31 protein-coding genes and 2 pseudogenes are annotated in these 40,930 nt (G+C 47.7%); 10 read left to right on the forward strand and 23 right to left on the reverse strand.

What is annotated here, in order from left to right; genetic code table 11:
- Positions 1-35: 35 nt before the first annotated feature.
- Positions 36-1,990, reverse strand: a pseudogene (locus Q4Q49_RS19870) (prolyl oligopeptidase family serine peptidase); the annotation flags it as partial.
- Between the two features lie 307 nt (positions 1,991-2,297).
- On the opposite strand from Q4Q49_RS19870, the gene Q4Q49_RS19875 reads away from it, so the two are divergent.
- Positions 2,298-2,870, forward strand: a complete 573-nt coding sequence (locus tag Q4Q49_RS19875) for a hypothetical protein (protein ID WP_312000244.1) — start codon at positions 2,298-2,300, stop codon at positions 2,868-2,870.
- Between the two features lie 42 nt (positions 2,871-2,912).
- Here Q4Q49_RS19875 and trmL read toward each other — a convergent pair whose 3' ends face one another.
- Positions 2,913-3,377: a tRNA (uridine(34)/cytosine(34)/5-carboxymethylaminomethyluridine(34)-2'-O)-methyltransferase TrmL gene (trmL, locus tag Q4Q49_RS19880; protein WP_012090515.1), complete on the reverse strand. Its 465-nt coding sequence runs from the start codon at positions 3,375-3,377 to the stop codon at positions 2,913-2,915.
- A gap of 160 nt (positions 3,378-3,537) precedes the next feature.
- On the opposite strand from trmL, the gene Q4Q49_RS19885 reads away from it, so the two are divergent.
- The 3 genes from Q4Q49_RS19885 to Q4Q49_RS19895 all read left to right on the forward strand — a co-directional run bounded on the left by Q4Q49_RS19885 (position 3,538) and on the right by Q4Q49_RS19895 (position 6,265).
- Positions 3,538-4,311, forward strand: coding sequence for a transporter substrate-binding domain-containing protein (locus Q4Q49_RS19885; RefSeq protein ID WP_268649929.1), 774 nt, complete (start codon positions 3,538-3,540; stop codon positions 4,309-4,311).
- Between the two features lie 126 nt (positions 4,312-4,437).
- Entirely contained in the window at positions 4,438-5,295 is an 858-nt protein-coding gene (locus tag Q4Q49_RS19890; RefSeq protein WP_012090513.1) for a DMT family transporter, read from the forward strand.
- Between the two features lie 28 nt (positions 5,296-5,323).
- Entirely contained in the window at positions 5,324-6,265 is a 942-nt protein-coding gene (locus tag Q4Q49_RS19895) for a LysR family transcriptional regulator (protein WP_006084548.1), read from the forward strand.
- On the opposite strand, the gene Q4Q49_RS19900 is transcribed toward Q4Q49_RS19895, so the two are convergent.
- Complete coding sequence (locus Q4Q49_RS19900; protein WP_063882372.1) at positions 6,249-7,130, reverse strand: patatin family protein; 882 nt, start codon at positions 7,128-7,130, stop codon at positions 6,249-6,251. The genes Q4Q49_RS19895 and Q4Q49_RS19900 overlap by 17 nt on opposite strands.
- A 78-nt stretch (positions 7,131-7,208) precedes the next feature.
- Complete coding sequence (locus Q4Q49_RS19905) at positions 7,209-8,222, reverse strand: LysR family transcriptional regulator (RefSeq protein ID WP_259483573.1); 1,014 nt, start codon at positions 8,220-8,222, stop codon at positions 7,209-7,211.
- 124 nt (positions 8,223-8,346) lie between these two features.
- On the opposite strand from Q4Q49_RS19905, the gene Q4Q49_RS19910 reads away from it, so the two are divergent.
- Positions 8,347-10,347, forward strand: a complete 2,001-nt coding sequence (locus tag Q4Q49_RS19910) for a ligand-gated channel protein (RefSeq protein ID WP_312000245.1) — start codon at positions 8,347-8,349, stop codon at positions 10,345-10,347.
- 56 nt (positions 10,348-10,403) lie between these two features.
- On the opposite strand, the gene Q4Q49_RS19915 is transcribed toward Q4Q49_RS19910, so the two are convergent.
- The 3 genes from Q4Q49_RS19915 to Q4Q49_RS19925 form a co-directional block, all read right to left on the reverse strand.
- Positions 10,404-11,345, reverse strand: a complete 942-nt coding sequence (locus Q4Q49_RS19915) for a DUF4424 domain-containing protein (RefSeq protein WP_312000246.1) — start codon at positions 11,343-11,345, stop codon at positions 10,404-10,406.
- A 28-nt stretch (positions 11,346-11,373) separates the two neighbouring features.
- Positions 11,374-11,607, reverse strand: coding sequence for a hypothetical protein (locus Q4Q49_RS19920; protein WP_106649081.1), 234 nt, complete (start codon positions 11,605-11,607; stop codon positions 11,374-11,376).
- Between the two features lie 132 nt (positions 11,608-11,739).
- Positions 11,740-13,077: a coproporphyrinogen III oxidase family protein gene (locus Q4Q49_RS19925; RefSeq protein ID WP_312000247.1), complete on the reverse strand. Its 1,338-nt coding sequence runs from the start codon at positions 13,075-13,077 to the stop codon at positions 11,740-11,742.
- 379 nt (positions 13,078-13,456) lie between these two features.
- Between Q4Q49_RS19925 and Q4Q49_RS19930 the strand changes: the two are divergent.
- Positions 13,457-14,368 (forward strand): annotated as a pseudogene (locus tag Q4Q49_RS19930) (bile acid:sodium symporter family protein).
- Positions 14,369-14,440: 72 nt separating this feature from the next.
- Here the strand turns inward: Q4Q49_RS19930 and Q4Q49_RS19935 are convergent.
- From Q4Q49_RS19935 to Q4Q49_RS19945, 3 genes are all read right to left on the reverse strand, one after another.
- Positions 14,441-15,832, reverse strand: coding sequence for a hypothetical protein (locus Q4Q49_RS19935; RefSeq protein ID WP_312000248.1), 1,392 nt, complete (start codon positions 15,830-15,832; stop codon positions 14,441-14,443).
- Between the two features lie 269 nt (positions 15,833-16,101).
- Positions 16,102-16,992 (reverse strand): hypothetical protein, encoded by an 891-nt coding sequence (locus Q4Q49_RS19940; protein ID WP_312000249.1) that lies wholly within the window; start codon positions 16,990-16,992, stop codon positions 16,102-16,104.
- A gap of 132 nt (positions 16,993-17,124) precedes the next feature.
- Entirely contained in the window at positions 17,125-18,666 is a 1,542-nt protein-coding gene (locus tag Q4Q49_RS19945) for an esterase-like activity of phytase family protein (RefSeq protein WP_312000250.1), read from the reverse strand.
- Between the two features lie 229 nt (positions 18,667-18,895).
- Here Q4Q49_RS19945 and Q4Q49_RS19950 point away from each other — a divergent pair, with 229 nt between their 5' ends.
- A complete protein-coding gene (locus Q4Q49_RS19950) occupies positions 18,896-20,014 on the forward strand; it encodes a hypothetical protein (RefSeq protein ID WP_312000251.1) in 1,119 nt (372 codons plus the stop codon).
- Between the two features lie 117 nt (positions 20,015-20,131).
- Here Q4Q49_RS19950 and Q4Q49_RS19955 read toward each other — a convergent pair whose 3' ends face one another.
- Entirely contained in the window at positions 20,132-21,715 is a 1,584-nt protein-coding gene (locus Q4Q49_RS19955; protein ID WP_312000252.1) for a methyl-accepting chemotaxis protein, read from the reverse strand.
- Positions 21,716-22,382: 667 nt separating this feature from the next.
- On the opposite strand from Q4Q49_RS19955, the gene Q4Q49_RS19960 reads away from it, so the two are divergent.
- Positions 22,383-24,440, forward strand: coding sequence for a TonB-dependent receptor domain-containing protein (locus Q4Q49_RS19960; protein WP_312000253.1), 2,058 nt, complete (start codon positions 22,383-22,385; stop codon positions 24,438-24,440).
- Positions 24,441-24,520: 80 nt separating this feature from the next.
- Here Q4Q49_RS19960 and Q4Q49_RS19965 read toward each other — a convergent pair whose 3' ends face one another.
- The 12 genes from Q4Q49_RS19965 to Q4Q49_RS20020 all read right to left on the reverse strand — a co-directional run bounded on the left by Q4Q49_RS19965 (position 24,521) and on the right by Q4Q49_RS20020 (position 38,233).
- The gene (locus tag Q4Q49_RS19965; RefSeq protein ID WP_312000254.1) at positions 24,521-25,504 is read right to left on the reverse strand and encodes a formate dehydrogenase subunit gamma; all 984 of its coding nucleotides are present in this window, start codon (positions 25,502-25,504) and stop codon (positions 24,521-24,523) included.
- Positions 25,505-25,581: 77 nt separating this feature from the next.
- A complete protein-coding gene (fdh3B, locus tag Q4Q49_RS19970) occupies positions 25,582-26,151 on the reverse strand; it encodes a formate dehydrogenase FDH3 subunit beta (RefSeq protein WP_107402882.1) in 570 nt (189 codons plus the stop codon).
- A gap of 29 nt (positions 26,152-26,180) precedes the next feature.
- Positions 26,181-29,033 carry a molybdopterin-dependent oxidoreductase gene (locus Q4Q49_RS19975; RefSeq protein ID WP_312000255.1) on the reverse strand — a complete coding sequence of 951 codons (2,853 nt, stop codon included), beginning with the start codon at positions 29,031-29,033 and terminating at the stop codon, positions 26,181-26,183.
- Positions 29,034-29,050: 17 nt separating this feature from the next.
- Complete coding sequence (locus Q4Q49_RS19980; protein WP_006084531.1) at positions 29,051-29,251, reverse strand: twin-arginine translocation signal domain-containing protein; 201 nt, start codon at positions 29,249-29,251, stop codon at positions 29,051-29,053.
- A gap of 384 nt (positions 29,252-29,635) precedes the next feature.
- Positions 29,636-30,664: a formate dehydrogenase subunit gamma gene (locus Q4Q49_RS19985; protein WP_312000256.1), complete on the reverse strand. Its 1,029-nt coding sequence runs from the start codon at positions 30,662-30,664 to the stop codon at positions 29,636-29,638.
- Between the two features lie 49 nt (positions 30,665-30,713).
- Positions 30,714-31,310, reverse strand: coding sequence for a formate dehydrogenase FDH3 subunit beta (gene fdh3B / locus Q4Q49_RS19990; RefSeq protein WP_006083566.1), 597 nt, complete (start codon positions 31,308-31,310; stop codon positions 30,714-30,716).
- 26 nt (positions 31,311-31,336) lie between these two features.
- A complete protein-coding gene (locus Q4Q49_RS19995; protein WP_220593090.1) occupies positions 31,337-34,189 on the reverse strand; it encodes a molybdopterin-dependent oxidoreductase in 2,853 nt (950 codons plus the stop codon).
- 17 nt (positions 34,190-34,206) lie between these two features.
- Entirely contained in the window at positions 34,207-34,404 is a 198-nt protein-coding gene (locus tag Q4Q49_RS20000; RefSeq protein WP_006083564.1) for a twin-arginine translocation signal domain-containing protein, read from the reverse strand.
- A 175-nt stretch (positions 34,405-34,579) separates the two neighbouring features.
- Positions 34,580-35,257 carry a molecular chaperone gene (locus Q4Q49_RS20005; RefSeq protein ID WP_012090496.1) on the reverse strand — a complete coding sequence of 226 codons (678 nt, stop codon included), beginning with the start codon at positions 35,255-35,257 and terminating at the stop codon, positions 34,580-34,582.
- A gap of 10 nt (positions 35,258-35,267) precedes the next feature.
- Positions 35,268-36,929, reverse strand: coding sequence for a 4Fe-4S binding protein (locus Q4Q49_RS20010; protein ID WP_312000259.1), 1,662 nt, complete (start codon positions 36,927-36,929; stop codon positions 35,268-35,270).
- Positions 36,930-37,118: 189 nt separating this feature from the next.
- On the reverse strand, positions 37,119-37,769 hold the full coding sequence (locus tag Q4Q49_RS20015) for a DUF3306 domain-containing protein (RefSeq protein WP_312000257.1): 651 nt from the start codon (positions 37,767-37,769) through the stop codon (positions 37,119-37,121).
- On the reverse strand, positions 37,769-38,233 hold the full coding sequence (locus Q4Q49_RS20020; RefSeq protein ID WP_106649092.1) for a DUF3305 domain-containing protein: 465 nt from the start codon (positions 38,231-38,233) through the stop codon (positions 37,769-37,771). Before Q4Q49_RS20020 ends, Q4Q49_RS20015 begins: the two co-directional genes overlap by 1 nt.
- Positions 38,234-38,552: 319 nt before the next feature.
- Here Q4Q49_RS20020 and Q4Q49_RS20025 point away from each other — a divergent pair, with 319 nt between their 5' ends.
- Both Q4Q49_RS20025 and Q4Q49_RS20030 read left to right on the forward strand, forming a co-directional pair.
- A complete protein-coding gene (locus Q4Q49_RS20025) occupies positions 38,553-39,425 on the forward strand; it encodes a formate dehydrogenase accessory sulfurtransferase FdhD (protein WP_312000258.1) in 873 nt (290 codons plus the stop codon).
- A gap of 69 nt (positions 39,426-39,494) precedes the next feature.
- Complete coding sequence (locus Q4Q49_RS20030) at positions 39,495-40,400, forward strand: helix-turn-helix transcriptional regulator (RefSeq protein WP_006083558.1); 906 nt, start codon at positions 39,495-39,497, stop codon at positions 40,398-40,400.
- Positions 40,401-40,930: the final 530 nt, after the last annotated feature.

Consider the following 40,930-nt stretch of genomic DNA (forward strand, 5'->3'; position numbering starts at 1 on the left):
CATTGCAGACCTTTTTTGTATCTTATGGATGGTGTTTAACGCGCGCCAGGTTCGGCAAAGTGGGTCATCCACTTCTTCACTTCGTTATACCAGTAGACTGAGTTATTGGGCTTCATAATCCAGTGATTTTCATCGGGGAAATAAATCATCCGCGATTCAACATGTCGACTTTGCAGGGTGTGAAACAGCTCGAAACCTTGGGTCGCCGGCACTAAGTAATCGAGTTGACCATGACTGACTAAGGTTGGAGTGTTGAAGTTAGCCGCAAAGTAATGGGGCGAAATGGCTTTATACAGTTCTGGATTATCCCAATAGTTGCCAAATCGGGTGCTGTGTACGGCAAAGTCCGATGCCATTTGTGCATACATGTCGTAAACCGCTGCATGGATCAGCAGCGCTTTAAAGGGATGCGGCTGACCTAAAATAATCGAGGTCAGGTAACCACCATAACTTGCACCACCCGCCACCATGCGATCACTGTCTATCCAGCTTTGTTGTTTAAACCAGTCTGCCGCCTTGAGCACATCCTCAAGGGGTTTTGTCTTCCAATCGGGATTGATGGAATCGGCAAATTCCTGACCAAAGCCGCTCGAACCGTGGAAGTTTGGCCACGCTGTGACATAACCCCAAGAGGCAAAGGTTTGCGCGTTCCAACGGTAATGGCATTGTGTGGCCCGCCGTGGGCGAGCATAAACAGTGGGTATTTTTTGCTGCGATCAAACCCTGCGGGATAGTGAACCCACATTTGAATATCTTTACCTTGATAGCCTTTGTAGGTCACTGATTCATAAGTGCCTAGGTCGACATCTTTAAGAATATCGTCGTTAAAGTTTTCTAGGCGTTCAATCTTACCATTACGAGGATTGATGCTGACCAAGCGAGCGGGATACAAAAAGCTCTGATTGGTGGTAATCAGTTCGCCGTCTTTGCCTATGGCGGGTTGGCTAAAATCGGTTGCCTCTGTGATGGCTTTTACTTTGCCGTTCTTGGCATCGATAGAGTAAATGCGGTTTGTGGCTGCGTCCTCCACAGTGGCATAAAAGCCCTTATTGTCGGGTGTCCAACTGAATTGAGAGACAGAACGGTCCCAGTCAGATGTGAGTGTTGTGAGTTTACGGCTGTCGATATCCAGCAGCATCAGCCTTGAGGTATCGGCGTAGAAACCGGGAATTTTCTGGCGGGTAAAGGCGAGCGTTTTACCGTTAGGGCTAAAGCTAGGATTCAGATCTGGCGCTTGATTATCTGCGGTGAGATTTTCGGCCTTGTTGCCTCCAATCGCAGCGAGAAATATATCAATTTTAGGATCGACTTTATTCTCTGAGCCATAGGCATTGAAGGCGATCCAGCGTTCATTGGGGGAAACATCATAGCTTGCACTGCTTTGATCTGATCGTGGTAATTCATGGCCCGCAGGCTGGGTGATGTTTTCGACATTACCGCCTTTGGCCGGAATTCTAAATACGTGGGCTTGACGACGTTCATCTAACCAGTGATCAAATTGGGAATAGGGCAAGGCGTTCCATTGATGGGCGGAAACCTTATTGTCTGTATCTGTGGTGAGCTGGGTTTTCATTTCCTCCCAGCTTTGATTAGGAAAGATATTGCTGATGAAATACAGATGCTTGCCAACCCACTTAATACTGTTAACGCCTGTGGGAATATCGGTTAAGCGCTGCGCTTCACCCGGACCGTCCATCGGCAGCAGGTAAATTTGGCTCGCCTCGTCTTCATTGCGCTTACTTACAAATGCCAAGGTTTTGCCGTCGGGGGAAAACACGGGCTCGCTCACCCTTAAACCATTGGCTGTGATGGCTCGGTTTTGCTTGCCATCGAAACGCCACAGCTGGGTTGAGCCTTTATCCGTTTTGAGATCGTACTCTGTGACTGGCGCGATAATGTGCTCGCCCGTGGGGGAGACAATCGGGCTACCGATACGTTTGAGTTGCCAAAGCAATTCTGCTGAGAGTGGTTTGCCCTGTTCTGCAAATGCCTGTCTTCTTCACTATGAGTCTCCTTGTGATACAAACAGTTACTAGAATTATGATGTTGCGTATTTTTGCTAAGTGGCAAGTTAGCATGAAAACCCGCCATGCCTGAATAAGCTGTTATGTAAGCAACTGTGAATCTTTGTTGGGCATCTCAGCTCAAAAGCGGCGGATGTAGGCGGTAAACTGTCAGGCTAACTGCAATACCAAAGCGCTCATTCCGTCGTTAAAGGAATCGTTTGTGATGGGGAATTTGTCGATTGATACTTTTAACGCTAATGTATTGATCTGTTTCGGGTAGGTGCTAGAGATATGCCGCTTAAAATCGACCGTTTAAACCTTATGCTGGGTCTTGCCATTGTGCTGAGCGTGTTTTCGTCCTCCTCAGTCATGGCCGCTAAGGTCAGTTTCAAGGAATTTTGTCCACAATTGGTGGGGCAATGGGCGGGTGATGCTGCCAAGGCGGGGGAGATTCCGAAAAAAGTGGCTGTAACGGGCTTTTGCTCCCACGATCAGCGCCAGTTGATCTTATCTGTGAGTATCGGCACGCGGGCGCCTTTTAGTGAAACCTGGTGGTTTAGGGAGCAGGGCGATCAAGTATTACTGACCTATTACGACGGTGTGGCGGAAGATAAACAACAAGTCTTTAGTTTATATCGACAAAATGGAGATTATTCCCTACTAGGGGAAGGCGTTGTTAATGCGAGACCTGCGTTGATCCAGTTACTCTTTGATGCTCAAACTCAGACTCAGACTCAGGCTCGGGCTCAAAATCAAGCGGGGGGATGGCAATGGACGCAGAATATTCAATATTTAGACGATGATGTTGATCGCTATCAGCTGTTTCGTGGGATAGAGATGACGCCTGTCGCGCCATCTCCTTAGCCGCCCCTTAGCCACAAATCAGCGATTTAGCTTCGACAGCGTTTAAAGTGCGCCAGCAAAATCCAGTTGGCGCCACGCTTCATAGCTGATAATCGCCACCGCATTTGACAGATTCAAACTACGACTGGTGGCCGCCATTGGAATACGTAATCGCTGCTCAGTCGGGATAGATTCGATAATCGACATCGGCAGACCACGGGTTTCAGGGCCAAATAACAGCACATCATCTTTCGCAAAAGTCAGCTCAGTATGCGGGCGACTGCCTTTAGTGGTACAAGCCATAATGCGCTTGCCTGCCATGGCTTCGAGGAAGGCATCGAAGTCTTTGTGGCGAGTCACATTGGTTAAATCAGCATAGTCTAAGCCCGCGCGGCGCAGTTTTTTCTCTTCAAAATCAAACCCGAGTGGCTCAATTAGATGAAGTTGGCTGCCGTTGTTGGCGCATAAGCGAATGATATTACCTGTGTTGGGTGCGATTTCTGGCTCATAGAGTGCGATATGGAACATGCTGGCCCGCCTATAGAAAAATGACGGCTGATTATACGGCAAACAAGGCTTAAGCGCAGTGACTGAGTGATGCTTTATCACGTTCTCATTTGGATGCGAGGAATGAACGCCACAATCGTTGTCCTCTGCTAAGCTTGAGAAAGCCACCGAGGGACCACCCATGTTCAGTCACTTTATTACCTTGTGTATTTTTTCTGTGCTTTTCCTTCAGAGCATTTTCACCCCAGCCTATGCCGCGGATGATGCTGTCACTAATGCTGGCGGCAAGCGGCAGATGACGGCTTATTTAGGGGAGATCCCTGGATTAATTAATGCCGATGGCACAGGGCCATTTGTGGAACTGGTTAAAGCAATTGATAGGGCAGATCCTGAGGTTGAAATTGAGATTAAGGTTTTTCCGCTTTCACGGGCTATGCTAGGCGTGACGCTTGGTCGTGCTGATTTTGGTTTGCCCGCCATCCGTAATAATGCCGCGTTAGATGCCTTATCTTACCGTTTTAGCACTGTTTCATTTGGGCAAGTCACCCATGTGCTTTATACCAATGTGGATAAGCCGATTACGAAGGCCATGTTATTTGATCAACAGCAAACGGGGCGCGTATTTACCGTGGAGGCGATTCCAGATTACATGCCTATCCCTGCGGAACCTTCGATAACCATTAAACGTTCTTTGCTAAAACTTTCCCATGGCCGTATCGATGCCTTCGTTTGGGCGCAGGAAGAGGCCGATATGATGCTGAAACAGTTGAAATTGCATAATATCCACCGTGAAGACTTTGGCGATTTTGAAGATGTGTTTGTGATTGCCAAGGGCCCCGAAGGGGATGCCGTGGATGCATATTTGACTCGCATGATTGAATTACTGCGGCAGACTGGAGAATTAAGCCAGATTTATCAAACTATCCATCTGTCCTACAATGACTGGCAACCTTAGTTTTTAAATCAAATAGTTAACCTAACTAACTCCCGCCGATAACGAGATATTCATAAACTTCACTTGCTAGGAGTGAAGACTGAGAATAATATATCTTCACATCAAGATACTTTTTAAAGAGTTATTATGCCTTTTGTCATCGCCTTACTCGCCCCTGTATTTTGGGGGACGACCTATGCGTTAGTGAGTCTCTACTTACATGATATGTCGCCCTACTGGGTGGCGGTGTGGCGCGCGCTGCCTGCGGGAATACTGATGTTGATGCTGCGTCCACGTTTACCAACGCTGGCTTGGTCTAAATTAAGCTTGCTGGCGTTTTGTAATATTGGCGCCTTCTTTGCGCTGCTGTTTATCGGTGCGTATCGTTTGCCGGGCGCTGTGGCGGGTACCTTAGGGGCGACGCTGCCGTTAATTTTCTTAATCTTAGCTTGGGTGATAGATAAAAAACGCCCTGGGATGAAGTGGTTGCTATTAGGTTTGATGGGATTAGGAGGAGTGATTTTACTGCTAAACCCGTCGGCGGATCTCGATCCTATCGGCGTGTTGTGCATGTTGAGTGCCACGACGTTAATTGCTTTCTCTTCTCGCTGGATGCAAAAGTGGGATGTGGGTGACTTTTTAGTGCTCACAGCATGGCAACTGTTTTTGGGCGGCTTGATGTTAATTCCGCTGGCATGGTTTATGGCGGGCCCGCCGCAGTTACCTAGCCTGACAGTGGTGCCGTCGTTACTATGGTTAGTGATTGCCAACACCGCCATCGCTTATTGGGCTTGGCTGTGGTCGATGCGAAATTTAGGACCAGAAATCATGGGCATGGTCGCTTTAGTCAATCCCGTGGTTGCCGTATCATTAGGCGTATTGATTGTGGGTGAGACCTTAGACATGCGTCAGTGGGCGGGGATAGGTGTGATATTACTGTCGCTGTTATTGATGAAATTGCCACAGAATTTAAGGTTAAACCCATTTAAAAAAGTGCAGCCCTAGTCAGTATTTTGGGGTAAATGAGGGATAGATGCTAAAACGTTTGGATCTGAATTTACTACCCGTACTGGAAATCCTGCTTGAGGAGCAAAGTGTGACCGCCGCTGCGGCGCGTTTGCATTTGAGCCAGTCGGCGGTGAGTAAACAACTGACGCGCTTGAGGGAAGTATTTGATGATCCTCTGTTTGAGCGCACCGCCTACGGCCTAAAACCGACGCCTAAAGCCTTGTCGCTCGCGCCTGAGTTGCGCCAATGTTTACAGCAATTGGCGCAATTTACCCGGCCCGATACCTTTGAGCCCGCCTTAAGTCAGCGGCAGTTTAGAATGCATTTGGTTGAGACCACATACTCGCTCACTTTTCCGCATTTTATGCCCTCGCTGCTCGCCCAAGCGCCCGGTGTGAGTCTCAATTGCCAAACTTGGCGGCTCGATACTATGGACAGATTACTGCGCTGCGACATCGACTTAGCCATAGGTTGCCGCGAGTGGGACGAGCGTTCGCCCATGCATGTGAATCATATTCCCGACGACTTGTGCCATGTCGAGCTAGTGCAGGATTATACTGTGTGCTTGATGCGCCGCGATCATCCGGCGTTAGCACAAGAGTGGAATTTAGACACCTTCTTGAGCTATCGCCATCTGCAAGTGGCTTTTGGTGGCATAGAGCATTGGTTGCTGGATGATGTGCTGCAACTTGAGGGCCGTCAGCGCGATATCGCCGTGAACATGACCGACTTTCAGAGCGCTCTTGCTCTGTGTGAACAAAGCGATTTAATTCTTTGCGCGCCGTCCCGTTATGCATTTGCTGTGATGAAATCCTTCGAGCTTCAGTCTTTACCATCGCCTATCAAGCTGATCCCCGGCGCGTATTTATTGATGTGGCATAAACACTTCGAGCATGACTTGAGCCATAAATGGCTACGTGAGTTGATCATTAGCCAAGTGCTGCCGTCGATTACGCCTCGGGTTTAGGCTCTTTTGGCGCCGCTAACCAAGCGGTTAATGTGGGTAAGACTGCTTTTCCATCCGCTAGCCCTTGTTGATAGACGGCGGTCACTTTATCGATATTGCGATCGAGCCTGGATAAATTAAGCGGCAGTGCTGGGCGGATCACAAAGGCGTTATTCGCTGCAACGGCTTGGTCTAACTCGGTTAATGCGTGATTATAAACTCGGTGGCGCTCACTTAACGCATGGGCAACTGCGGGGTAGCGTTTGTAGGCTTTGTGGGCTAACCAATTCATTTTCATTGCGGACTTTTGGTAATGCTGATCTTGAGTCAAGATCACCACTTGGCGTGCATAACCATCTTTGCGTGATTGCGCTAACGGTATCGGTTCGCCGATGCCGCCATCGAGGTAATGGTGTTGGTTAATCACGCTGGGTTTAGACATAAAAGGCAGGCTAGAGGAGGCGATGAGCACGTCGAGTAATTTATCGTGGTCATTAAAATCGGCCATACCGAAGTAATCGGTTTTCCCTGTATTGCAGTTAAAGGCGCCGACCTTAAATTCGGTATGACTATTTAAAAATGTATCAAAATCAAATGGCAGTAACTCATAGGCCATGCGGCGATAGGTAAAGTCTGTGTTGACATAGTTGCCTGTCGCCAACCAATGGCGCAGGCCCATATAGCGTTTATCGTTGAGATATTGCTGCTGAATTTGAAGATTACGCCCAAATTGGCGTGACACATAGGAAGCTGGATAAATGGCGCCCGCAGACACCCCAATCACATAGCTGAAGTTGAGCGACTGCTGCAAAAACGCGTCTAACACACCTGCGGTATAAATGGCTCGAAGGCCGCCACCTTCCAACACTAAGGCCACATCTTTCATTGAGTTACATCTTTTTTATTGGTTTATCCCAGCAGAATACCTCAGCTTAGCGCAGAAATGAATGCGCAAAAGGCACACTTAAGATGCGTGATCGACGTTGGTGTGATGGGACGCTTGCTTGGGCTTTATGGGTAAAATATTGGTCACGCAATCCTTTGTGCCACCATTTTGAACAGGCTGTTTAGATTGAACGGCAGGGGTAAAATCCGCCTGACTGAAGTATTGGCTAAGTGTATTGAGCGCTTCTTTCACTTTCGCGGGCTGCTTATCCCGCGCCGAAGTGACGCTATAAACGCTGTAGGTATTGAGTGACCACTCGGGTAAGAGGGTGACAAGCTGGCCGCTTTCGAGATATTTGTGCACTTCAGGTTCGGGCAGGGCGGCAAATCCGAGACCATCGAGAGTGAGTTGGATTAATGCCTGCATATTGTTGACCGTAATGCGCTGGCTTGTCAGCTCGAAGCATTCTTTGTTGCGGACGTGAGTTAAGGTTTCACTGTTAGCGCAGGGGTGATTAATGCGATTAAAGGCCGCCAATTCAGCGGGATGCTTAAAAATTTTATGCATTGGCAGATAATCGGGTGAGGCGCACAGCAACATGCGCCAATCGGCTAAGTGGCGGGCAATTAAGTTGGAATCTGATAAAGGACCGATACAAATCGCCAGATCTATGCCCTCGTTGACTATATCTATTGGGCCATCCTGTAGCAGTAAATTCAAACTTATCTGCGGATGCGCCGCTAATAGGTAGTTAAAGGGCTCGCTCAACAAGCCGCCGCCAAAACCTATGGGCGCGGCAATCTTTAATTCCCCCGAAGGAATTCCTTTCAAGTTATTGAGTTTCTGCTCAGTGCTTTCGACTATCGCGATGACTTTTCGGCAATTCTCATAGAACAAGCTGCCCGCCTCTGTGAGGGTAAGATTGCGAGTATTGCGGTGGAATAGACTGATCCCCATATCCATTTCGAGCTTAGTCACTTGTTGACTTACCGCTGAGGAGCTGAGGTTTAACTGCTGCGCTGCGGCACTCATTGAGCCCTTTTCTGCGATTGCCGCAAAAACGATCATGCCTTTGATCATGTTTTTATTCATTTTTAAGTAACTCTTACAAGTGAATACCTAAAGTCTAACTTGAGCTGATTGTAACATAGGGATACATTGCCGTATTGAAAATTGTTCTCATTTACAATCTGTGCCCAATGGAGACTTGTCGGTTATGTTGTTAAGTCGTAAGAAGTACCTCGCTCAAGTGATCACCGCTTTATGTTTGTTGCCCGCAGTACCTGTGACAAATGTCCTTGCGGATACCGCGCCTGATAAAGAAAAGATGATGGAAAGAATCGTAGTGACCGCATCGGGATTTGAACAACAAATTCGCGACGCGCCCGCATCTATCAGTGTGATTACCCGTGAGGATCTGGATAACCGCTTCTATCGCGACTTAACCGATGCCATGTTAGAAGTTCCCGGTGTGGTGATTACCGGCGGCGCTGACCGTCAGGACATCAGCCTGCGGGGCATGGGCAGCCAATACACGTTAATTTTAGTGGATGGTAAACGCCAATCTTCGCGCGAGACACGTACTAACAGCGACGGTCCAGGTGTTGAAGGCGCTTGGACGCCACCATTGGCGGCCATCGATAGAATTGAAATCGTTCGCGGACCTATGTCATCACTTTATGGTTCGGATGCCATTGGCGGCGTGATCAACATTATCACCCGTAAAGTGCCGAACGAGTGGCAGGGTGAAGTGCGACTCGACACGACATTGCAGGAAAAGTCGACCTCGGGAAATGTGTATCAAGGCAACTTTTTCGTCAACGGTGGTTTGATTAAAGATCTGCTGGGGATGCAACTCTACGGTCAATACACTCAGCGTGAAGAAGATAATATCTATGGCGGTTACCGTGGCCGCGATGCGACAAATCTGACCGCGCGTTTTGCGCTCACCCCCAATGATAACCATGACATCATGCTCGAAGTTGGCACTTCTAACCAAGAACTCGACAGCAGCTTAGGCAAAACCGTTACACCGCTGGCGCCGGGCGAAGCCTGCGGTCGTCGCGGTTGTCCTCAATCTTCAACGACAGAATACGAAAACAGCACCATTTCGCTGTCACACACAGGGCGTTGGGACTTTGGTACCTCGGATTCTTATATCAAGCATGAGGTTTTCGATAACAAAACCCGCAAGATGAAGATCACTAACACGGATGTACAATCTAGCCTGATCACCACCTTAGGCCAAAGCCATACGGCGACTTTTGGTGCGGCTTTTAACCATCAAGATTTAACCGACGAAACCGGCAATCAGGTCAGCGACTTAACCGATATCAGCCGCAGACAATGGTCGGTATTTTCTGAGGATGAATGGCGCATAGTCGATAACTTTGCCCTGACCATGGGGCTGCGTTTGGATGATGATGAAAACTTTGGTCACCATGTCAGCCCGCGTGTTTACGGCGTTTGGGGATTAACCGACAGCACCACCTTAAAGGGCGGCGTGTCGACGGGCTTTAGGGCGCCGAGTTTGCGCCAGACAGTGCCCGATTGGGGACAAGTGAGCCGTGGCGGCAACATGTACGGTAATCCAGATTTACAACCCGAAACCTCAGTGAACTATGAGTTAGGTGTGTATTCGGATCTGACCGAGAGCATTACCGCCAGTGCGGGCGTGTTCTATAACGAGTTTAAAGATAAGATCACCCGCGTGGCCTGTCCTGCGACTCAATGTACCGATGGCCCCAATCAATTTGGTTCCGACCCAACCACTTACGTGAATATCGACGATGCTGTGACTCAAGGGATTGAGCTGAGTATCGACTATCGGATTCGCTCAAACCTGAGCTTTACGGGTAACTACACTTACACGGATTCAGAGCAAAAGACGGGGGCTTACAAAGGCAGCCCATTGAATCAATTGCCTAAGCATTTGATCCAAGCGTCGTTCAACTACGAGCCTATTGATAACTTAAGCACTTGGTTGAGAGTCAACTACCGTGGCGAAGAGAGCCAACCGACGACGGGACCGTCATCGAGCAGTTTAATCGCCCCTTCTTACACTCTGCTAGATTTGGGCGCTAACTATCAGTTGAACGATAGCCTGAAATTTAGCGCGGGTATTTATAACGCCTTCGATAAGGACATTACCCAAGAGGAATACGGTTATATCGAAGACGGCCGCCGCTACTGGTTAGGTATGACCTATAGTTTTTAAATTAAAAACATATCTCGTCCTGAAAGAAGCCAGCACTTAGCTGGCTTCTTTTTTGATTATTCAATATTCGGTTTACGAATAAACAGTATGCTGAGATCTTGCTTTGGCGTGAACTGTTTTTGTTGGAATTCAAAGGTGAGTGGATCGGTTTTTTTAAGCTCGCCATCAAAACACAAGCTGATGAGATCTGTGGGTTGGGATTTTTTCAGGGTGAGTTTGAAGTCCTTAATCGCCCCTTGCCAGTTATTGGCCGTCACCAAAATATAGCTAAGGTGGCTCCATTCGACACCAATCTCCTGATCTTCACCGTCTTGTTTAACGATAAGGTTGCGCTTCCTAATGCCTTGTTTGGCGCTTTCATCTAAACAGGCCAGTTCAGTATGAGTATCGATAATTTCGCTGGCGGGATAGGGAACACCCGTTGAAATACTCGGGCTGTAGCTATGGCTGATTGCGACAGATTGGCCCGCGGGAAAGGTTTGTTGCCACACAAAGTAATCACTTAGGGTAAAGGCGATTTGCTGGTTCTCATCCAACCATTGCTGTGGGAGTGCAGACTTACCCTTGGGAATTTCGGCATATTCGGCAAAGTAAGCGACTTCATCTACCCCCCAACCAAGCTGTTTCAGCTCGGTTGAAATATCGGTTTTATCGGCAAGTTGGGCAACAAGCCTGTGCTGAGTTGGCTGGGTTTTGCCATTCACTTTAAGGGTGAAGTTATCAATGCTGCTGTGATCGGCGGAGCCAAAAAACATCGGTGGCATGGGGAAGGCGATGGGGACGATAAGATCCTGCGAACTGGTGTTGGTAAACACATAATCGACCCTGACTTCGGTCTCGCTGATAAAGAGCGACTCTTTATCCATACTGATATTAGGCTGATATTTCAGGGTAATAGAGCCATTAGCATCGCCAAAACTGCTGTCGTTGGCAAAAGCCGGAGTGCTAAATAACAGCGCGGTTATCGTGCAAGTTAAGATGCGAAAATAAGATGGCATAAACATCTCGAGGGGAAGAAAGATCAGACTAGCTGCGGCGAGCAAGCTCAATAGCCGCGGCGATGGCGTTTCGCGCTTGGGGACTGTTTTTCCAACACGTGGTGCGTAGCATGCTGGCTACTAAGTTCGCGATATCATCCACTTCGTGTTGGGCGAGTTGTTGCAGTGAACTGATACCTATTTCTTCGAAGCGCTTTATCACAGTGGGGCCAACGCCTTTGAGTGCCAATAAAGCATGTTTTTCTTGTTCATTAAAACCCATAACGAATACTCCTTTATTGTTGGGATTGTGCTCAATTAATAGCACTGGGCAAGACTACCTTTAAACCGAGTTAACAAAAAGGCCCTCGAAGGGCCTGTTTAGTCTTTATGAATCAATAATCATCAATAAGTGTTACATATCACAGGGTTTGAGCGGTTTACGCAATTGAGCGCGTACGTTATCCATACCGGCGTAAAACTCTTTCATCATCAATAGACCCATCATCTTGCCGTTATCGGTGACGATCAGCTTGTCGGGATCGGTTGGATCATTTTTAATCGCGCCAATCAGTTTCATCGACGTCATTTCTTTAAACAAGGCGGTATCTAAGTTGACGCCAAAGGTGTCGCGGAAATATTTACGTGATAAACGGCCTGAGAACATGCCCAGCAAGAAGCGGTATTGCATCACGTCTTTTTTGCTGTAGTTCTTTTGCTGCTCGACACCCATGTGGCCGGCGGCAATGCGTTCTTGGTACTTGCGCAACGAGAAAGTGTTTACATATAGGGTGTCATTCAAGAAGCTGAATGAGCCAGAACCTACGCCTAAATACTCGTCGTAATCGATAACGTATTCGTCAAACCCTTCGTCATCTGCTTTACCAAATGCCCATGCAGACAATTGATTATATTGGCCATTTAGGCTGTTTAAGATCTGGCGATATTGGTTAGCCATATCCGCCTGCGGCGCCGCTAACTTGCCTTTCACACTCTTGCGAGTCTGATGGGTGATCATCAGCGGATAGGTAGTAATTTGTCTTGGATCTAAGCGCGATGCCATGTCGAGATCGTGTTGGATCACTTCATCGGTTTGGCCGCGGAAACCAAAAATCAGATCGACATTGATAATTGGGAACAGCTCTTTGGCGCCCATGATCTTGTCGAAGGTTTGTTGACCCGTACCGAACTTATCGAGTCGGTCAGTCATTTTTAAAATATCGTCATTAAAACTTTGTACGCCGATGGACATGCGATCCACTAGGCCTTTGAGTTGCTTAAAGCCTGGGCTATCTAAATGCTGCGGATCGGACTCGCAGGAGACTTCTTTAATGCTCGGGAATAGGGTTTTAGCGTGTTCGATAGTACGGGCTAATTCATCTTCTAATACTGTGGTGGTGCCACCGCCAATGTACATAGATTCAAAGTCATAGCCGAGGGCTTTGACCATTTCCATCTCTTTACGCAATGAGATGAAATAGGCGCGCGCCTTGTCTTCCTTGAACATAAAACGGTGGAAGGTGCAGTAAGAACACAGGGTATGGCAGAAGGGGATATGCGCGTACAGCATATACTTTTTGCCTTCTACGGGCGCTGGCATCATTTCTGCGGAAAGGGTATCGAGGCGAAGATTCTTATCGACGTAGTACTGCATGACTCGTTCCATCGAGCCGAGCATCCAGTTAGGGACGGTAATATTCGCTTGATAAGGCGTTGCGGTCGCGCCGCTGAGCGTTTGGATAACTGAAGACATAACGATTCCTATCTGTGAGTGCTAACCGTAAACACCGAAATTGCTTTAGGTAATTCACGACCACCTAGCGCAATAAGACTACATCGTATGTAATTGTTAAAACGTGAACTGGTTATAAGTTACGGTTTCCTAACAAGGAAATCACGGGCTTTTTGTTAAGCAGATCATGTTTTAGCGATCAAGAATGCATTTTTATCCTGTGCTTTGGGGCGGAATCTACTGTGAATTTGGGGAGTTAACTTAAGGTGTCAGTCGAAATATGGAGATTAAAATATCACCATTAAAGGCTTTTATTGCTGACGGATTAGCGCTTGTCTATCCAATGCTCGACTGTCATCATCCGAGCGATGAAATAACCTCATGATCTAAAGGGCTAGCTATGTTGGTAAACGTAAACCGCTTCTTCCCGCTGTTAGCACTTATAGGCGCGGTGACCGCTTATTTAATGCCGAGTTGGTTTACTGAGCTTAAATCCGCCATAGTGCCGCTGTTAGTGATCATCATGCTCTCTATGGGACTCACCTTAGATCTGCAGGATTTTGCTAATGCATTCAAACAAAAACGCGCCGTGCTGACTGGGCTGATACTGCAATTTTCGGTCATGCCGCTCAGTGCATTATTGATCAGCTAGTTATTAGGATTAGATAGGGAACTCACCATAGGCATGGTGTTGGTGGGCAGCGTGGCAGGCGGCACCGCCTCAAACGTGGTCTGTTATTTGGCAAAAGGCGACGTGGCTTTATCGATAACCATGACGGCACTGTCGACCTTAGCGGGCGTAGTGTTAACACCACTGATTATTAAGCTGTTGATTGGCGAAATGATCGATATCCCCTTCGCCGATATGCTACTGAGCTTAGTGAAAATCGTGCTGTTCCCCGTCAGCGCAGGCGTGATCATCAATCATTTCTTTAAATCGCTGGTGGCCAAAGTCGCTCCCGCATTGCCGTTGATTTCAAGCTTGGCAATCGTGATGGCGATTACCATTATCGTGGCATTAAATGCCAATCAGTTTGATAAAGTTGGCCCCATTATTTTGCTGGCAGTGTTCTTACATAATGGTTTCGGCCTCGCTTTAGGCTACTTTTGCTGCCGTTTATTAGGCTTTAACCATACCGTCTGTAAAACCATTTCCATTGAAGTTGGCCTACAAAACTCTGGTCTCGCTACCGCTTTGTGTATCAAGTTTTTTAGCCCTATTTCTGCCATCCCCAGCGCGATATTCTCGATATGGCATAACCTATCAGGCGCCATGTTAGCGGGATATTGGGCGAGGGAATCGCAAGATTAATAAGATGTTGCTGGCGAAAATAAACAATCCCTGTGGCCTAGCAAGCGCGGCCACAGGCTTAAATTGCTGTGACTAATTAACCGGTAATGGGGTCTCGACGGGCATGAGTGTCAGCTGCAAGATATTTTCTTGCCGGCTTAATGCCAGTGGCAGGGTGTAGTTAGGAAAGCGCAATCCGAATACGGCACCTTGTTGTAACAAGCGATACAGCTGATCTGTCATGGCAATCGTTAAGCTGGCACAACCATGCTCGTCGACTCTGCCTTCAAGTGGTAAAGCGATTTTGTCGGCTAAGGTTAGATACGCCGCCATACGCCAGTGTGAGTTTTCTCCAATATTGTATGTGCTGCCATGCAATTGGTTGTAGCCTAAACCACAGGCCTGCAAGCTTAATTGGGTTTTGGCCGCTGTGGGTAGCAAAAGAGTCTGTTGCCGCTGCTGTGCCTGAAACGTGCCCCATGCCAGCCGATTTATAACTGAGTCCAGTGAGATGGGAACATACTGATCTTGCTGTTTTAGCGCATTAAAGCGGGCAATGCCTTGTTCCAACTTAGTGAGATCGTCTTCATATTCCAGTTGTGCCTTAAGCAGCTCATAAGCGGGAGCCTTCGCTTGTTCCATGCCTGCTAACGCTGCTTTCTCGTAGTATGCCAGTGCTTGCACTTTATTGGCCTCTGCGCCCAAACCGCGCTCTTCCATGCTGCCTAAATGATAGTTAGCGATGGCAACTTGACGCTTAGCACCTTGTAAAAATGCGGCTTTCGCACCGCTGTAGTCATTTTCATTCAACAGCAGGGCGCCGTAGTTTGTCCACGCCGTACCATCATCTGCTGCCATACCCAATTCTAGCCACTTTATGGCTTGCTGGCGTAACTGCGGGAGATCGAGGCTTTCTCTTTCGCTGCCGACACTTTGCATCGCTATTAAGTAAGCGCGCAGATACTCGCGTGAGGCACTATCCAAGTAAAGGTTATCTGGTTGAAGTTCAAAGGCTTGCCCAAAATAACTCCCTGCTTGCTGCGCCGCTGCGATTGCTTTCGTTAGATAGAACCTTGAAATGGGATCTGCCGGACTGTGTGCTCGGCCTAGGTTATATAAGGTCGGTAGTTTAAGACCCCGCGCCAGCGCTTCTTCTAACAAGGGGATGGCCAGCATTTTTCGATCATTATCCAGCGCCATACTGCCTAGGTTATGGCTGGCACGGGCCGAACCTAAGGCTCTGGCCTGTTCATAGTATTGGCTAGCGGTGGCATTGTCTTGGGTGACGCCGCAGCCGAGATGGTAGGCTTTACCCAGTAGAAATAACGCCTCAGCATTGTTTTCTGCGGCTTGCTGCTGCGCTTGTTGCAAGAAAACGTCGTATTGTTGTTGCTCAAATAACTGTTCCAGCGCGGATTTTTCCGCCGTTGCTGCAAAGCTTAGGGTCAACAGTAATAGGAGAGTCGCAATCGTGAATATCTTCATAACATCCTTGTCGTTAAGCGGGTACTTGCAAGCGGTAGTGCGAGTGAAGTTGGCTAACATAGAGGCTTGTTATGCTACAAGCAAGCCCTGCTGTTTATCACAGAGTTATGACTTGCGGATAAAATGCAGCGATAGCACTGCCGTGACTAATGTGTGGCATTGCCAGTTTGAAGGAGCTACCGACATTTTCCTTGATACCTAGTTTACCCGCCCCAATAGCCGTTTTACGGCTTTATGCCTCAATGTTAACGACGCTGATTTGTGTGTCGTTATTGACTGCAAAAATTGGGTGTTGCTGCATAGATAAAAGCAGTTTTAGTCAGTGAACTCGTTGAGTTCCACGCACTCATTTGCGCCATAGCGTCTAAAGCCAGCTTAGCTCTTTGCACGACTTTGGCGGTGTAATTGCCATTGGGATCTTTATATTTAAAGGACACTTCGGCAATAACGGGTTGCTGCGAGGCACTTGGGGAGCTGGTGTACCACAGCGTGAGTTCGAGTGAGGCGTCTATGCTACCTAAATCGATTTCACTGCCTTCAAACACATATTCATTAATCGTAAGGCCACCGACTTTGGTGAGTGTGAGATTGTTACTTAAACCGTAAGTGTCGGCAAAGCCTGAAAAATGACTATTTACATCGGCCATATCATTTAAGGTGCGGGTGTTTGGCGTGGTGGTTGAATGACTATACACGATGCGGATGCCATTATTGATATCGGTACTGATGTCGGCTTCGAGTTTTGTGTCGGCTTGATTATCGGGTGAGCTGAGATCTTCAAAGTCAGCAATAAATCGATCAGGGCTGCGAAATTTGAGCGTCACTTCACTTTGGCCATCGCTCGTTCGGTCACGAAAGATATAACCTAACTGCTTTAGCTGACAACTGGTTGGGGTGTCATAGAAGGCCACTTGACGAGCTTTGGTTAATGCCCAAGAGCCTGTGATATTGCGACTAATTGCGTTGCTAATAGCTTGTTTAGCATCAGTTAGATAGTTATTGGCGGTTGTACTTTGAGTGGCGTAATTAAAGTGGCTTGGGTCTAGCAGCAGCTTATATTCCCTTGATGTTTCAACAGGATTTGCTTGTACCACACATGAAGCGAGCAGGACACTTGAGGCTAACGTAAATGATGTCATCGTCTGTGAAGCTGTTTTCATCGGTTAATCCTTAAGTGATGTGCTGATGTTATGTGGTTTATGCTTTCGTGATAACGACTTCTATTGCAATTTGAGTGTGTCATGAGCCACCACTAAAGAAAGTGATGACTCATGCGGCTGAATACTAAATGGTTATTTATCAGCTGATAAGGGTAAGTCGTCAACGATATACAAAGTGTTGCCGTCGATGTCACTTTGCGCACTATCGAGATATTTCTGTTCTAAGGTGTTGTTATTACTCCAAGTGGCGAAGTCGTCGTCATTTAGCACACCTAAACGCTTATTATCAATTAGCCACAAACCCTCCATTTTGTCATGGGGATATTGTGTTTTGGCAGCCATATCTAGCACCAGTGATTTTGTCGCGGGTATGATGCCATTGGCTGCAAGTGCCTCCCAGCCATCGCTTAGCGCTACCTGCTCTAAGGTTTTACCTTTAATGGTTAAACCTAACGCCGCATCTTGGGCTATATCAGCTTGTGCAGTGACGGTCTCGAGATCTGTCGCGCCGCTGATATCTATCTTGTACACATGCTTCATCACATCAGTGTCGATATTAAAAAACTTGCCATCACGTTCTAACACTAAAAATTGGCTGTTACTTAAGGCAACGATTGCTGAGTTAGAGTTTTGGGCAATTTCTTGCTGATATAAATATTGGCTAATAGCGCCTGTCGCTAAGTTGATGGTCACGATTCGAGTCAGGGTATTGTTGTTAACACTCTTATCGGGATTGGAGATGGTCGATTGCATTATGCCCACAAGTGTCGACTGATCGGGCGTGATGGTCAGCCCTTCCATCCCGCGGTTGGCACGGCGATGAGCAAATTCTGCCGGTAGGCTATATAAGTTGCGTGCATCGTCTGCGAAAGGATTAATCCGCGCTATTTCTACCCCTTCAGCCGAGTAATGCACTATGTGTGGACCATACTCATCGCTGACCCAAAAACTTCCATCATCCATGGCGGCGAGACCTTCAGAATCTAACCCATAATCATCGAGTTTGATGGGGTTGGTCTGGGCATTATAAGGCTGGCTCATGTCTTGACGAATGACTTCACCTGCTGCGTCATAGGGGATTTCTCCTGTGCCGCCAAGGCTACTGCTATTAGGCAGTCCAGTGATCAAGCTGCCATCAGGGCGTTTAAATAAGATGTCTTTGACCTTAGTGATAGTGCCATTGGTTTGCAGTTCAAACAAACCGATACGTGGCGTGTAGTCAGGCGTTGGAAACATTTTTCCTTTGCCTAAACTACCGCTGTAATCTGCATTCGGGCCGCGATCGGTGAGGGCATAAAATTGAATAGGGATATTGGGGTTGGGCGCTGCATCAGAGCCATAGCCGCCGTTACGAATTTCAAATTTAGTACCAGGCATAGCGCCATTGTCTAAATCATCGCGCAGCACAGTGAAAGGTAAATGCACCGCTTTGTCCGTAAACAGGTCGGCGTTACATGCATAGCTGCTATCAACCACTTCATTACTGTCGAGCTTGCCGTTATCGTTGTTATCAAGACCCGAATCTGTGCGAGTGCCGCCCATCCAGCAGTGGTTATCACCGCCAATTAAGGTGGTTTGTGTGGTCAGGCTATTGATGTCTTTATCATCCGAATTACAAGCACTCAGTAGCAAAACTGACAGGCACAAGCCTGAGGTGACGAGCACATTTTTCATCTTAATATATCCCGATTCTTAAAGTGATTAGCTATGTTGTTGGCAGGTAATATAAAGTTAGGCTGTGAACTAAATGTGACAAGTGTGCCGCTTAACGTATCGAGCACGAATACTGTGTTCACGAGTAATACGGTATGTTGGTTGTGTATGAAAGCCCATGATGGCGTCGTTGATTGGCTGAGCCCGCAGTTTGTTTTTAGTTGTGTTCAATATTTAAGGATGAATAGATATGAAATATTTACCTGGTGAATGGATGATAATAAAGCGGGTAATTATATATGTTGTTATTGCATTTTCATTTACTGCGAGTGGCAATGAACTGCCTTTAAAAAGAGAAAGCATACTGCGCGTAGAGCATCCCAGCGCCATTCAATATGCAAGTGCTCTAATCCAATCTGGAACATCCAATACTTTAGTGTATGAATCTTGGAGTGGATATAAGATGGAAAAAGCTTGGTTGAGGTATACTTCTTTAAATTTTGATCATGGCGTGTTAGATAAAGGTTCATTAGTCAATATTTTACCTGAAAGTCCTTCTAATATAGTCTCGTCCGTGAGTTTAGTTAACTTTAATGGCGAAGATTGGTTGTATTATCTTGAGGCCCGCAGCTTTAAGTCTGAGGCTGATGTATTTCGAGCCAAATTGCGTAATGGGGTTTTAGTCGAAATAGAACCGGTATTATTAAAGGATGCGATTGCGCCATCAAGTAATATTAAATTTCATCGAGTTAGTCGCAACAGTGTTGCTATTGTGTATACCGCCAAAAAATGTTGCAGTCTTTATTTTGCACTAAGTAATGATGGCGTCAAATTTGATAGCCCCTTGGATATAGATAGTTCAGGTTTTATGCCTTATCTTTCATTTTTCTCCGGTGGTGATATAGTCTATTTTTTTCAAAAATCCTTCCGCACAAGTCAAACTCAGCCCAGCGGTAAATCTGTCTATATCATTAAGACCCATTTTAGATTATCCCATAATTTAGGGAAAACTTGGACAGAGGCTATACCTATTAACTTGACTGATGTGACAGTGCACGATGCTAAGGCTATTACCAGACCAGATGGTAATATTGATATTTATTATGTTTACCCAATTCAAGGCAGTAGTGGATTATCCCTGTGGCGTCGATGTTTGAACCCTAATGGTCAATTAGGTGTTGAGGAATTAGTGGTTGAGCCTAGTTTCGGCAATATTGCTAAGCCGACTCCCCATCGTCTTAATACTGGAGAAGTACTCATTACCTTTGTCGAGCAAGGAAAAGTCGTATTAGAGGGTGATCATAATCTTCATGCTGCAATTATCTCCCGTGATGCTAGCTGTGATATTGGGCCAGCTGTAATTCAGTAGCCGTGACTTGATACGTTCTTTGCAGTTAAATAGTGACTCAATAAAAATTAAGCGAAATCCCTTGCGAGTTATGACACGCAAGGGATTTGTGTCGAGAGTGGACGAGTAAATATAAACTTAAAGCTTAAAATGCGAGACCACGCCGACGAGTTGTTCTTTCGTCGCGGCCAAAGAGGTTGCGCTATTGAGGGTGGCTTTACCGCTTTGATTCAGTTCATCGACCATTTCACGAATGGTGGTCAGATTACGATTTATCTCTTCGGTGACAGCGCTTTGCTCTTCGGCGGCGGTGGCGATTTGAGTGCTGAGCCCATTAATATCGAACACATAAGCGGTCAGGGTATCGAGGTTTTCCGTTACCAGAGTGGTTGTGTCGGCGGCTTGTTGGCAACTGTGTTTGGTTTGCTCCATTGCGGTCACGGCTGCATCGGCACCGCGGCGTAAACGTTCAAGCATCTGATTAATCTCGGATGTACTGGCTTGAGTACGAGCGGCCAGTGTACGCACTTCATCGGCGACAACAGCAAAGCCTCGACCTTGTTCACCTGCACGGGCGGCTTCGATGGCCGCATTAAGCGCGAGCAGATTGGTCTGATCGGCAATCTCGCCTATTACATTTAAAATAGCGGCTATATGACGAGTGTTTTCGTTCATATCATTAATCGCATCAGCAGCGACATCGACTTTAGTCACCAAGGCAATCACAGTGTTGGCGGCCTGTTCAACGGCTTTCTTCGATTTATCAGCTTGTTCATTGGCTTGCTGAGTAAACTGGGCTGCAGACGCGGCATCACCAGCAACATTATGGGCAGTCGCGCTCATTTCTGTCATGGCCGTTACGACTTGGTCGGTTTCAACTGCGTGAGTTTGTAGCGCACCACTATTAGTATTGGATTGCACATTCAGTTGGCCAATTTGGTCAGACATGTGATCTGAGGCTTGGGTAATATCCGAGATGATATGGCGTAGATTATCGATAACGCGATCGAGATCGGTGGCGAGTGAGCAGAGTTCGTTGTCACCCTTTATGTTTGTCTTATGTGTCAGGTCGCCATTGGCTAGGCGTTCCATTACCAGCTTAATGTCATTGACTATCCTGACTAAGCGTTTGCTCATAAAGAGCGCACTAAGGAGTGAGGCGACGATGGCAATTAGGATTAGGCCAAGGAGCAATGCCTCGGTGGCGTTCACTTTGTCTTCGGCTTGTTTGCCAAGATCATGGTTTCGCTGAGAGATCAACTTAACTAATTGATTAATCTCATTGCTTACTTTGGGTCCAAGGGCCTTGCGCTCGAGTGTTAGTTCAGGCTCTGCGCCAGTTTGTTTGGCGTAGTTGATTTCTTGCTGATACAGACGCACATATTGCTCAATTTGCGGCAACAGCGTACGGATCGTTCTGGCATCTGGCCCCATAAAATCGGTGTTAAAGTTTGCGAGTTTCTCTATGAGCAGCTGCACATTTCGTTGTTGTGAGCTGATGGCGTCAGTGTTATGGACTAATGTTGCTAAACGCAGTTCAAAGAAGGATTCACGTACACTAGTGAAGGTTTCGGCGAGCTGGGTATTGTTGACCAGTTTGCTGCTGGTGTCATTGAGTTCGGCAAAGCCTCGATAGGAGAAAATACCGATAATGATCAATAGAATACTAGAAAATACTGAAGGCAGCGCCGTCAATGTGCTGGTTTTTGCATTGTTAAACATGGTGGCCTACTGAGGTATAAATCAAGAGATGTGTAATTAAATTACATATGGCAGCCATTTTAACGCTTGGAATTACACAGTCGCAAGGTGATATTCTGAGACTTTTTGACGTAAATTTATGTTTTTAAAAGGTTTGTTATTATTTTGTTGGTTTGAAATAACCTCCTGGTTGTTATATGTTGTGTAATTAAAATTCAATAATATCTCAGTTAATTGATTTTTAAGGGTAAAAATAAAGCAGGGTTAGCCGCCATTCTACAGCTTATTAACAGTGCAAAAGGCGATTGTGACGCAGATCGCAAAACACGCAAACGCTGCCCAAAGGGTTTGTCTGGCAAGCTCCTGCTCGTACTATCAATTACACGATCTGCTCCTCATTTGGGAGGAATAACGGCACTTCACTCTTTGTTTCGCGATCACGAGCTTGTCAGGGCGAACAAAATTTAATCTCAAAACGTCAACAAGCTCTAGTCCCTGTCAACGTAAGTCGCACTTATTCCCGGTTCACTCTTTTACTTATCATCACACGCAAATTTGCGGTCAGTCACAAAGTCATAAACTTAATGTAAATGATATTGGTTATCATTTGGATTTAAGGTTGTTTTAATGTAGATTGTCGGCATTTCAAGCTAACACCGTTTAATCAATGATCGCTGTCGAGGTTTTTATGGAATGCAGGGCGTTTAAAAAAAGTGCAATTGCCGCAATAGTTTCGAGTTTGTTGATATCTTCAGCTTATGCAGGCGTAGATGCTGAATCTTCTGAACCTATTGAGAAGATTACTGTTTATGGTGAAAAGATTGAACGTAGTCTTAAGGATACAACCTCTTCTATTTCGGTGATCGACAAGGAAGCGCTCGACAGCGGTCAATATCAATCCACCTCGAGTGCTTTATCTGAAGTACCTAACGTGGTGGTGCTATCGGGTTCTGTGCCGGATATCCGTGGGGTTTCAGGTAACGGCTCTGCCTCTGGATTTAACTCTTTTACCGGTGGCGCTCGGGCGCGGGTATCCACCTTAGTCGATGGGGTTGCTGAGCCTTTTGTTGCCGATCTTACTGGTGACACTGGCCTATGGGATATCCAACAAATTGAGGTGTATCGCGGCCCACAATCGACTATTAACGGCCGTAACAGCATTGGCGGCACAGTGTTTATTAAAACCGAAGATCCGACCTTCGATTGGCAAGGCGCGGCTCGTGTCGGTTATCGTAATCAAGATAACTTTATCGACAGTGCTGTGATGCTCTCAGGCCCGATCCTCGATGATGAGTTGGCATTTAGGGTGAGCGGACAAAATGTGACAGGGGATACCTACAATAAAGGCTTGGAATACGAGACGAATCCCGCCACTTTTGATCAAAATGAACTGATCACCAATCGCTGGCGCGGTAAATTCCTGTGGCAGCCGAGTGCGATTGAAGATCTCAAAGTGCTCTACAGCTTTTCATACAATGATGAGAAAGGTGACTCTGGACGTAACTATTTTACCGGTGATGATCCTTGGACGTTTAAGCCTATTTTCCAGCGATATATCGAGACTAAATCCACGACTCACTCAGTGAAAGTTGATTATGACCTCGGTGAAGGGCGCGCCTTAGATCTCATCGTGGCTTATATGGATTATGACTGGGGCTTTGAATCCTATGAACCCCTTGTCACGGCGCAGCAATATGTCGATATGAGCGACCAGAGTTACACTGTCGATGGTAAATACAGTTTTGGCCTTAAAGATAAAGACTTCAACGGCTTTGTGGGTTTAGCGTATTTTAAACGCAGCCAAGATTTTGGCAGTACTGGCAGTTCCGTTTACAGTGGTGATGACAGCACTAAGTCCACCTCCATTTACGGTGAAATAACCTATGGGCTTGCCGAGTCACTCTGGGTTACTGTCGGCGGCCGCGTGATGCGTGACGAGCAATTACGTAACTTCAATATGCTCTATCAGGGCAGCCAATTGCAGGAAAAACTCGACGATGCCAATACCGTCACCCTGCCGAAGCTGGTGTTGCAATATGCGCTGAATGACAGCACGACCTTGGCGGCCAGTGTTCGCCGGGGTTATAACTCGGGCGGCGGTGCGCTGTCGCTAGCCGAAAGTGAGTATTACTATTACGACGAAGAGTACGTCAATACCTATGAACTCAGCAGTCGCAGCTCATTTGCCAATGGCGATGTTAACTTGAGTGCCAACCTCTTCTACAACGATTTTGATGGTTATCAGGCGTCTAATAGCGCCCGCAAAATTACCAATATCGATAAAGCGGTCAGCTACGGTATTGAGGCTGAATTTAGTGCCATGTTAACCGAAAACCTGCAATTTATTTCGGGCGTAGGGTTACTCGATAGTGAGATCAAACAAGCGGATCCTAGCTATGGTGACATTATCGGCAATCAGCTGAACTCGGCGCCGCACATGACCGCCAATGCGGGCTTAAAATATTGGTTGGGCGATGCGTTTTCTTTCGGTTTTTCAGGCAACTATGTGGGTGAGTATTTTGCGGATATCAATAATACCGAATCACGGGTGGCTGGTGACTATGTGGTGGCTCGCTTAAGCCTCGATTATCAAACCGATAGCTGGAGAGTCAGCGGTTTTATAAACAACCTGTTTGATGAGCATGCATTGACGGTAAATGAACCCGCCAGCCGCAGTTACCCCGATGGTTATGCGGCGATTATCGACCCCAGAAATCTCGGTGTTTCTGTGATGTACCGCTTTTAAGCGCTCGATTTAACGAACTTATTTTACCCATAAAAAAACCTCCACAGCATGCTGTGGAGGTTTTTTATTTTCAGCGACTTTTACTCTTTATATGTCAAAGTGCCGTTGGCTTTGATTTCGTCGTACCACAGGTTGTGGTGTTGAGTTGCCCAGTTTTCATCACAATAACCAGACACCATACACTCCATACCGCCTTCAGACATTACCGTTGCCATGAAGATGTGCACGATAGAGAAAGCACAGATCACGATAGCGCTCACTGAGTGCAGGACGAGTGCGATCAAGCTTAATGTACGGCTAGGTTCGAATAGGTTAGGGAAGAGTAACAACATGCCCGAGGCCGAAATCACTAATCCAAACAGGGCAAAGGCCCAGAACCACATTTTCTCACCGGCGTTGGCAAAACCTGCGTCTGGGTGCTTACCTTTAAACGGGCCAAAGTTAATGTAACCACCGACCACTAAGAACCACTTCACGTCGTACATTTTTGGTAGCTGGTTTTTCGCCCATAGGGTGGTCATTAATGCCCAACCTATCATGAAGGGAATCGCCATCACGTCATGGATTTGCTTAGCACCATAGACGATAGCTTCCCAGATGCCTTCGCTGAGCCAAGGTTGGAAGAAGAAGCGACCCGCTAGCAAGGTTAAGCCTGTTAAAATCAACAGCAAGCACGGGATTGCGCCTAACCAGTGGATTGAAACGTCAAACTTAGACCAGCGATGCACTAACTTGCCTGAAAAACCATGGTGTAGCTTGGAGATGCCGTTCACCTTGATAAATAAGACAAAGATAATGATCATGCCGAATAGCGCTGCCATTAAGGCCGGTGCTAACCAGTCGCTACGTAGTTCGAGCACCCGCAGATCATAGGTATTGATCGGTTGAGCGTGGAACTCGCTTTGGGAGGTAGTGTATCCCGTGGCGCCATCCTTTAGCTGTGCCCAAATTTGGGCATCAGAGGCTTGAGGTTGGAGCGCTTGGTCATCACTACCATTGGCTAGACACACGGCACTAAATAACAGTGCTATGGCTAAGCCTATGTGTTTGAACCATTTGTTCATTATACATCCTCTCTCGCTTAGTGGCGCCTGCCTGCAGGCGCCAAGCTAAGTCTGTGGACAGATCCTGTTGACCTGAATTAATTCCAAGCCGCGTTTTTAGCGCCACGGTAAGCCACACGCTCACGGAAGATGCTAGAAACCACCTCTGCATCACCCGCTAACAGGGCTTTAGTTGCACACAGTTCTGCACACATTGGCAGTTTGCCTTCGGCAATACGGTTTGAACCGTATTTTTGGCGCTCTGCATCTGAGTGGTTTTCTTCTGGGCCGCCGGCACAGAAGGTACATTTATCCATCTTACCGCGGCTACCAAAGGCACCTTTTTTCGGAAACTGTGGTGCACCAAACGGACAGGCGTACAAGCAGTAACCGCAACCAATACAGGCATCTTTGTTGTGTAGCACTATGCCGTCGTCGGTTCTGTAGAAGCAATTTGCTGGGCAAACTGCCATACAAGGTGCATCTGAGCAATGCATACAGGCGACAGAGATAGAGGCTTCTCCACGTTGACCATCGTTAATGGTCACTACGCGGCGGCGTTGGATCCCCCACTCGAGAGCGGAGTCGTTTTCGTTTTTACAGGCAGTGACACAACCGTTACATTCGATGCAGCGCTTGGTATCACACAAAAATTTCATTGTAGCCATAATGGCAATTCTCCTAGCTTAAGCTGCACTTACGCTTTAACAATCTGACACAGTGATGCCTTGGTTTCCTGCATTTGCGTCACAGGATCATAACCATAGGTCAGCGCAGTGTTAGCGGATTCACCGATAACGTAAGGTACTGTGCCCTCTGGATAATTAGGCGCTAAACTTTCACCGTGCATCACACCCGCAAAGTGATATGGCATAAAGGTCACGCCAGGTTTAACGCGTGGCGTCACCATAGCTTGTACCTTAATGCGGCCACCTTCGGCGCCTTCTAACCAGACGTCTTCACCGTTACGAATGCCGCGATCAGCAGCATCGGCAGGGCTTATCTCAACAAACATTTCCTGTTGAAGTTCAGCTAGCCAAGGGTTACAACGAGATTCTTCACCACCACCCTCGTATTCAACCAGACGCCCTGAGGTCAGTACCAGTGGGTACTTGCCGCTCATGTCTTTGTCTTGGATTGACTTATACAGAGTTGGCAGACGGTGCACTTGCATGTCGGCATAGGTAGGGTATTTTGCCACTAAGTCACGGCGTGGCGTGTATAACGGCTCACGGTGCACAGGTACTTGGTCTGGGAAAGTCCAAACAATACAACGTGCTTTGGCGTTACCAAAGGGAATGCAACCGTGCTTGATCGCCACGCGTACTATGCCGCCTGACAAGTCTGTCTTCCAGTTGCGGCCTTCTGCTTCGGCTTTTTCTGCCGCAGTCAGATCATCCCACCAACCGAGTTGTTTGAGCAGCTTATCGGAGAACTCTGGGTAACCGTCTTGGATTTCAGCACCTTTAGAGAAAGATCCTTCGGCCAATAGGTTTTTACCATTGTATTCAACACCATAACGGGCGCGGAAGTTACCACCACCGTCTTTAACGTGTTTCGATTGGTTATACAGAATTTGGGTGCCAGGGTGTTTCGCTTCTGGTGTGCCCCAACATGGCCAAGGTAAACCGTAGGTTTCGCCTTTCGCTGGGCCGCCTGCAGCTTCGAGCGTCTTATTGCTGAAGGTGCCCCAGTTTTGGGTGTGCAGTTTCAGGCGTTCAGGGCTTTGGCCCGTCATACCGATAGTCCACATACCGCGGTTGATTTCGCGGGTGATGTCTTCAATCACAGGCAAATCATTTTCTTTGGCGATGCGTTTCGTGTACTGCTCAGCAAACCCTAGTTTTTGCGCTAAGCGATACATAATTTCGATATCGGTTTTAGATTCAAACAGTGGCTCTATGACTTTCTCGCGCCATTGTTGACTACGGCCAGAGTTAGACACTGAGCCTTCAGTTTCAAACTGTGTCGCTGCTGGTAGCAAGTAAACACCATTCTTACGGCGATGCATTACACCTGCCATAGTTGGGAATGGATCGACCACCACCACAGTGTCCATCTTGTCTAAAGCATCACGTACATCTCGTTGACGGGTTTCGGTGTTGACCGATTGTCCCCAGAAAAACGCCATACGGATGTTATCTTGCTGCGCGAGTTTGCCTTTTTCTTCTAACACACCATCGTGCCAGCGAGAGCAAGGGATACCGGGCGTAGTCATAGGTTCACGGCCAAGATAAGTGCCTTGATCGAAACGGCTCTTCATCCATTCCATGTCCAGATCCCACACGTGGGTCCAGTGGGTCCAAGCACCCGTTGTTAAGCCGTAGTAACCCGGTAAGTTATCGAATAACAAACCTAAGTCAGTCGCGCCTTGCACGTTATCGTGACCACGGAAAATGTTAGTACCGCCGCCTGACACGCCCATGTTGCCTAGCGCTAATTGCAGAATACAGTAAGCGCGAGTGTTGGCGTTACCGACGTGGTGTTGAGTACCACCCATACACCAAATCACAGTACCGGGGCGGTTATCAGCCATGAGTTTCGCGGCTTGATAAACCTCGGCTTCGCTCACGCCTGTGATGTTTTCCACTTCTTTAGGTGGGAACTTTTTCGCCTCGGCGCGAATGGTGTCCATTTCGAAAACACGTTGTTGGATAAAAGTTTTATCTTCCCAACCGTTTTCAAAAATGTGCCATAACATACCGTAGATAAACGGAATATCAGTACCTGGACGCAATGCGCAGTGCAGATCTGAATGCGCCGCGGTGCGAGAGAAACGTGGATCAACTACGATCAACTTAGCGTTGTTTCTTTCTTTAGCGATCAGAATATGTTGCATCGCCACTGGGTGGGCTTCTGCTGGGTTAGCACCGATAAAGAAAATCGCATTCGCGTTTTGGATATCGTTAAAGGAGTTAGTTTGCGCACCGTAGCCCCAAGTGTTAGCAACACCGGCTACCGTGGTAGAGTGACAAATACGAGCTGAATGGTCGACGTTGTTTGTGCCCCACATGGCCGCCAGTTTGCGGTACATGTAGCAACCTTCGTTAGAGAACTTAGCGCTACCCATGAAGTACACTGAGTCTGGGCCGGATTCTTTACGAATGTTGAGCATTTGGTCGCCCACTTCGTTAATCGCATCTTCCCAAGAGATTTTTTTCCACTTGCCATCAACCAATTTCATTGGGTATTTCAGGCGTTTTTCACCGTGGCCATGCTCACGCAGTGCCGCACCTTTAGCGCAGTGACCACCGGCGTTGAAGGGGTGATCGAATGCAGGTTCTTGACCCGTCCACACGCCATTTTGTACTTCAGCATACAGACCACAACCGACGGCGCAGGCACTACAAATAGTACGTTTGACTTCGATGGGGGCATCATGTGGCACTTCTTTGGCTTCGACGCGACGCATCATGCCTGTGCCCATTAGTGATGCCGCCGCAATACCACCGGTGGCAATACCTGCGTGCTTCATAAATTGACGACGGCTAATGCCTAACGCCGGTTTGTCTGCCACTGGGGCGACACTAGACTTGCGAGTTAACTTCATCGCTGACTTCTCCTAGATTAGCTGCGCAAGCTATTGTAATAGCTGCTGATGTGCGCAGTTTCGTGGTAACCCTTTGACGCTTTGGTGGTTACCTTGCTGCTCTCGCTGGCTTGTGCCACGCTCATGCCGGTTGCGGCAATCGCGGCGCCCGCTACGCTACCGACGGTGAGCGCTTTGAGCAAAGATCGGCGAGATAAATCGCTGGGTTGCTGCTTCATGCTGACTCCTGAAATTAGGGTTTATTTTTTTGAGTTCGCACGGCTTTTTGTGGGATTCATCTTGTTATCAAAAAGTGAAGATTAGCGGTGGAAAAGATAATGAAATCATCTTGTTTGCCATCAATCATCGCGCGTGACGGCAATATAGTAGGAAAGGGTTGAGTAGGAATTGATCTAGGACAGTTTGCAGTGTTGAAATCGGCTGCCGTTCTCTTAAAGCGTTAACTCGCTCATAGTTTCGTAAATCCCTTGGGAGCAGGGCGTTGGCGGCTTTTTGTATCACGGTGTTTCAGGTGTTAAGTTTTTGTATTGTCTAATGAAGTGCAGATAAAAGAACACCCCGCATGGCGGGGTGTTTTAAGGACCTAAAAGCTGCGGTTTAACTTAGTCTTTATACTTTAAGTTGCCGTTGGCTTTGATTTCGTCATACCAGAGATTGTGGTGCTGGATTGCCCAGTTTTCATCACAATAGCCTGACTTCATACACTCCATACCGCCTTCGCTGAGTACGGTCGCCATCCAGATATGCACTATGGTAAAGGCAATCAGGATAATGGCGCTGATAGAGTGGATCAGTAACGCGCCCATGGAGGCTTCGCGCGGCAAGTCTAAGCCTGGTAACACCAACATGATGCCTGAAACACTGATGAATAAACCAAATAACATCAGGGTCCAGAACCACATTTTTTCACCAGCGTTAGCAAAACCACTGTCGGGGTGTTTACCTTTGAATGGACCAAAGTTGATATAACCACCGACCACTAAAAACCATTTCAAATCATACATCTTGAAGGTTTGTAGTGGCATCCATTTGACGACACAGACAGCCCAAGCCGCGATAAAGATGGGACCTGCCCAATCGTGGATGGTTTTGCTGCCGTAGATCAATGGTGCCCACAGATCAGGCCCTAACATTGGCTGAACAATATGCTTACCTAACATTATGGTTAAACCGGTAAACATCAATGTCAGGCAGCTGCTCGCCATGATCCAGTGGATCCACAGATCCGCCTTAGACCAACGCGCCACTAACTTACCTGAAAAGCCTTTGCTGAGTTTTGATGGACCATTCACCAGATAGAACAATAAGAAAGCCCCAAACACACCGACAACGGCTAAAGCCATAATTGGGGTTAGATATTGGTTTCTCAGTTCTTTACCTTGGTTACCGGCAACGTTAATCAACACCCCAGTTTCGACCCCTTTAGCCGTGGTATAGCCGGCATCGCCTGCTTTTACCGCGCGCCAAAGATCGGCCTCGCTGGTTTGCGCTTTCGCCTGTTGTTGACTCGATTGCTGATCACTTGCGTGTACTGGGCTTGCGCTCATTACTGAACCTAATCCCAATCCCATGACGAGCACCAACAGAGCAAACAGACTGCGCAGTGATTTGTTTAACTGTTTGTTTAACATTTTCACTCCTTGCCAGAGGTTAGGGATTTCTCCCTAACCCTCGCTCTGCTTAGTTAATCTCACCTGTCTTGGGGTTGTAACCCCAAATCACGTTAGGATTGCCACGAGAGGCCATACGTTGACGGTAAATGTTTGATACCACTTCCGCATCACCTGCGAGCAGCGCTTTAGTAGAACAAAGCTCAGCACACATAGGTAACTTGCCCTCAGCAATACGGTTAGCACCGTATTTTTTACGCTCGGCTTCGGAGAAGGTTTCTTCTGGGCCACCGGCACAGAAAGTACACTTGTCCATCTTGCCACGACTACCAAAGGCAGTCTTTTTCGGGAATTGCGGTGCACCAAATGGACAAGCATAGAAGCAATAACCACAACCGATACAGGTATCTTTGTTGTGCAGCACTATGCCGTCTTCGGTACGGTAGAAACAATCTGCCGGACATACGGCCATGCAGGGAGCGTCAGTACAGTGCATACAAGCCACTGAAATTGAGGCTTCGCCAGGTAGACCATCGTTGATCGTCACCACGCGGCGACGTTGAATTCCCCACTCGAGAGCGGAGTCGTTTTCGTTCTTACATGCAGTGACGCAACCGTTACACTCGATGCAGCGCTTGGTGTCACACAGAAATTTCATGACTGCCATAATGGCTTATCTCCTCATCAAGTAGGTTAGGCTTTGCTGATTTGGCATAGGCTGGACTTAGTTTCTTGCATCTGAGTCACAACGTCGTAGCCATAAGTTAAAATGGTGTTTGCCGATTCGCCTATCACGTAAGGCACTGTGCCTTCAGGATAGTTTTTCGCTAGGCTTTCGCCCTCAAACACACCAGCAAAGTGGTATGGCATAAAACATTCACCCGGAACAACCCGTGGTGTCACCATAGCCTTAACCGTGATCTTGGCGCCTTCTGGGCCATGTACAAAGACATTGTCACCGTCACGCACGCCGCGATCCGCAGCATCCGCAGGGTTCATCTCGATGAACATTTCTTGTTGCAGCTCAGCAAGCCAAGGGTTAGAACGGGATTCTTCACCACCGCCTTCGTATTCCACTAGACGACCAGAGGTCAGTGTCAGAGGGAAGCCTTGGGTAAAGTCCTTATCTTGAATTGACTTATACAAGGTCGGCAGACGCGCAACCATACGGTCTTCGTAGGTTGGGTACTTAGCGACTAAGTCACGACGAGGAGTGTAAAGTGGTTCACGATGTTTCGGGATATCATCTGGGAAAGTCCAAACGATACAACGGGCTTTCGCATTACCAAATGGAATACAACCATGCTTGATCGCAACACGTTGGATGCCACCAGAGATATCTGTCTTCCAGTTTTTGCCTTCGGCGCGTTTTTTCTCCGCATCAGTAAGTTCATCCCACCAACCCAATTGCTTGAGCATGTCGGCGGTAAATTCAGGATAACCATCTTGAATTTCACTGCCTTTAGAGAATGAACCTTCGGCGAGAATGTTGACGCCATCGTGCTCAACACCGTAACGGGCACGGAAGTTACCGCCACCGTCTTTTACGTGTTTTGATTGGTCATACAGGATCTGGGTACCAGGATGTTTCATCTCTGGAGTGCCCCAACATGGCCAAGGTAAGCCATAGGTTTCACCCTTAGCTGGGCCGCCGGGAGCTTGTAAGCTGTTGACGTCGAAAGTACCCCAGTTTTCTTGGTGCATCTTTAAACGCTCAGGACTTTGCCCCGTGTAACCTACAGTCCACATACCGGTATTGAATTCGCGGGTCACATCTTCAATTAAAGGCTCGTCGCCATTCACTTGAATGTGCTTACAGAATTCTTTTTCAACGCCCCATTTTTTGGCGAACTTATACATGATCACATGATCTGGTAGAGATTCGAACAGCGGCTCGATGACCTTAGTGCGCCATTGGATTGAGCGGTTGGTCGCTGAAACTGAACCATAGGTTTCGAACTGGGTCGCCGCAGGCAACAGATATACACCGTCTTTACGTTGGTGCATCACCCCTGCCATGGTTGGGAACGGATCGACCACCACCACAGTATCCATCTTGTTCAATGCTTCACGCACTTCGCGACCACGGGTTTCAGTGTTCACCGATTGTCCCCAGAAGAACGCCAGACGGATATTGTCTTTCTGCGCAATTTTGGTTTTATCTTCTAACACCCCATCGTGCCAGCGAGAGCAAGGAATACCGGTTGAGGTTTGTGGTGTTTGACCTAAGTATTCACCTTGGTCGAAACGACTGGCTACCCATTTTGGATCTAAGTCCCATACATTCGACCAGTGAGCCCAAGCGCCAGAGGTTAAACCGTAGTAACCGGGTAAGTTGTCGAATAACAGACCGAAGTCCGTTGCACCTTGTACGTTATCGTGACCACGGAAGATGTTAGTCCCACCACCAGAAACACCCATGTTGCCAAGGGCTAACTGTAAAATACAGTATGAACGGGTATTGGCATTACCAACGTGATGCTGTGTACCGCCCATACACCAAACGATAGTGCCGGGTTTGGTTTCGGCCATCATCTTGGCAACGCGGTACATTTGCGCCTTAGGCACGCCTGCAACCAACTCAACTTCTTCTGGAGTGTATTTTTTGGCTTCTTCGCGGATACGTTCCATACCGTATACACGTTGTTTTAAGAAGTCTTTATCTTCCCAGCCGTTTTCAAAAATGTGCCATAACAGGCCATAAATGAAGGGGATATCTGTACCAGGGCGGATATGTACGTACTCGTCAGATTTCGCTGCAGTACGGGTGAAACGAGGATCTACGACGATAATTTTGGCGCCGCGTTCTTTAGCCACCAAAATGTGTTGCATTGCGACTGGGTGGGCTTCACTTGGGTTTGAACCCACAAACATGACGCACTTAGAGTTGCGGATATCGTTTAACGAGTTGGTTTGCGCACCGTAGCCCCAAGTGTTAGCAACACCGGCTACCGTGGTAGAGTGACAAATACGGGCTGAGTGGTCGACGTTGTTCGTGCCCCACAGTGCCGCTAATTTGCGATATAAATAAGCTTGTTCGTTAGAAAACTTGGCGCTACCCATAAAGTAAACGGAATCTGGACCCGACTCTTGACGAATCGCTGCCATCTTGTCGCCGACTTCATTAATCGCTTGATCCCAAGAGATCTTTTTCCACTTGCCGCCTTCTAACTTCATTGGGTATTTCAGGCGTTTTTCACCGTGGCCGTGCTCACGCAGTGCCGCACCTTTCGCGCAGTGTCCGCCTTGGTTAAAGGGATGGTCAAATGCCGGTTCTTGACCTGTCCACACGCCATTTTGTACTTCTGCATATACACCACAACCGACGGCGCAGTGAGAACAGATGGTACGTTTAACTTCGGTGGGAACATTGTGGCCTATGTCTTCTTGGGCTTGAGCTTTACGCATCATGCCTGTACCTAGCATGGACGCCGCAGCGATGCCACCTGTGGCAAGACCTGCCGATTTCAAGAACTGACGACGATTGAGACCCAGTGCTGGCGCTTTAGATTCGACAACCTGGTCTGTTTTGCGGGTTAATCGCATCACACACTCTCCTCTGGTTAGTTGTTCAACGACGCATAATAGTTACGGATATGGTCGGTTTCGCGGTAGTTCTCACTCTTAGGCTCTGTGGTTGCAGCCGTTTTTGTCGAAGCTAACGCCTGACTGCTCACGGTTACCACTGCGCCTGCCGCACTGCCGAGTGCCAATGCTTTGAGCAATTGACGACGGCCCATGTCGGAAGCTGGCTTCTTCATAGTGTCTCCTTGTGTTGCGGGATTAAGGTGGCACAAACGGCGACCACCTCGGTTATTGTGAAAGCTTAAGCTTTCGTTATTATTGCGAAGGTGCGTGTGACTTCACCTTCGCGGTTTGAGCTCATCTAGTATTGACATCTAGCGCGCACATGTCGCGCTATTATTAAGCTTAGTCTTAGTTCATTAATTCCACTGGTTTTGCTAAATCGCTGGTGGCCGGTTGTAGGTCGGCGCTGCCTGGGCAGTTGACGGGAATATCTAAGCTCAATTGTTCAAAGGCACTGGCTTCCATTTCAAAGAAGGCTTTTGCCAGCTGGGCGACGGTCGCGTAAAACGCAGCGCTGGGCGCTTTAGCTAAGTTGTCGCAGAAGCGGCCAATCCAACTGCCGATATGGCGTTGGTAAAAAGCCAGTTGGCGATAGCTCGGCGCTTCTAAAATCAGGGTTCCCATCACTTCACACAGGGCGGCTACGTGATCTTCGGGTTCTTTAACGTTGTCTTCGCGCTCAAATCCGAGTTGCATTAGGTCTTGGCGCAGTAATGCCAGCGGTTTATCCATTAAAGAGCCGGTCATAAACCAGCTGCCGTAGGGCAAGATCTCGCCAGAACCTACACCGAGGAATAGCGCAAAATACTCGTCTTCAAGCTGTTCATCGCTGAACTGCTGGGCGGCAAGTTGGAGTGATAACCAGGCTTTGGTCATCTCGTTGTCTTCATTGGCATCGATTTCAAGATTGGCCAAAAATTGCAGCAGTTCAGGACTCGGCTGACGGCGCAATAGGGCGGCTAACAGTTGATAGATATCGGCTCTCAACTGATCGTTTTCTGAAACTTGTCTTACTGATTCGGTCATAGCGGATCTCTTATCGCAGTTGCTTTTCAGGATCTTGAAGAATGTCTTCAAACATGTCTTTTACCCGGCAGTCGCCACACATTTTCAAGCGCTCAATATTGGCAGAAAATGCGCTGTGCGCGCCGACCATATCCAGCATTCGATGCACCATAGATTGGGTCGCAAAAGGAGAGCCGCAGCGAATACATTCGAAGGGGGCTTCTTCTTTCAGGGTGTGTTGTTGCTGACGAGCAGCTTTATCAAAATTAATTTGCGGCGTTAGGCTGATAACCTTTTCAGGACAGGCCGCTTCACATAAACCGCATTGCACGCAGTTTTGCTCAATAAAGTGTAGTGCAGGTTTGTCGCCGCCATCTTGCAATGCCACGGTTGGGCAAATTGCCACGCAGGACATACACATAGTGCACTTTTCGACATTCACGCTGACTTTGCCAAAGGGAATGTTGTTGAGGCTAAGGCAAGTATCGATTTCACCCGCTTGGCTATTGAGGTGATCTATCGCTTCAAATAGCGTGTTGCGTTTAGTGGTCGAGGCAAATGCAGCGGGCACGATCACGGGCCAATCTAAGCTGATATCGAGCATCGCATCTAAATCGGCAAGCATGCTTGGGTCGATGAGGCTGATACGTTGCGGCTGACCCATCTCATCTAAAATACTATTGGCTAACGAAAGTTCACCTTTAAGCATTTGCGTAAGAGTTGGCGCCGTGGCGTCGGTATTGAGGATCAGCACTTGGCGTGCGCCCCATGCGAGTACCGACAGCCAATGATCTAAACTGGCAACCGTAATTTCTTCTAAGGCGACGGGGATAATGTCACCCGCTAGATCGTCGGTGATAAAGTCGGCGCCGACGGCATTGTCGTGGAACAAAATTACCGGTGCGGTTTGGGCGTGCTCGCGGAAACGACTAACGACTTTGTTCAGATATGAATGTAAGGCCTGCGGCGTCGGTAAATCGTAACTGATAGCACCCGTTGGGCAAGCGCTGGTACAACTGCCCGCGCCGTGGCAAAGGTATGGGTCGATTTCAATTTTCTTCGCCACGCTACTAATCGCATCGGCTGGGCAAAAGTTAAGGCAACGATTACAACCATTGATGCCATTGCGGTCATGGGCACAAATATCTGGGTTGATTTTGACGTAGCGAGGCTTATCGAATTGGCCGACGAGATCGGGAATTTGCGCGAGGGCATCTTCGAGTTTTTCAGCGTCTTGACCGACATAGAAATAACCGGGTGGCAGCATCTCTAAGTTCAAACAAGCTGTGCTGCTCAAATCGAGCACGATATCGAAATGGGGTTTACGAATCGACACTAAACTGAGTTCGGCCGCGCCATCTTGATGTTCAACACTGACTTGGAATTGGCCTAAAAAGCCTTTTACGGCAATGAGTTTGTTGTAGTAACTTTCGACATCGGTTGCCGCCGCCATCACACGCTCAAGGTGCGCTTCGTCTTGGCTGGTAATGGCTTCATTGGCTAAAATCACGCGATGGGCCATAGTGGACAATTTGTCCGCGGCAAGGCGAGCCAGATCTTCTGGGCCGATAATAAGGACATTGCCTTCGGTAGTGTAGCTGACGGTTGGCGGGATCAGATTCTGCAACATCTGAGTTTGCGCTAACACCTGTTGCCGCGCTTGTTTTAACGCTTCTTGGGTTTGATTGGTCATCAAATGAGTGCTCACATTGCGTTCCTGAACAGTACTTTGGCTGTTTCTTGTTTTACTGTATCTGGGCAGATTTAGGCGGCTGGTAATAAGTAAGTCATTGCCTTTTCTGCTTTTATCTAAGCTTTTTTATGTCTTAGTACAGCAATTCACATACCAAAGTTACGGACATTAAAATTAGCTAAACTGACGTTAAACAACTCGGGTTTGGGCCTGAGCCGAGGGCTCTGGTGCATTTTGGGGTAGGTCATCAGTCTCCCCATCCAAATTGTCCGCTATCGGCTCTGCTGCCAATTCGGTTTCGACTGCTTGAGTCGTGGCTTCGCTTACATCAAGACTAGCGGATGGATTGGTTTCTGCAGCTTGTTTGGCTAAGGCTGACTCTTCATCCGGCGTTTCGCTGTCTTTGGTGATGTAGCGGAAGACTTTTTGCGCTAATTCTGCTGAAACTTCGGCGCTGAGTTTGGGCTGATTACTGTAATCGAGCGCATATTCTAAAAGCCCATCTATCTCGTTGAAATGTGGTTGTTTCCACAGTGCTCGCAGCGCCGCAGATTTCGCCGCCGGATCGACATTCGCGCCCATAAAACTCGCAAAGCTGCCGCCAATTTCAATTTCGTCAGGATTGGGTAAATCCGCCGCCGTGAGCATGCGATTCGGATCGTCATGTTCGGCAGTATTGGACTCTACTGCGGGCTCTGTCGATTGAAGCGGCTCAACTGCAACAGTGGCTTCGGTCGCGATCGGCGCTTGAGTTTCTCGTGCTTGCTCAGCGGCAACTTGTTCGCGCCTTTGGTTCCAGCGACTCAGTAGCCCAGCCGTTTTTTGCGTGGATTCAGCCATTAGTCCCTCCGAAGTGGATCGTGACTCGGGCCTTGATTCTTACGGCCATCGACATGCTTACGGCGATGGGCGGCGATTTCGACTTCGCCATGCTGGGTAATAAAGGCTTCAATCCAGCAAGCTATTGCTTCTGGCATCAGTAGGTTGATAACAGGGGTATTACCCTCAAGACAACCTGCGGCGACGTTTTGGTCTGCCGACAACGCTGCGGGTATCCAAGTGCCATCGGCCGTTTCATCGCACACTAAATACAGCATAGCGTTATCGACATCGAGATTGAGGCGATAGCTGGCTCGTTCGTCTTTGTGCAGTTCGAGTAGCACTAATGTGGCGTTGTCTGGGGCTTGATGGGTGGCGGGAAGTAGATGTTCAATTTCCCATTGTACTGAGGTCCAGCGGCCAACTTGTTTCTCTACTTTTTTGAGTGAAACGTACATGGGCCAAACATTCGTTGTATGTTGCATTGTCTCTCCGTCTCAGCCGTGTTGATGGACGAACCGTCGATTGAACGGATCGGTTTTACCAACAAATTGCAATAAAAGGTCACTGCAATATTGGTGCCAGTAAACATGGGGTATTAGTTTGAAGTAGATCATCAAAAACCCTCTAAAAATTGGACATTTTGTCCCATGCTGGTTTTTGTTTGGGACATAAAAGGGCTAATGAAAAATCAGTATTGCGGCAGATCACGCATTTAACCCCGAGTTTTATGCCTAGGTACAAATATTGCTATGCTCAGGCCATGACTCGTTAAGCGGTAGCATTATGATTTCGGAAAATAGCATGGGCACAGATAAAGAAGTAGCGGTAGCTAACCCCACTCAGAAGCCTCATCATCAGTGTTCTTTTGTGAGAACCCAAGCGGAAGTACCGTTAACCATTGCCGTAAAAGCAGTGAATGAGGCGGGGGAAGTGCTGGATAAATTTGTCGCCTGCGAACGTCCACTTACCGTTTATTTAAACTGGCGTCCGATAGTGACGCTGATGACACTAGGGGCAAAACCTGAGTCTCTGGCGTTAGGTTATCTTAAGAACCAAGGCTTTATTTCGGATGTGAGCCTGCTGGACTCTGTTATCGTCGATTGGGATGTGAGTTCTGCGGCTGTGGTTACCCGTGAACAAACCGCCGATCTCGACGAGAAACTCTCCGAAAAAACCGTGACGTCAGGCTGTGGTCAAGGCACGGTTTATGGCAGTTTCATGCAGGATCTAGATAACATCAATTTACCTACACCGAGTTTGAGGCAAAGCACGCTGTATAGCTTATTGAAAAATATCAACGAATATAACGAAACCTATAAGAATGCTGGCGCTGTGCATGGTTGTGGTTTGTGCGAAGACGATAGGATTATGGCCTTCGTTGAAGATGTCGGCCGTCACAACGCCGTCGATACCTTGGCTGGAGACATGTGGTTGACGCAGGATCGTGGCGATAACAAGATTTTTTATACCACAGGCCGATTAACCTCTGAAATGGTGATTAAAGTCGCCAAGATGGGGATCCCCATTTTGTTATCACGTAGCGGCGTGACTCAGATGGGCTTAGCACTGGCGCAGCAGTTAGGCATTACTATTATCGCCCGCGCTAAAGGTCGACACTTTTTGGTGTATCACGGCAGTGAAAATCTGCAATTTGATGCCAATACCACTCCTTAGTCCCTAATTAGCTAAGACAGTAATGCTAAGACTTGCATGCAGTAATAAAGAATAAGACAAGGAAACAAGATGACGTCTGCCAGTGAATTGGTTTACATGAGCGCGAAGCAAGTGGCCGAGTATCTAGATCTGAACGAGAAAAAAGTCTACGCCATGGCCAATGACAGAATTCTCCCCGCCACTAAAATCACCGGTAAATGGCTATTCCCGAAAGTGTTAATCGACCGTTGGGTGATGGATTCATGCCACAGCGGCATGCTCACCGACCGTTTATTGATCACCGGCAGTGACGATCCACTCTTATCTATGCTGGTGGCGCGCTTGATGGCACAAGTCGGTAGTCGTGAGTTGATAAGCTACAGCGCGACAGGTTCACGCTTAGGATTAGAGTTACTCGCTAAAGGTTATGCCGATGTGTGTACCTTGCACTGGGGCAGTATGGAGGATCGCAATATCCGCCATCCCGCCTTACTTAAAGGGTATAACAATCACCAACAATGGATCATGGTGCACGGTTACTCCCGTCAGCAAGGATTGATCATGCGTGCCGATATGCACCACAGATGCCAAGAGGAAGATAAAGTCGTGAACTTACCTTGGCGTTGGGTGAGTCGTCAGGGCGGCGCGGGTAGCCAGCAACATTTAGAACATTGGTTGTTAAAGCAAGGCGCTCGCTTAGATCAGCTTAATGTCGTGCTGACGGCCTATAGTGAACGCGAGCTGGCAGGTTATATCGCCCGTGGTGATGCCGATATCGGGTTCGGTTGTCAATCGGTGGCATTGGAGAGTGGTTTGAGTTTCGTGCCACTGATTAAAGAGTCCTTCGATTTCGTTATGCCGCAAAGCATTTACTTCCGTCGTCAGCTTCAACAACTCTTTACTATGTTGGCGAGCGGCCACTCGAGGCAAATGGCGGCGCTACTGGGTGGCTATGATCTTACCGACTGCGGACAATTACTTTGGAGTGCGAGCTAATCCGCTCACTCGGAAATAGATGAAGGTGAATAGAGTCGAATGATCTCTGCACTACTTATGACAGTTACTTATGCTGCTACTTATATAGCGAGTTACCAAATAAGGATTAAAGAGATCTCTCCCTGTCCCTGATTGAGTCATTTCGGCTTTCTATGGCGATGGGATATTTCGGCTCGAGTAGCCGTTATCCTTATCTAAACTTTATAGAATCTATGCGCAAATCCCTTCGTCTTGATCCCGCAGAACCGCAGAATATGAGGAATAACAGCAGAGAAAATGCCATTTTGTGGATAACTTTGGGGGTAAGTGGTGGGTATGATGTGGTTAGCTTGGAAGATATGAATTAACTGCAAATTTCCTTAAAATAGGGGTTGCACAAAATCTCCTGCTCCCTATAATGCGCATCCACTGACACGGCAGACAGCGAAAGCCAGCTGACGAGTTAGGTTGAATTGAGTCACTTTTAAGCATTTAATTCAAGCGCAGCAAGAAGTTGAAAATACTCCTTGACGCGAAACGGGAAATGCGTA

Source organism: Shewanella sp. SP1S1-7 (genome assembly GCF_031932105.1).
GTDB classification, from domain to species: Bacteria; Pseudomonadota; Gammaproteobacteria; order Enterobacterales; family Shewanellaceae; genus Shewanella; species Shewanella baltica.

Bases quoted from the DNA above. Each gene is read 5' to 3' on its own strand.
- Q4Q49_RS19875 (WP_312000244.1), top strand. From the start codon at position 2,298: ATGCCGCTTAAAATCGACCGTTTAAACCTTATGCTGGGTCTTGCCATT.
- trmL (WP_012090515.1), bottom strand. From the start codon at position 3,377: ATGTTCCATATCGCACTCTATGAGCCAGAAATCGCACCCAACACAGGT.
- Q4Q49_RS19885 (WP_268649929.1), top strand. From the start codon at position 3,538: ATGTTCAGTCACTTTATTACCTTGTGTATTTTTTCTGTGCTTTTCCTT.
- Q4Q49_RS19890 (WP_012090513.1), top strand. From the start codon at position 4,438: ATGCCTTTTGTCATCGCCTTACTCGCCCCTGTATTTTGGGGGACGACC.
- Q4Q49_RS19895 (WP_006084548.1), top strand. From the start codon at position 5,324: ATGCTAAAACGTTTGGATCTGAATTTACTACCCGTACTGGAAATCCTG.
- Q4Q49_RS19900 (WP_063882372.1), bottom strand. From the start codon at position 7,130: ATGAAAGATGTGGCCTTAGTGTTGGAAGGTGGCGGCCTTCGAGCCATT.
- Q4Q49_RS19905 (WP_259483573.1), bottom strand. From the start codon at position 8,222: ATGAATAAAAACATGATCAAAGGCATGATCGTTTTTGCGGCAATCGCA.
- Q4Q49_RS19910 (WP_312000245.1), top strand. From the start codon at position 8,347: ATGTTGTTAAGTCGTAAGAAGTACCTCGCTCAAGTGATCACCGCTTTA.
- Q4Q49_RS19915 (WP_312000246.1), bottom strand. From the start codon at position 11,345: ATGCCATCTTATTTTCGCATCTTAACTTGCACGATAACCGCGCTGTTA.
- Q4Q49_RS19920 (WP_106649081.1), bottom strand. From the start codon at position 11,607: ATGGGTTTTAATGAACAAGAAAAACATGCTTTATTGGCACTCAAAGGC.
- Q4Q49_RS19925 (WP_312000247.1), bottom strand. From the start codon at position 13,077: ATGTCTTCAGTTATCCAAACGCTCAGCGGCGCGACCGCAACGCCTTAT.
- Q4Q49_RS19935 (WP_312000248.1), bottom strand. From the start codon at position 15,832: ATGAAGATATTCACGATTGCGACTCTCCTATTACTGTTGACCCTAAGC.
- Q4Q49_RS19940 (WP_312000249.1), bottom strand. From the start codon at position 16,992: ATGAAAACAGCTTCACAGACGATGACATCATTTACGTTAGCCTCAAGT.
- Q4Q49_RS19945 (WP_312000250.1), bottom strand. From the start codon at position 18,666: ATGAAAAATGTGCTCGTCACCTCAGGCTTGTGCCTGTCAGTTTTGCTA.
- Q4Q49_RS19950 (WP_312000251.1), top strand. From the start codon at position 18,896: ATGAAATATTTACCTGGTGAATGGATGATAATAAAGCGGGTAATTATA.
- Q4Q49_RS19955 (WP_312000252.1), bottom strand. From the start codon at position 21,715: ATGTTTAACAATGCAAAAACCAGCACATTGACGGCGCTGCCTTCAGTA.
- Q4Q49_RS19960 (WP_312000253.1), top strand. From the start codon at position 22,383: ATGGAATGCAGGGCGTTTAAAAAAAGTGCAATTGCCGCAATAGTTTCG.
- Q4Q49_RS19965 (WP_312000254.1), bottom strand. From the start codon at position 25,504: ATGAACAAATGGTTCAAACACATAGGCTTAGCCATAGCACTGTTATTT.
- fdh3B (WP_107402882.1), bottom strand. From the start codon at position 26,151: ATGGCTACAATGAAATTTTTGTGTGATACCAAGCGCTGCATCGAATGT.
- Q4Q49_RS19975 (WP_312000255.1), bottom strand. From the start codon at position 29,033: ATGAAGTTAACTCGCAAGTCTAGTGTCGCCCCAGTGGCAGACAAACCG.
- Q4Q49_RS19980 (WP_006084531.1), bottom strand. From the start codon at position 29,251: ATGAAGCAGCAACCCAGCGATTTATCTCGCCGATCTTTGCTCAAAGCG.
- Q4Q49_RS19985 (WP_312000256.1), bottom strand. From the start codon at position 30,664: ATGTTAAACAAACAGTTAAACAAATCACTGCGCAGTCTGTTTGCTCTG.
- fdh3B (WP_006083566.1), bottom strand. From the start codon at position 31,310: ATGGCAGTCATGAAATTTCTGTGTGACACCAAGCGCTGCATCGAGTGT.
- Q4Q49_RS19995 (WP_220593090.1), bottom strand. From the start codon at position 34,189: ATGCGATTAACCCGCAAAACAGACCAGGTTGTCGAATCTAAAGCGCCA.
- Q4Q49_RS20000 (WP_006083564.1), bottom strand. From the start codon at position 34,404: ATGAAGAAGCCAGCTTCCGACATGGGCCGTCGTCAATTGCTCAAAGCA.
- Q4Q49_RS20005 (WP_012090496.1), bottom strand. From the start codon at position 35,257: ATGACCGAATCAGTAAGACAAGTTTCAGAAAACGATCAGTTGAGAGCC.
- Q4Q49_RS20010 (WP_312000259.1), bottom strand. From the start codon at position 36,929: ATGACCAATCAAACCCAAGAAGCGTTAAAACAAGCGCGGCAACAGGTG.
- Q4Q49_RS20015 (WP_312000257.1), bottom strand. From the start codon at position 37,769: ATGGCTGAATCCACGCAAAAAACGGCTGGGCTACTGAGTCGCTGGAAC.
- Q4Q49_RS20020 (WP_106649092.1), bottom strand. From the start codon at position 38,233: ATGCAACATACAACGAATGTTTGGCCCATGTACGTTTCACTCAAAAAA.
- Q4Q49_RS20025 (WP_312000258.1), top strand. From the start codon at position 38,553: ATGGGCACAGATAAAGAAGTAGCGGTAGCTAACCCCACTCAGAAGCCT.
- Q4Q49_RS20030 (WP_006083558.1), top strand. From the start codon at position 39,495: ATGACGTCTGCCAGTGAATTGGTTTACATGAGCGCGAAGCAAGTGGCC.